Annotated in this window: 36 protein-coding genes and 2 riboswitches; of the genes, 16 read left to right on the top strand and 20 right to left on the bottom strand. The window is 60.3% G+C overall.

The annotated features are described in order from the left end of the window. Positions 1-127: 127 nt before the first annotated feature. Positions 128-1609, bottom strand: coding sequence for a DUF6076 domain-containing protein (locus PH256_RS13850; protein WP_270914640.1), 1482 nt, complete (start codon positions 1607-1609; stop codon positions 128-130). 480 nt (positions 1610-2089) lie between these two features. On the opposite strand from PH256_RS13850, the gene PH256_RS13845 reads away from it, so the two are divergent. From PH256_RS13845 to PH256_RS13830, 4 genes are all read left to right on the top strand, one after another. Next, entirely contained in the window at positions 2090-3007 is a 918-nt protein-coding gene (locus tag PH256_RS13845) for an AAA family ATPase (RefSeq protein ID WP_270914639.1), read from the top strand. An 80-nt stretch (positions 3008-3087) separates the two neighbouring features. Continuing rightward, positions 3088-3432, top strand: a complete 345-nt coding sequence (locus PH256_RS13840; protein WP_270914638.1) for a plasmid mobilization protein — start codon at positions 3088-3090, stop codon at positions 3430-3432. Beyond that, positions 3425-3562, top strand: coding sequence for a hypothetical protein (locus PH256_RS13835; protein ID WP_270914637.1), 138 nt, complete (start codon positions 3425-3427; stop codon positions 3560-3562). Before PH256_RS13840 ends, PH256_RS13835 begins: the two co-directional genes overlap by 8 nt. 72 nt (positions 3563-3634) lie before the next feature. Continuing rightward, on the top strand, positions 3635-5440 hold the full coding sequence (locus tag PH256_RS13830; RefSeq protein WP_270914636.1) for a recombinase family protein: 1806 nt from the start codon (positions 3635-3637) through the stop codon (positions 5438-5440). Between the two features lie 102 nt (positions 5441-5542). Here PH256_RS13830 and PH256_RS13825 read toward each other — a convergent pair whose 3' ends face one another. Beyond that, entirely contained in the window at positions 5543-6346 is an 804-nt protein-coding gene (locus PH256_RS13825; RefSeq protein WP_270914635.1) for an IS3 family transposase, read from the bottom strand. Positions 6347-6624: 278 nt separating this feature from the next. Between PH256_RS13825 and PH256_RS13820 the strand changes: the two genes are divergently transcribed. The 3 genes from PH256_RS13820 to dagF are packed head-to-tail and all read left to right on the top strand — an operon-like array spanning position 6625 to position 9130. After that, entirely contained in the window at positions 6625-7257 is a 633-nt protein-coding gene (locus PH256_RS13820) for a DUF4310 family protein (protein WP_270914634.1), read from the top strand. Positions 7258-7280: 23 nt separating this feature from the next. Beyond that, positions 7281-8390, top strand: coding sequence for a DgaE family pyridoxal phosphate-dependent ammonia lyase (locus PH256_RS13815; protein ID WP_087184506.1), 1110 nt, complete (start codon positions 7281-7283; stop codon positions 8388-8390). 5 nt (positions 8391-8395) lie between these two features. Further along, positions 8396-9130, top strand: coding sequence for a 2-dehydro-3-deoxy-phosphogluconate aldolase (gene dagF / locus PH256_RS13810; RefSeq protein ID WP_270914633.1), 735 nt, complete (start codon positions 8396-8398; stop codon positions 9128-9130). A gap of 152 nt (positions 9131-9282) precedes the next feature. Here the strand turns inward: dagF and PH256_RS13805 are convergent, their stop codons facing one another. The 12 genes from PH256_RS13805 to PH256_RS13750 form a co-directional block, all read right to left on the bottom strand. Next, positions 9283-10236: an ROK family protein gene (locus tag PH256_RS13805; RefSeq protein WP_270914632.1), complete on the bottom strand. Its 954-nt coding sequence runs from the start codon at positions 10234-10236 to the stop codon at positions 9283-9285. Between the two features lie 47 nt (positions 10237-10283). After that, positions 10284-11219 (bottom strand): type I phosphomannose isomerase catalytic subunit, encoded by a 936-nt coding sequence (locus PH256_RS13800; protein ID WP_270914631.1) that lies wholly within the window; start codon positions 11217-11219, stop codon positions 10284-10286. Between the two features lie 24 nt (positions 11220-11243). Continuing rightward, positions 11244-12932 (bottom strand): phospho-sugar mutase, encoded by a 1689-nt coding sequence (locus PH256_RS13795; RefSeq protein ID WP_270914630.1) that lies wholly within the window; start codon positions 12930-12932, stop codon positions 11244-11246. 30 nt (positions 12933-12962) lie between these two features. Then, complete coding sequence (locus PH256_RS13790) at positions 12963-13364, bottom strand: cytidine deaminase family protein (protein WP_270914629.1); 402 nt, start codon at positions 13362-13364, stop codon at positions 12963-12965. A 6-nt stretch (positions 13365-13370) separates the two neighbouring features. Beyond that, positions 13371-15809, bottom strand: coding sequence for a beta-mannosidase (locus PH256_RS13785; RefSeq protein WP_333766445.1), 2439 nt, complete (start codon positions 15807-15809; stop codon positions 13371-13373). Further along, entirely contained in the window at positions 15806-17425 is a 1620-nt protein-coding gene (locus PH256_RS13780) for a glycoside hydrolase family 13 protein (protein ID WP_270914628.1), read from the bottom strand. The genes PH256_RS13785 and PH256_RS13780 overlap by 4 nt, the downstream gene beginning before the upstream one ends. A 26-nt stretch (positions 17426-17451) precedes the next feature. After that, positions 17452-18486, bottom strand: a complete 1035-nt coding sequence (locus tag PH256_RS13775; protein WP_270914627.1) for a LacI family DNA-binding transcriptional regulator — start codon at positions 18484-18486, stop codon at positions 17452-17454. A 185-nt stretch (positions 18487-18671) separates the two neighbouring features. Further along, positions 18672-19751, bottom strand: a complete 1080-nt coding sequence (locus tag PH256_RS13770) for a glycoside hydrolase family 130 protein (protein ID WP_270914626.1) — start codon at positions 19749-19751, stop codon at positions 18672-18674. Positions 19752-19773: 22 nt separating this feature from the next. Then, positions 19774-20598 (bottom strand): carbohydrate ABC transporter permease, encoded by an 825-nt coding sequence (locus PH256_RS13765; protein ID WP_087184514.1) that lies wholly within the window; start codon positions 20596-20598, stop codon positions 19774-19776. Between the two features lie 15 nt (positions 20599-20613). After that, positions 20614-21513 (bottom strand): carbohydrate ABC transporter permease, encoded by a 900-nt coding sequence (locus PH256_RS13760; protein WP_270914625.1) that lies wholly within the window; start codon positions 21511-21513, stop codon positions 20614-20616. A gap of 78 nt (positions 21514-21591) precedes the next feature. Continuing rightward, positions 21592-22989, bottom strand: a complete 1398-nt coding sequence (locus PH256_RS13755; protein ID WP_087184516.1) for an ABC transporter substrate-binding protein — start codon at positions 22987-22989, stop codon at positions 21592-21594. 59 nt (positions 22990-23048) lie between these two features. After that, positions 23049-23984, bottom strand: a complete 936-nt coding sequence (locus PH256_RS13750) for a DUF1861 family protein (RefSeq protein WP_270914624.1) — start codon at positions 23982-23984, stop codon at positions 23049-23051. Positions 23985-24482: 498 nt separating this feature from the next. On the opposite strand from PH256_RS13750, the gene PH256_RS13745 reads away from it, so the two are divergent. Then, positions 24483-25508: a zinc-dependent alcohol dehydrogenase family protein gene (locus PH256_RS13745; RefSeq protein ID WP_270914623.1), complete on the top strand. Its 1026-nt coding sequence runs from the start codon at positions 24483-24485 to the stop codon at positions 25506-25508. Positions 25509-25555: 47 nt separating this feature from the next. Here the strand turns inward: PH256_RS13745 and PH256_RS13740 are convergent, their stop codons facing one another. The 4 genes from PH256_RS13740 to PH256_RS13725 all read right to left on the bottom strand — a co-directional run bounded on the left by PH256_RS13740 (position 25556) and on the right by PH256_RS13725 (position 33349). After that, a complete protein-coding gene (locus tag PH256_RS13740) occupies positions 25556-26914 on the bottom strand; it encodes a sensor domain-containing diguanylate cyclase (protein WP_270914622.1) in 1359 nt (452 codons plus the stop codon). Further along, positions 26911-30015: an EAL domain-containing protein gene (locus tag PH256_RS13735; RefSeq protein ID WP_270914621.1), complete on the bottom strand. Its 3105-nt coding sequence runs from the start codon at positions 30013-30015 to the stop codon at positions 26911-26913. Before PH256_RS13735 ends, PH256_RS13740 begins: the two co-directional genes overlap by 4 nt. Before the next feature lie 271 nt (positions 30016-30286). Beyond that, positions 30287-32401: a bacterial Ig-like domain-containing protein gene (locus PH256_RS13730; protein ID WP_270914620.1), complete on the bottom strand. Its 2115-nt coding sequence runs from the start codon at positions 32399-32401 to the stop codon at positions 30287-30289. A 24-nt stretch (positions 32402-32425) separates the two neighbouring features. Beyond that, entirely contained in the window at positions 32426-33349 is a 924-nt protein-coding gene (locus tag PH256_RS13725) for an immune inhibitor A domain-containing protein (protein WP_270914619.1), read from the bottom strand. A 295-nt stretch (positions 33350-33644) separates the two neighbouring features. Here PH256_RS13725 and PH256_RS13720 point away from each other — a divergent pair, with 295 nt between their 5' ends. From PH256_RS13720 to PH256_RS13690, 7 genes are all read left to right on the top strand, one after another. Then, positions 33645-35432 (top strand): HlyD family efflux transporter periplasmic adaptor subunit, encoded by a 1788-nt coding sequence (locus PH256_RS13720; RefSeq protein WP_270914618.1) that lies wholly within the window; start codon positions 33645-33647, stop codon positions 35430-35432. Between the two features lie 5 nt (positions 35433-35437). Further along, on the top strand, positions 35438-36145 hold the full coding sequence (locus PH256_RS13715; protein WP_333766444.1) for an ABC transporter ATP-binding protein: 708 nt from the start codon (positions 35438-35440) through the stop codon (positions 36143-36145). Beyond that, complete coding sequence (locus PH256_RS13710) at positions 36132-37394, top strand: ABC transporter permease (RefSeq protein WP_270914617.1); 1263 nt, start codon at positions 36132-36134, stop codon at positions 37392-37394. The genes PH256_RS13715 and PH256_RS13710 overlap by 14 nt, the downstream gene beginning before the upstream one ends. Positions 37395-37432: 38 nt before the next feature. Beyond that, a riboswitch (Fluoride riboswitch) is annotated at positions 37433-37516 on the top strand. A 61-nt stretch (positions 37517-37577) separates the two neighbouring features. After that, the gene (locus tag PH256_RS13705) at positions 37578-38777 is read left to right on the top strand and encodes a chloride channel protein (protein ID WP_270914616.1); all 1200 of its coding nucleotides are present in this window, start codon (positions 37578-37580) and stop codon (positions 38775-38777) included. A gap of 95 nt (positions 38778-38872) precedes the next feature. Next, entirely contained in the window at positions 38873-39682 is an 810-nt protein-coding gene (gene proC / locus PH256_RS13700; protein WP_087184525.1) for a pyrroline-5-carboxylate reductase, read from the top strand. After that, positions 39679-40509, top strand: coding sequence for a Cof-type HAD-IIB family hydrolase (locus tag PH256_RS13695; protein WP_270914615.1), 831 nt, complete (start codon positions 39679-39681; stop codon positions 40507-40509). The genes proC and PH256_RS13695 overlap by 4 nt, the downstream gene beginning before the upstream one ends. A 7-nt stretch (positions 40510-40516) precedes the next feature. Next, positions 40517-40759: a hypothetical protein gene (locus PH256_RS13690; protein ID WP_087184527.1), complete on the top strand. Its 243-nt coding sequence runs from the start codon at positions 40517-40519 to the stop codon at positions 40757-40759. Positions 40760-40824: 65 nt separating this feature from the next. Here the strand turns inward: PH256_RS13690 and PH256_RS13685 are convergent, their stop codons facing one another. Both PH256_RS13685 and PH256_RS13680 read right to left on the bottom strand, forming a co-directional pair. Continuing rightward, positions 40825-41397 carry a folate family ECF transporter S component gene (locus tag PH256_RS13685; RefSeq protein WP_270914614.1) on the bottom strand — a complete coding sequence of 191 codons (573 nt, stop codon included), beginning with the start codon at positions 41395-41397 and terminating at the stop codon, positions 40825-40827. A gap of 116 nt (positions 41398-41513) precedes the next feature. Further along, a riboswitch (THF riboswitch) is annotated at positions 41514-41615 on the bottom strand. Positions 41616-41672: 57 nt separating this feature from the next. Beyond that, positions 41673-42605 (bottom strand): DMT family transporter, encoded by a 933-nt coding sequence (locus PH256_RS13680; RefSeq protein ID WP_270914613.1) that lies wholly within the window; start codon positions 42603-42605, stop codon positions 41673-41675. A 172-nt stretch (positions 42606-42777) separates the two neighbouring features. Here PH256_RS13680 and PH256_RS13675 point away from each other — a divergent pair, with 172 nt between their 5' ends. Continuing rightward, positions 42778-44457: a M3 family oligoendopeptidase gene (locus tag PH256_RS13675; protein WP_270914612.1), complete on the top strand. Its 1680-nt coding sequence runs from the start codon at positions 42778-42780 to the stop codon at positions 44455-44457. Positions 44458-44715: the final 258 nt, after the last annotated feature.

Below are 44715 nucleotides of genomic sequence, written 5' to 3'. Positions count from 1 at the left end.
GGCGCCACAGTTATTGCTGTGGCGCCTTTTTGGTGGAAACGTTTTTTCAAAATTTCCACTTTCCATATAGCGCTTTGATCTTTCGCTACCAGTAAAAGGGAATATTGTTTTTGAACCAGCTTTGGGCTCATGTGCTCTTCTTCTTTTTGGCCCATTCCGTTTTTTTGCGATTCCATACATCGTCGAAATGGTCGGTGAGCAGCTGCTCGAATGCCGCGGCGTCGAAGTCTTCCCCTTCGGCGGAGAATTGCTGCACCAGCGGTTTTACTTCTGCTCGCCAGTATTTCATCACCTTGCTGCGGCGCTCGGCGGTAAGCCCTTCCACACGGGAAAGGCCGGTGTTGAGCCGGTTGCCGATTTTGGTATAGAGTTTCAGGGCTGGGTTTTCCCGCTGGCTCTGTTCCGCCGCCTCGTCTGAGGCGGCTTTTTTGCAGGTGCATTTCCTCTGATTAGGTGCTGTCCGGCTGCAATATTTTGCGGTGCCGCTGAAGGGCACGAACAGCTTCCCACACCGCTGGCAGGGGCGGACGGTCTGGTGCTGAGCGCACATCTGCACGAATTCCGCCATCACCACCGAGGTAAGGCAATCTGCCACCAGATAGGAACGGCTGGCGATGTCTGGATGCTTTCGGGCTTTCGGGTCTTCTTTCGGCATGGACAGTCGCCCCAGCATCCGCATGTGGAGCTTTTCGTACAGCCGGTTCCCTTCCACTGCGGCCCGATGGTTTGTAATCAGCGCATCTCCATAGCGGTAATCTGCCGGTTTTTCCGGGTCGGCGTCTGCTGCGGCCAGTGTGTATTCCACCAGACTTGCAAGAGATGGTTGAAAACTTGCCAGCTGTTTCAGCTGACCGGCCAGTAAAGAAAGCGAGGTATACGCGGCGGCACTCAACTCCCGGTCATCCATATCGGCATAACTCACCATGGTTGCATCCGGCTTGGGCCAGCAGGCCAGATACCGCTCCACACACTCGCTGGACTGTTCCAGCGCATAGCAGAGCTGGATCTCCTGCTGAAGAATCCTGCCGAATCCATTTTCCGCAACCAGACCCTGCTCTTCCGGCGTCAGGTTGTGGAACCCCAGTTTTTTCAGCATCTGGTGGTAAACGTCCGAGGCAGCTTGGGTGCAATACTGCTCCAGCAAGGTCTGCATGGCCGGATAATCCCCCAGCGCGGTTTGGATTTCCTGATACAGCTGGGCCAGCTGATAATAAAGGGCCTGTTCCGGATGCTCCAATGCCTGCCGGATGCTGCGGCCCGGTTGTTTCGGTTCCGGCTGAGGTTCCGCAGGGCGCGTCTCTTCCGGCGCTTTGGAGAACCGGCTGAAAAACGATCTGCGTTTTTTCGTCTCGGTAGCAGCGGGTTCCGCTGGTTCCGGGGGCTGGTAATTCCGCCAGTCCGTCTGTTCCAGCAGCTCCGCATTGACCGAAATCACGCACCCGGAAAACTGCTGGAGCAGCGACTGGGCCTTCTGGTAGAATTCCTGCCAGGGCATATCCAGCCCGGCAAACACCAGATCGCCCAAAGCACAGGATTCTTCGATCCAGATCCGGGCCTGGTTGTGCTCCACATATTCCGGGTCTTTCGTGTTCTGCTGAATCTGGTTCATTACTTCGATTACAGATCTCCGTTCCCCGCTTCGGCGGGGTTCTTTTTTTGTCTGCTCCGGGGGCGGATCGCGGTGTATCAGGGTGGGCAGACACAGCTGCTTTTCCTGAAAACGGAACACAAAACTTGTGGACATCGTAAAATCCTCGCTTTTTTAAAAACCTCAAAAAATGGCTCAACAAGACCGTTTTTTCATGTGTATCGGCACAAATTTATTGTGTAATTTCAACATTACATGAATTTAAGATAACACATATAGCATTTTCGGTCAAGCCGTGGTATCTTGTGTTCACGGCACCTTGACAACTGAATATCCATGTTCCCCAATGATCCGCGTTCCCGTCGCGTCCGCGCAGCCATGCAGGGCCTGTCATCCTGCCCGCGGCGCGGCGGGGCGGGTTCGTGAAATTTAATATTAATGGAGGTGACTCTCACGAACGACCAAGAAATCCTCTGCTTTGCAGACATTCCAACCGAGGAGGTGAACTGGCTTTGGTATCCTTACATTCCCTATGGCAAAATTACAATCTTACAGGGCGACCCGGGCTGCGGCAAAACCATGGTGGCGCTGTCGCTGGCGGCAATGCTTTCCACCGGGGCAGCTCTCCCCTTTTCCCCGCAGGCAAACGAACCGATTACAATTCTTTACCAGACGTCGGAAGATGGAATTGCCGACACCATAAAGCCCCGTCTGGAGCGGGCGCAGGCAGACTGCACCCGCATCAAGATCATCGACGAATCAAAAACGCCACTGCGTTTCGATGATGCCCGACTGGAAGCCGCCGTCCGGCAGGAAAATGCCCGGCTTCTGATTCTGGACCCGCTTTCCGCGTACATTGGCGAATCGGTCAGCATGAACCAGGCCAACGAGGTACGCAGCGCCTTCCGCAGCCTGTACTCCATGGCCCAGCGCACCGGCTGCGCCGTCCTGATCGTGGCACATATGAACAAGATGAACGGAACCTCGGCTTTGTACCGCACCAGCGGTTCCATTGATGTGGCCGGCGCGGTGCGCTCCATTCTCACGGTGACCAAATACCGCAAGTCCCCCACCCAGCGGGTGCTGGTGCCGGTCAAGAGCAATCTTGCCCCCGCAGGCAATGGACTGCTGCTGGAGGTGACCGACCATGTGGAATGGCTCGACCAGCTGGAAGAAGCGGATGCAGACCAGTTGCTGAACGGTGATCAGGGGCCTGCTGCGCCCACAAAACAGCAGCAGGCGGAACAAGGGCTTTTACAGCTGCTGCAAAATGGCCCGGTGAGCCACAAGGAGATCGTCCTGCATTTTTCCCGGCAGGGCATCAGCAAACGGACCGTGGAGCTGGCCAAAAGCAATCTGCCAATCAAGAGCATCCGAATCAAAGACGGCTGGCTGTGGCAGCTGGAAGAACAACCATGAAATCACGCAGCGCATCATGCCAAGGCAGCAAAAACTGCTGACTCGTGCATTGTTGCGTTGTTGCAATAGAGGAACCATTGATGAAAAAGAAAGAAGTAAAAATCCGTCTGACCGAGGGCGAACTGGCCCGCCTGAATGACAATGTGGCCAAAACCGGCTTGTCCCGGGAAACCTATCTTCGCCTGCTGATCTCACACCGGGTACCGGTGGAGCTTCCGCCCGCCGATTACCGGGCGCTGATGCGCCAGCTCCGGCAGATTCAGCTCTGCCTGACCAATGCCCCGGCGCGACCGGAAAACGGCACTGATCCCTTTGCCCTGCAAAACACCTTGCAGGCTCTGGACCACACTCTGCTGGCGATGCAGCACGCGGTGTTGCCCCGGCAGGCCATCCCCATGGAAAGTGAGGCGAACAACAATGCCTGACGCCGTGGTGGATTCCCGATACATTGCCCTCAAGCTGATCGCCCTGCTGTATGAGCAGGGAGCCATCAAGCGGGCGACCTACGAATGCGTCTGCGCCACCTATGGCGCACCGCCCTCATCCGAACAGTGAATTTGGATTTGTACATTTCTCAGGGAGAAAAAACTGCGCTACAATGGGCGCATACAAAAGGAGGACAGTTCTATGAACAACATCAAACAAGACCGGGCCCGCCCGCGCAAGGTGGTATTTTACGGGCGGGTATCCACTGAACATGAGGCTCAGATTTCCGCACTGGACAATCAGATGGAATGGTATCAGGAGCTGTCCTCCAGCCATCCCAACTGGACAGTGGTGGATCAGTATGTGGACGAGGGCATCACCGGAACGCAGGCGAAAAAACGGCCATCCTTTCTGCGGATGATCGAAGACGCCAAAAGCGGAAAATTCGACCTGATCGTAACCCGCGAGGTCTGCCGATTTGCCCGGAACACGGTAGACACCCTTTCCTACACCCGGGAACTGGCCAAGCTGGGGGTGGAGGTTTACTTTGCCGCCGATGGTATCTGGACCATGGACAACGACGGTGAGCTCCGCCTGTCGCTGATGGCCACGCTGGCCCAGGAGGAAAGCCGCAAGATCAGCGAGCGGGTGCTGGCCGGACAGCGGATGAGCCGGGAAAAGAAGGTGCTGTACGGCAACGGAAATATTCTAGGCTATGACCTGGACAAGGCCAACAACACCTACGTCATCAACGAGGAGCAGGCCGAAACCGTGCGGATGATTTTTGAGCAGTACGCCACCGGGGACGGTCTGACCAAGGTGGCCAAAACCTTGATGAAAAAGGGGCGCAAGGACGGGGCCGGGCATGTGAACTGGGATGCCAGCAAGGTGACCCGGGTGCTGCGGAAAGCCACCTACATGGGCTACTGCGTGTACAACCGGTCACGGACGGTGGATTATCTGGAGCACCGGCGGGTGAACAACACCGACGAGGATACCTATGTGATGGTGAAGGGGGATTTCCCCGCCATTATCGACGAGGAGCTGTGGTACAAATGCAATGCCATCCGGAAAGGGCGCACCCGACATCTGCTGGATGAAAACGGAAAGCCCCGCCGGTATGGCGGCACCATTGCAAAAAATGTGTGGGTCACCAAGCTGGTGTGCAGCTGCGGGGCAAAGTTCCGCCGCTGTCTGTGGCAGACCAAGGCGGACGGCACCCAGACCTGGGGCTTTGAATGTTACCGCCACACCAAGCGAAGCCTTCAGTTTTTGCAGCAGCACGGACTGCCGGAGGGACTCTGTGATTTAAAGGATTTTCCGGAGTGGAAGCTGGAGCTGATGGCGGTGAAGATATTTGAAGCCGTGTGGGGCAGTCGCCGGGAGGCGGTTCTGGAGGCCTGCCGGATGCTGAGTGCCTGCTACCAGAGGGAGACCGCCGATCCGGCCAAGCTAAACGCACTGGACAAACGCATCGACGGACTGAACGAAAAACTGAACAACCTGATTCTGATGAAGGCATCCAACCAGATCACCCTGAAGCAGTTTCTGGAACAGAGCAACGAGATCAGCGCCCAGCAGAGCCGGGCCACCCGGGAGCGGGAGGAGCTGCTGGCCCGAGAAAGCCAGGACGGCGGGCTGGACATCGACGCCATCGAGGCTTCCCTGTGCGAAGCGGTGACCTTCACCGACGGCAAGGTGAGCGAGTGGTTCATTCAGACCTTTGTGAAGAAGGTGGTTCCCATAGACGGCACCCGGTTTGCCTGGGCACTGGATCTGGCCCCGCAGCCCCAGACGGTTTTCTGCGAAGCCACCGGGCGAAAGGAATACCCCCGCATCTCGCTGGAAAGCAATTTATTCCCGGGCGCATGGCCCGACATACAAGACGAACCTCCCGACCGGCCCTTCCTGCTGGATCAGGAGGGAAACCCGAATGGGGACATATCAGCGGCAGAATTGGAACAGGGCAGGCTGCTATCAAGAACCCCCGCAAATAAGGGATTCTGAACGGATTCAGTAAAAAATAAAAGCGCCCTCCTGACAAATTTGTGAACTGCCCCAGGTTGTGCAGACAGTACAAAAAAGAGCCCTGGTAGGAAATATTAAGCTTTAGGTGGAGAGGCGCCGCGCAAGCGGCGCCTCTCCAGTCTTTAACTGGATGCGTTCGTGGTTGTAAAAGTGGATATAGCGGTCAATCATTTCGTTGGCTTCTGAGAAGTTGGCTGGTTTAAGGCGGTAAATACATTCTGTTTTGAGGATAGAGAAGAAATTCTCCGCCATTGCGTTGTCATAAGGGTTTCCGCGTCTTGACATAGATGGCGTAATGCCGTATGTTTTAGTTAGCTCAAAATATGCTTGTGAGGCGTACTGAGCACCCTGGTCGCTGTGGAGCTGCAACTCCGCAGCGACCTTCTTTTTCTCCTGCTTTATTGCCAGACGAATGGTGTCCAGAATCAGATTCACCGTTTGTTCTGTTCCGGTTTTGTAAGCCACAATACTGTTGTCATAGATGTCCCGGATCACAGACAGGTACAGCACGCCCTGCTTGGTGTGAATGTAAGAGATGTCTGTTACCCATTTGCTGTTGGGCTTATCCGCATGAAAGTCCCTGTTTAACAGATTCTTGTACTTGTGTACCTGCTGCCCCATCTGTTGCCACTTCCTGCGTCGGCGGATTTCTGAGAGCAAATCATATTTCTTCATGATCCGCAACACGGTTTTGGGGTTGCGGAAGATATTCTGACGTTTCAGCCATAACCACATCCGCCGGTACCCGTAGGTGCGCAGGCTGCGTTCTCGCTGTTGTGCGATAAGTTCTGCAAGTGCGGCGTCCTTCTCCGGCTTGCCCAGGCGATGGACAAAAGCATAGTAGCCGCTTCTGGACACTCCAAAGAATTTGCACATAACTGCCACTGGATACTCTGTCCTATGACGATAGATGATATGATACTTTACCTTTGCTCTCACTTCCTTTCTGTGAAGCGCAGAAAATCCCGCAGTAGTTTATTCTCCATGCGAAGCCGTTGGATCTCATAGGCCTGTTCGGCCGCAATGTCTCTTGGCGCAGCATCTTTTCTCGGCCGTCCCTTGGGCCGTGGCAGGATTCCAGCTTCCTGCTTGCGTTCTTTTCTCCGTTCACGCTCGAGCAGCCTTTTTATCACCTGCTTATCCCGAAAACCATGGATAACACTATGGAAAAAAGAACCTTTTGGGATAAGTTCGACGCCTTCATGATGAAGGACAACACCTTTATTCTGCTGGTGATGGGCGCTGCGGCTGCCATCTTCGCCGGTACTTACATGTTCATCAACCTGGGCACCGGTGCCTTTAACGACCTGTCCATCGTGGCCATGCTGAAGGACGGCATGGACGGCGGTGACTACGCCGCTGCCGCTGGCTTTGCTGCCGGCTTCCTGATTGCCCGTGTGCTGGAAGGTCCTCTGGTTGGCCTGATGGACATCGGCGGCACCCTGCAGACCGGTGTCGGCATCGGTATCCCCGCGCTGTTTTTGTCCATGGGCTGGCAGTTCCCCTTCTCCAGCTTCCCGGTTGCCCTGCTGGTGGGCGCTGTGATCGGCCTGGTAATGGGCGGCGTGATCATGCTCATCCGTAAAGCTGTGCCGGAAGGCGTCGCCGTGGGCGGTACCAGCATCATGATGGGCGCGGGCAACGCCATCGGCCGTTATCTGGCTCCCCTGATCGTGGTGGCTGCCACCCAGTATGATGTGTACGCCGGCATCGGCGCCATCTTCTACAAGTGGGGCAAGGAGCTGGCCGGCGGTGCCATCCTGGGCGCCATGCTGTTTGGCGGCATCTTCCTGTAAGTTGAGAAAGCGGGGCGTTTTTGTTGAACGTTTATGAAGAAATCGGCTTGAAACGGGTGGTCAATGCCAGCGGCCGCATGACCATTCTGGGTGTATCCACCCTGAGCGACGAGGTGGCTCAGGCGGCCATCGCGGGCGGTCAGTCCTACGTGGTGATCGAGGACCTGATCGACAAGGCGGGCGAGATTATCTCCCGCTACACCGGCGGCGAGGACAGCTGCGTGACATCCAGCGCTTCGGCGGCCATCTGCCTGACCATCGCAGGCCTGATCACCAAGGGCAACAAGGTGCTCATGGACCGGCTGCCCAATTCGGATGGCCTTGCCAACGAGATCGTGATCCAGAAGGGCCATAGCGTGCACTACGGCGCGCCCATGCCCACCATGATCCGTCTGGGCGGCGGTGTTCCGGTGGAGGCCGGAACCGCCAACGAGGTGGTGCCCGAGGACATCGAGGGCGCCATCACCGACAAGACCGTGGCGCTGTTCTATGTGAAGAGCCACCACTGCGTGCAGAAGGGCATGGTTTCGCTGGAGGTCATGCGGGACATTGCCCACCGGCACGGCCTGCCCCTGATGGTAGATGCGGCAGCAGAGGAAGACTTCCGCAAGTACATCGCTCTGGGCGCGGACCTGGTGGTCTATAGCGGCGCGAAGGCGCTGGAAGCCACCACCTCCGGCTTTGTGACCGGCAAAAAGCAATACATTGACTGGGTGAAGAAGCAGTACCACGGCATCGGCCGCCCCATGAAGATTGGCAAGGAAGGCATCATGGGTCTGCTGAAGGCGCTGGAGCGCTACGAGAACAAGGACCACGAAAAGGAAGTACGGGAAAACCGGGAAAAGGTGCGCTACCTGTGCGAGGAAATCGGCAAGATCCCCGGGCTGAAGGCCCAGGAGATTCAGGACGAGGCCGGCCGCGCCATCTACCGCGCCCGGGTGACCCTGGACCCCGCCGTTGAGATCGGGTGCACCATGGAGGAGATCAACCGCCAGCTGCGGGAGGGCAATCCCTCCATCTACGCCCGCACCGAGTTTTTGAATCTGGGCAAAATCGACTTTGACCCCCGGCCCATGGTGGAGGGAGACAAGGAACTGATTGTGAAACGCCTGAAGGAAATCATTGGAGGTTGATCATTATGGCAATTGCTTATTATCATGACCGCGTATGCCTGAACGTGCTGGGCGGCAGCGTGGAGAACGCGAAGGAACTGTATGAGGCCGCTGAGGGCCATGTGGAAGTAGGCGTGCTGTCCGCCAATTATCCCGACGTGGAGAGCGCCGTGGAGGACATGAAGCGCTACATGGAAGTGCTGGAAGGCAATCTGTCCGTTGGTCTGGGCGGCGGCAACCCCAAGCAGTGGAAGGCCGTGGCCGATATTGCCAAGGAGATCAAGGCAAACCACTTCAATCAGGTGTTCTCCGCGGTGGGCTACACCCGCGCCAACGTGGACAATGACTGGAGCCACATCAACGCTCTGGTATCTCCCGCCGGTATTCCCGATATGGTGAAGATCTCCACCGGCCCCATCTCCAAGGACTGCGCCGAGCCCGCCAATGTTCCGGCGGACACCGCCATCGCCATGATTCGCGAGATGGGCGGCAATTCCATCAAGTTTTTCCCCATGGGCGGCCTGAAGTGCCGCGAGGAGCTGCGCGCCGTGGCGGAGGCCTGCGCCCGCAACGACTTTGTCCTGGAGCCCACCGGCGGCATTGATCCCGGGAACTTCCGCGAGATCATGGAGATCATCCTGAATGCCGGTGTGCAGAAGGTAATCCCTCACGTGTACACCTCCATCATCGACAAGGAGACCGGCAACACCAAGCCGGAGGAAGTACGCAACCTGATGAAGATCGTGAAGGAACTGGTCTGATTCATTCTTAAGCCCTCCTAACAAAAGCCGCTGATCCTGTTTCGCATCCGGGAGCGGCGGCTTTTCGCTCTTCTTACTCTCTGCGAAATGCAGAAAAAAGGCCCGCACGGCATTTGCCGTGCGGGCCTTTTTGTGATTCAAAATGCGGAAAATCAGCTGACCAGGCAGGCTGCGCCGATGAGCCCGGCATCGCTGCCCAGGCTGGCAATGCGCACCGGAGGCGTGGGAATGCGCCGGCCGGCAAATGCGTTCTCCTGCACATACTCGGTGAGGGGCTTGGTGAGTACCTCACCCTGAGCGCAAACGCCGCCGGAGATCAGCACCACCTGGGGACGGAAGATGTTCACCATGTCGGTGATGGCCTCGCCCAGCCAGACCAGATACTGGTCGATTACGGCCTGGGCGGTCTTGTCACCCGTCTGGGCGGCATCGAAGGGGATCTTGCCGTTCATGTTGGAAAGATCGCCGCCGCACAGCTGGTTCATCATGCTGGCGGGATCAGCCTCAGCGGCGCGCTGTGCCTGACGGATCAGGGCGTTGGCGCTGCAGTAAGCCTCGATGCAGCCCTTGCGGCCGCAGGTGCACAGCTCGCCGCCGTGGATCAGCTGGGTGTGGCCCAGCTCCATGCCGCCGGGGCCGCCCTCAAAGACCTTGCCGTCCCAGACAACGCCGCCGCCCACGCCGGTGCCCAGCGTGAGCAGTACGGCGCTGGCGCTGCCCTGGGCCGCACCGGCGGCGCATTCGCCCAGCGCTGCGCAGTTGGCGTCGTTGGACATCTTCACCGGCATGCCCAGGGATTCGGTCAGATAGGAGCCAAGGGGCAGATATTCCCAGTTGGCGAAATTATTGGAATAGATGACCTCGCCGGTCTCGGCATTCACGGTGCCGGGGCAGCCCATGCCCACACCGGCACAGTCCTCCCGGCTCACGCCGGCCTGCTCCAGCGCCTGCAGAGCCAGACGGACGATGTCGTCCGCCACCTCCTTCCAGGGGCGCTGCGCTCCGGTGGGGCAGGACAGCTTGACCAGAATGTGGTTGTCCGCGTCCACCACGCCTGCCTTGATGTTGGTGCCGCCCAGATCAATGCCGATCTTGTAGGGTTTCATCTGCGATCATCCTCCGTTTTGCTTGTTGTGTGAGTTTTTGTATCCGCTCAGGCCTCGCCGGTCATCCAGGAAACCAGGGTGGTGGCGCTGCCGGAAAGGGTCCATTCGCCGCTGTTGGCGGGCAGGAACAGGCTGTCGCCCTTCTTGATTTCCAGGGTCTCGCCGCCGCAGGTGAGGGCGCCGCTGCCCTCGGTGACCAGAAAGCTCACAAAGCTCTCCGGCCCGCAGACGCCCTTGCCCTCGCCGTTCATCACATCCGCGGTGAAGTACTCACATTTTACCAGATGTCCGTCAAAATTCCAATCCTTTCGGGGCGGAACGCACTGGGTCACCGCCAGCGCCTGGGGTACGTGCAGCGCCCGGGGCTTGCCGTCCGCGCCCACGCGGCCGTAGTCGTACACCCGGTAGGTCACGTTGGAATTCTGCTGGATCTCGGCGATCACAATGCCCTTGCAGATGGCATGCAGGGTGCCGGAGGGGATGAAGAATACATCGCCCTTGTGCACCGGGGCAGCATTCAGCACTTCGGTGAGGGTATTGTCCTGGATGCGGCGCTCAAACTCCTCTTTGCTGATCTCATGGTCGAAGCCATAGTAGAGGAAGGCATCCGGCTCACAGTCCAGCACATACCACATCTCGGTCTTGCCGTACTGGCCCTCGTGCTCCAGGGCATACTCGTTGCTGGGATGCACCTGGATGGACAGATTGTCCTTCGCGTCGATGAACTTGGTCAGGATGGGGAAATCCTCGAACCGCTCGCAGTTGGTGCCCAGCACCGCCTTGCCGTGCTTTTCCATGTACTGGGGCAGGGTCAGGCCTGCGTCCGGTCCGTTCACGATGGTGGAGGGGCCGTCCTTGTGGCAGGAGAGCACCCAGGCCTCGGCCAGAGGCTTCAGATCGCTCTCGATGCCAAAGTCGGTGCGCAGCTTCTCGCCGCCCCAGATGTAATCCTTGCATTCCGGCTTCAGTTTCAGAATCGCCATTTTACGCACACTCCTTTTCAGCCTTTACGCCTGCATCATGGTCTTGGCAGCCGCGGCCATCTTCTCGTTGATCGCGTCCGCGGCGGCTCCGCTCTCGCCCACGGCGGACAGGTACACCTTGATCTTCGGCTCAGTGCCGGAGGGGCGCACCATGAACTTGGCCTTGCCCGCCAGACGGAACTCCAGCACGTCGGCCTTGGGCAGGCCGGTGCCCTCAGCGGAATAGTCCACCAGCTGCTCCACCTCGAGGCCCGCAATGGCCTTGGGCGGATTGCTGCGCAGGTCCTTCATCAGCTGCTGCATGGTGTGCATGCCGCTCTCGCCCTCGAAGGCGAAGCTGAGCAGGTCGTTCTTGTACCAGCCGAACTCGTCGTACAGGCCGTTGATGGCATCCAGCAGGGTCTTGCCCTGCTTGGCGTACCAGGCGGCCGCCTCGCAGATCAGCAGGGTGGCGTTCACCGCGTCCTTATCCCGCACATGGCCGCCGGACAGGTAACCGTAGCTCTCCTCGAAACCGAAGATGTAGCGCTCCGGGGTGCCCTCGCTCTCCAACAGGCCGATCTGCTCGCCGATGAACTTGAAGCCGGTCAGGGTGCGGCGCAGCTCCACGCCGTACTTCTCACAAACCGGGGTGGCCATGTCGGTGGAGACGATGGTGGTCACCGCCACAGGAGCCGCGGGCAGGGTGCCCTGGGCCTTGCGGGTGCGGCAGATGTAATCCAGCAGGATCACGCCCATCTCGTTGCCGGTGATCAGGCGGTAGCCGCCCTTGCCGTCCGGCACAGCGGTGCCGCAGCGGTCGCAGTCCGGGTCGGTGCCCAGCAGCAGGTCCGGCTTCACCCGGTCGCACAGCTCCAGGCCCTTCTGCATGGCCTCGCGAATTTCGGGGTTCGGGTAGGGGCAGGTGGGGAAGTTGCCGTCCGGCAGGCGCTGCTCCTCCACCACGTCCACGTGGGTCACGCCCAGCTTCTTCAGCAGCTTCTCCACGCACTCCAGGCCCGCGCCGTTCAGCGGGGTGTAGACCAGCTTCAGGTCCGCCACGCCCTCGCCGCTGCCCACGCGCTGGGCGTAGACTGCGTCCACGAAAGCGTCCAGGCATTCCTCGGGAATGTACCGGATGCCGCCTTCTGCCAGAGCCGCGTCAAAGTCCGCCAGCTTCACGTCCTCGAAGCAGTCCACCTGGCTAATCTGGCCCAGGATCAGCTTGGCAGCCTCCAGGGTGATCTGGCAGCCGTCCGCGCCGTATACCTTGTAGCCGTTGTACTTGGCCGGGTTGTGGCTGGCAGTCACGCAGACGCCCGCGCCGCAGCCCAGGTACCGCACCGCCCAGCTCAGCGCCGGGGTGGGCTCCAGCCGGGGGTACAGCCAGGCAGTGATGCCGTTGGCCGCCAGCACACGGGCGGTCTCCCGGGCAAACACATCGCTCTTGATGCGGCTGTCGTAGCCGATGGCCACCTGCTTGGGCAGCTCGGTGCCGTTCAGGTAGTTGGCCAGGCCCTGGGTGGCCTTGCGGATGTTGTAGATGTTCATCCGGTTGCTACCCGCGCCGATCACGCCCCGCAGACCGCCGGTGCCGAACTCCAGCTCCCGGTAAAACCGGTCCTGGATGCCCTCCTCGTCCCCGCTCTCCTTCAGTGCCGCCAGCTCGGCCGCCACGTCTGCGTCCTCCGTGGCCTTTTCCAGCCAGCGTGCAAACAGTTCCTTGATTTCCATATCGTTCCATCCTTTCGCCGTATCCGGCTATTATTGACTGTCGTTGTTTGCCGCTTCCCGCCAATCCCAGGGAAGCAGCTGCTCCAGCGTGACCACAACGCCCTCTCTCACCAGTACCTGGGCGTTTCGGTTTTCCTCGGCCAGCTGGCTCAGAAATTCCCGGCAGCGGCCGCAGGGCGGCAGAACCTTGCCGTCCCAGTTCACGGCCACGATTTTATCGATTACATGCTCGCCCGCCGTGATCATGGCGGCGGCAGCGGCGTGTTCGGCGCAGAAGCCCATGGAGCAGGCAGTGTCGATGCAGACACCCCGGTATACGTTGCCGTCCCTCGTCAGGATGGCCGCACCCACGCCGCCGGATTCCGCCCAGGGCGAAAGCCGTTTTGGGGCCAGAACGGCCTTTGCCTGCTCATACAGTTCCTCAAATTCCATAAGCGCTCATTCCTCCCGGCCGATGTTGTAAACGCTGCGGCAGTGAAGGCCGCGGGTATGGCCGGACAGGATGCGAATCCGCTTGGTTCCGGCATTCATGTCGAAGTAGTTGTCGTCCAGCAACAGGGTTTCGTCCTCGTTCTGAATCTCCACGCCCCGGGCGTAGGCGTCGGCGTGAACGGTGAGCCATTCGCCCTCCTGGGTGCAGCGCAGGTTCGGCTGCCGGTATTGGAAGTACTTGGGCAGCGACAGGATGACCGTGCCCTCCGAGAGGATGCGGCCGTCCTGCTCGGCCTCGTAGCTGATGTACTGATGGTGCTCCTCCAGCTCGGGCAGCTCCACCCGGTCCAGCCACAGGGCGCTCAGAGGCTGCACGGTGACCTGCTGCTCCTCCCGGCGCAGCACCGAGCCGTCCGCCTCTCGCAGGGCCCAGCGCACCGTGACGGTCTGGGAACAGCGGGTCTCGTTGGACAGATTCAGCCGGAAGGTTTTGCGGGGGGCAAAATGCTGCCAGTTCATGGGGTTGGGGTCGGTGAGCCAGCCCTCCTCCTCGCAGGAGAGCAGCACCGGCGCGAAGAACCGCTTGGCCGCGTAGTGCAGCGCCTTCCAGCGGCCGGTGTAGTCGATGGAGGACCAGGAGGCCACCGGCCAGCAGTCGTTCAGCTGCCAGTAGACCGCGCCCATGCAGCGGCCCCGGTTGCGGCGGAAGTGCTCCACCCCGTAGCGGATGGCATCCGCCTGCAGCATCTGGGAGGCATACAGCAGCGTCTCGAACCGGTTGGGGTACAGATAAGTCTGCTGCAGGTAGTTCAGAATTTTGCCGTTGGCCGCGCCGTTGCGCTGGTGGCGCTCCATCACGTAGGAGAAGACGTTCCGGTCCTCCGGCAGGGTGAAGGTGTCCACCGTGGCCTTGCAGGGGAAGGACTGGAAGCCGAATTCCGACACGTAGCGGAAGAAGAATTTTCGATATTCCGAGAAGGGCTTGTTGCCGTGCCACACGTCCCAGTAATGCACGTCGCCCCGGTCCGGGGAGTTGGGCTCGTCAAAGGAGCCGCCGGAGGAGGGGCTGGCCGGCCAGTAGAAGCGGTCCGGGTCCAGCTCACGGAGCATCTGGGGCAGAATGCGCTCGAACAGGATCAGGTAATCCCGCACCTGCCAGTCCTCGTCCACCCACTGGCGGTCCTTGGTGAACATTTCCATCTCGTTATTGCCGCACCACAGCGCCAGGCTGGCGTGGTGGCGCAGGCGGCGGATGTTGTCGGCAAATTCCGCCCGGATGGTGGCCTCGAAGGAGTCGGTCAGCTGATACATACCGCAGGCAAACATGAAGTCCTGCCAGACCATGAGACCCAGCTCGTCGCAGCAGTCAAAGAACCAGTCCTCCGGGTAGTAGCCGCCGCCCCAGATGCGGACCAGATTGAAGTTGGCCGCCTTGCAGTCCTCCAGCAGGCGGCGGGTGCGCTCGGCGCTGGTGCGGCCCAGCAGGTGATCCTCCGGGATGTAGTCCGCGCCCATGGCGAAGACCTCCACGCCGTTTACCTGATGGGCGAAGCTCTCGCCGTACTGATCCTTTTTGCGGCTTACCGTGAGGGTGCGCAGGCCGATACGCTTTTCCCAGGCATCCACCGGGCAGCCGCCGTCCAGCAACTCCACCCGCAGCCGGTACAGCGGCTGTTCGCCCAGGCCGTTGGGCCACCAGAGCCGGGGATTCGGCACCGGGATGGTGGGGCAGTTTTCGCCCTGGAACAGGCATTCACCCTCCGGGCTGTACAAAAATGCCCGGTATTCCGGCACAGCGCCCTGTTCGTTTTTCACGGTCAGGTCCAGCTCTGCCAGGTTCTCGCTGTGGCGCTGGCGCACCAGCACGTCGCCCAGACGCTGGACGTCGGCGGCTACCAGGACCACCGGACGGAACAGACCGGCATCCGGCAGATGTGCACCCCAGTCCCAGCCGAACATGCAGTGGGCCTTGCGCAGATGGACGAAGCCATCCATGGCGTCCTCCGCGCCCCGCACCGGCGATTGGGCGAAGGCTTCGCGGATGTACTTGAGGGGAGAGGCCAGCTTCACCAGCAGTTGGTTGCCCCGGGGCAGCGTGTTGTCGGTGATCTCAAATTCCCAGGTGCGGTGCATGTTGTCGGTGCAGCCCAGCAGACGGCCGTTCAACGTGATCTCGCCCAGGGTGTCCACGCCCTCGAACCGCAGCAGCAGCCGGGGAGCGGTTTCGTATCCGGCGGGCAGGTCGAACTCCAGCCGGTATTCGTAGTCCTGCTCCATGAGGGGGAGCAGCTTTTCCGCATTGTCCCGCCAGTAGGGGTCGGGGATGCGGCCGTTCTCATACAGAGTGGTGTAAACGGTTCCGGGCACCCGGGCGGGCTGCCAGTCCGGCTGGCCGGCGGTGTGCAGCTGCCAGCCCATGTTCAGCATCTGTTCCTTGCGCATCATGCCTGCTCCTCCTTTTCATTCAAAAGAAGGATCGCGCCGCTCTTTGCCTGCAGCGCCAGGGTGTTGCCCTGCAGCTTCGCCGCGCCGGGCAAGGTGGTCTTGTGCAGGCTCCAGCCCTCCTCCAGCGTCAGCTCTGCGGGCTGGCCGGAGAAGTTCATCACCGAGACCAGCTTCTGGCCGGGCATGCTGCGGCGGCAGACAAGCACCTGCGGCGCGGGGCACTCGATCTGGCAGTCGCCCTGGGACAGCACCGGCAGTTCGGTGCGCAGGCGGGCCAGACCGGCCAGATAGTGGAACAGGGAATCCGGGTCCTTTTGCTGGGCCTCGGCGCAGGGGATGGACTGGGGCTGCCAGCCAATCCAGGGCCGGGCGGTGGAAAAGCCGCCCCATTCCGCATCGCTCCAGTACATGGTGTTGCGGGAATGGTCCCGGCTGGCCTGGTTCAGTGCCCGCAGGCACTCCTCCTCCGGCTTGTTCTCCTGTTTTGCCTTGTGGTAGGCGATCACGCCCTGGATGTCCCGGGCATCGTCGATGCTGTGGCAGACGTAGTTGTCCATGCCGATCTCGTCGCCGAAATAGATGAAGGGATAGGCCCGGAAGGTCATGAGCAGGGTGAACAGATTGCGGGCCTGGGCCTCGTCAAAGCCGAAGCGGCTGGGGAAGCGGGGCATGTCGTGGCTGCCGAAAAAGATGGTGGGCAGGTGCTCGCCGGTGTACTCCCGGGCCATCCGGCCCAGCTCGGCGGCGAAGGCATCGAAGTTAAAGTGCTCCATGCTGCCCAGATTGAAGTTGAAGGTGGTGTCCAGCAGGTCGTCGTCCGCGTAGGGGCGGATCACGTCCAGCTTGTCCGAGCTGATCTCACCCACCAGGAAGATGTCTCCCCGGCGCTTCACGTGGGTGCGCAGATCCCGCATGAACTGCCGGATGCCCGGCTGGTTCACGTCGTACTGATGAATCTGCTCACCGTCCGGCCCGGTGGGGTTGTCGGTCAGGCAATCGGTGAGGGAAAGGTTGTTGAGCACATCCAGCCGGAAGCCGTCCACGCCCTGGTCGATCCAGAAATCCAGCATGCGGAACATGGCCTGCTTCACTTCCGGGTTGGTCCAGTTCAGGTCCGCCTGCTCCTTGGCGAAGGAGTGGTAGTAGTACATGCCGGTGGCTTCGTCCAGCTCCCAGGCCTTTTCGCCGAAGAAGGACTCCCAGTTATTGGGCTCGGCTCCGTTCACCGGCTCCTTCCAGATGTACCAGTCCCGCTTGGGATTCGACCGGCTGGAGCGGGATTCCTTGAACCAGGCGTGCTCGGTGGAGGTGTGGTTCATCACCACGTCCGCCAGTACCCGGATGCCCAGCGCATGGGCCTGCTTTACAAATGCGCGGAAATCCTCCAGGGTACCGTAGTCCGGGTCCACGTTTTCGTAGTCGGAAACGTCGTAGCCCTGGTCCACCTTGGGGGACGGATAAAAGGGCGTGAGCCACACGCAGCCCACGCCCAGCTGTTTCAGATATTCCAGTTTGGAACGGATGCCGATAAAATCGCCGATTCCGTCACCGTTGCCGTCGCAGAAGCTCGGCATGTAGATCTGATAAAAAACGGTGTGCTTCCACCATTCGTTCATAAGAGTTCCTCATTTCGTAGATCGTCTCACACGGACTCCCGTTCCACGATCGTAACGCTCAGTGCAAGCTTCACCGGAATTTCGTCCGGGCAGGCGATGCGGTGCAGCAGGCGCTCCACCGCCTTTTGCCCCATCAGCTTTTTCTGCACATGAACCGTTGTGAGAGGGGGCGTGACCATGCGGCCGGGCTCGATGTCGTCGAAACCTGCAACGCCCACGTCCTCAGGGACCGAGATCCCGTTCTTTTGTAAGGTCTGCATCAGCAGAATGGCCAGCTCGTCGTTGGAGCAGACCAGAGCCTCCGGTTTTTCCGGAATATTCCGGTAAAGCTCCAGAAGATGTGCGCCATCCTGCTGGATTACGTAGTTTTCGATATCGCCGCAGGCGGAAAAGCGCTCCAGATAATCCACCGATTCCCGGAAGCCCTTCAGCTTGAGATGGTCCTGCAGGGCCTTGAGTACACCCAGAAAGCGGTCGCGGGTACTGGGGGTGTATTCCCGGTCGCCGAAAAAGCCGATGCGGGTATAGCCCCGGCGGATCAGCTCCACGGTCATGCGGTAGGCGCCGAAGTAGTTGTCGGATACGACGCAGTCCAGCTGATGTGAGTTGGACTGGTGGTCCGCCAGCACGATGGGGATGTTGTATTCCATCAGCCGGGCCAGGAAATTGTCGTCGATGGAGCCCACCACGATCACGCCGGACACCCGGTTTTCCTGCACGCTGGCGGGTACCTCCTCCGCTTCGAAGGAGCTGATGATCACATCGTAGCCGTCCTTTTTGGCGGCCTCCTCGATGCCCAGAAGAATCCGGCCGTAAAACCGGAAATCCCGGAAAAAGCGGTGACGCAGCAGCACGCAGATGTTTTTGCTGCCCGGGACGCGGGCGGGTCCGGCCGGTTTGGCCTGCTTGATCTCGTAGCCGATATTCTGGGCAATCTCAATTACCTGACGGCGGGTCTCGTCGCTTACGCCGGGCCGGTCCTTCAGGGCCAGGGAGACCGCGTTTACCGACAGGCCCAGTTGGTCGGCAATATCCCTCATGGTTGCAGTTTTCCGTTTCATGTTGCCTCACCGCTTTCTTGCTTCATTGATTCACTTTATTTTATCACATTTCCCAGTATATTTGTAGCGGATGATTCAATTTACTCCACGGGAAACAGCAGCTGCTTTTACTTTAAAAACAATTCGTGTAAAGAAAAGGCCGGCAGCCAAAGCGGCTGCCGGCCCGAAAAATGGACGAAAGGCGGTCAAACCGTTTCCATCGCGTCGAAAATGTCCTGCAGGGGAATGTCCACCCGGCAGATTTTGTCATCGGCTGCGCCGTAGTAGATCACCACGTCGCTGCCCTCCAGCAGGCAGCCGCAGGTGAACACCACGTTGCCGAAGAAGCCGTTGCGCTCGTACTCGGCTTCGGGCTGCAGGATGGGCTCGCGGGTGCGGGCCAGGATGTGGGAGGGATCATCCTTGTCCAGCAGGAAGGCGCCCAGGCAGTAACGGTTGTTCCGGTCGGCCGCGTGGTAGATCTTCACCCAGCCCTTGTCGGTGAGGAAGGGTACCGCGCCGCCGCCGATGCGGCCGTTGTCCCAGCGCTCGCTGTCCTTGGACAGGCCGCAGAAGTGCTTCTGCTCGCCCCAGTGGATCAGGTCGGGGGATTTGGCCAGCCACATTTCCGGGCCGCCGATGGCGCTGGGCACCGGACGGTTGAAGGCCATGTACATGCCGCCGATCTTCTCGGGGAAGATGGTCACGTCCTTGTTTTCCGGCGCAAAGATTACACCGTGGCGGGTGAACTGCTCAAAGTCCCGGGTGCTGATCAGCGAGGTGGCGGGGCCGTTTGGGGTCACCGAGGTGTAGTTGATGTAGTACACATCGCCGATCTGGGTGATGCGGGGGTCCTCCATGCCCCAGGATTCCTCCTCGGAGCTGGGCAGGATGGAGGGATGATCGGCAATTTCGAAGTGCACGCCGTCGGTGCTGCGGGCCACCCGCAGGTGAGACAGAGAAGTCAGGTTCACGATCTTGCCGCGGGCCGCGCCGGCACGGTGAATCTCGCGGGAGTCGGAGAAGTCCAGCTCGGGATGCTCACTCTTCACAAAGGTAATCACGTCGATCTGGTCGGTGCCGTTGTTGTTTACGACTACGGGCACGCGGACCTCGTCCTCGCTGGTGCCCACGGCGGACTCGGCCACCCGGCACAGCAGGATCACCTGGTCATTGTAGCGTGCAACGCCGCAGTTGAACACGCCCTCCACTTTAAAGTCCGGACGGCTGGGCTTTACGTCGGAAGGACAGATCAGCGGGTTTTTTTCACAACGTTTGATGTTCATACAAGGATACCCCTTTCGGTCGTTACTTCAGCATGAAGCTGATGCCCTCTTTGAAGTATTTCGAGAAGCACAGGAACAGAATGATGATGGGCAGGGTCAGGATCACCGACGCTGCGTACATGGGACCGGGGAAGGCGCCCATGGGCTTGAACTGGGTGGAGATCAACACGTTCAGGGTCTGCATCTTGATGTCGGGAGAGATCAGCATATCCCACATCAGCTCACTCCAGCGCTGCATGAAGATGGACAGGAACACGATGGTGCTCACCGACTTGGTAACCGGCAGAGCGATGCTCCACAGAATGCGCAGATCGCCTGCGCCGTCGATGCGGGCCGCCTCAAACACCGCGCCGGGCACGGTCTTGAAGTAGTTGATGTACATGAAGATGGCCCAGATGGAGATACACATGGGGATGATCATGCCCGCATAGGTGTTGGCCAGAGACTTGGCGATCATGTAGCGGGGGACCAGCAGGATGATGGTGGGGAAGAACATCTGGAACAGCAGAGAGTCCATGATGAATTTCTCGCCCCGGAAGCCCAGCTTGGACAGAGTATAGCCCATGGCCAGGCCGATGGCCACCGAGATCACCGCGGTGGGCAGAGAAACCAGCAGCGAGTTCAGCAGTGCGCGAATCCACATCATGGAGTTGGTGGCGCCGCCCTTGCCGATCAGGTATTCATAGCTGCGCAGGGTCAGGCTGGTGGGAGCAAGGGTCTTGTCCACCATATCCCAGGGCTGGAGCGACTGCACCACCATGTAGTAGAAGGGGAACAGCGAGATCGCCAGCAGGATCAGTGTGGCCGCCATGATGAGGACGGTTTTCACAGAGACTTTCTTTTTCATCGTCAAAGGTCCTCCTTAAAAGCCGAACCGCTTGTTGAGCTTGTCCGACACAAAGTTCACGATGCGCAGAGTCACGAAGATCTGCACTGCGCTGGCGATGGCCATGGCCGCGCCGTAGCCGGACTGGAAGCGGGTAAAGGACGTGTTGTAGATCTCCAGCTGCCAGGTGGTGGTGGAGAGGTTGGGGCCGCCGCCGGTGAGCAGGAAGGGCTCGGTGTAGATGCCGAACGCCAGGCCGGTGGCCAGTACCAGAACGGTGGTGAGGGTGGGCATGATCATGGGCAGAGTGACGTGGAGCAGCTTGTGCAGGCCGGTGGAGCCGTCCAGTGCGGCAGCCTCGTTTACGTCGGTGCCGATGCTCTCGATGCCGGACAGGATGAACAGTGCATAGTAGCCGGACATCTTCCACACCACGATGCCCACCATCACGCCGAAGGCGTAGCGCTCGTCGGTGAGCCAGTTGATGGTCAGGCCGAAGTTGTTGCGCAGGAACTCATTGAAGATGGAGTTGTAGTTAAAGAAGTATTTCACCACAACGGAGGTGGCAACGCCGGAGGTGAGGTAGGGGATAAAGAACAGCACCGCAACGATGCCTTTGATCTTGTTCGGCAGCTTGGAGACCAGCAGCGCGATCACCAGACCGAAGAAGAAGCACAGCAGCACCACCGGCAGCAGATACCGGTAGGAGTTGATAAATGCGGCCTGAACCTTGGGATCAGAGAAAAGGTCGAGGAAATTTTTGGCCCCCACAAAGGTTTTGTCTTTGGACATCAGGTTCCAGTCCATCATGGACAGCCAGAATGCCCAGATGAGGGGCAGTAAAAAGAACACCAGCGAATACAGCAGGTAAGGCGCGTTGAGCGCCCAGCCCACCAGCTCGCGGCGGCGGTTGGTCGCGTTGGTTTTCTTCATCATGCAACACTCCTGTTCAAAAAAATGCGGGGCCGCGCAATGCCTTCAAACGGCTCGCGCGGCCCCGCACAAAAGGTACGATTACTCCAGGCCGCCAGCGGTCTTCATGGCTTCCATGGCCGCATCCACGTAGCTGGATGCGTCGGGGGCATTGCCCGCCTCAGCCTGCATCACGTCGTTCATGTAGGGACCGGTGCAGGTTTCGGTGAAGGCAGTCCAGATGTCAGCGTCCTTATCGGTGGCCAGGCCGGGGATGGAGTAGGGAACCCACTGGGCCAGATCAGCCAGCTCGGGGTACTCTTCCATGATGGCGGTAAAGGTCTCGCTGGTGTTCAGGTCGCCGCGGACGGGCAGCATGGTGGTGGCTTCCAGCCACTCCAGATCGGACTGAGCGGAATTCTCAGCGTTGTAGACCCACTTTACGAATTCCACAGCGCCCAGATGCTCTTCCTCGGAGATGTTGTCGGCCTTGTAGAAGGCCAGGCCCTTGGAGTCGGCGTAGTTGTAGGGCTTGTCGCCGGCGTTGTTCACCAGAGCGGGGCCGTAAACGTAATCCTCACCGTAGACCACGTTGTTCTCGCGGTACAGGGAGATCTCCCAGGGGGCGTTGATGGAAACCAGCACGGAGGGCTGCTCTTCCAGCCAGATGCTGGACAGTTCGCCCTGCTGGATGGTGTTGCCGAAGGTGCCGATCACTTCCATCGCCTGGATGGCAGCGTCACGGTCCATGGTCAGCTTGTTGCCTTCCACGATGCTCTTGCCGCCGGATACGCCGTTGTAGATCATCATGAAGTCAAACCAGCGGTCCCAGTACTGGTCGGGACGGGTCAGAGAGGGACGGTAGAAGGAATGAGTCACGCCAACCTCGGCAAGGGCGTCCTTGTTGGCGGCAAAGGCCTTCATAACCTCGGTGAACTCGGCCACGGTCTCGGGGGCCTTATCGTAGCCCAGAGCCTGCAGGCCCTTCATGTTCCACTGCCAGACCATGGGGTTCACGTACAGAGGCAGAACATACTGCTTGCCGTCGATGGCCCAGGCGTCCATGGTCTCGCCCATGGCGCGGGATTCCACCACGTCGTTGAACCAGTCCTCGCTGGACAGGTCGTAGACCACGTCGGAAGCGGCCAGGGTGGCGGCGAAGCCGCGGTTTACGTTCTCGGAAACGGCGGGAGCGGTGCCGGTGGCGATGGCATTCTGGATGCCAGCCTCAGAAGAAGGAGTTTCGGGCATCTGCTGCACCTTCACGGTAACGGTCTTGCCGTTTACCTGAGTGCCGGTGGCGTTGAATGCCTGTGCGCGGGATTCCCACAGGTTGTACTGCACCTGCTGGGGAGCGGTCCAGAAATCCACCACGATGGTGTCGCCGCTCGCGGCGGTGGCGCCGGAGCCGGATGCAGCGTCAGAGCCGCCGCAGCCTACCAGAGAAACCGCTGCCATGGTTGCCGCCATGAGCAAGGCGGCGCACTGTTTGATTTTCACGTTGTTTTCCTCCTTAGAATTTCTATTTCAAAGAGCCCTCGTTGTTGAACCGGCTCTTATCAAACATTTTGAAAGGGATCGTCGATGGTAATTACGTGGCCCTCGGCGTCGCTTACACCGCAGTACAGCCGGGCTTTGCCGTCTGCCTGCCGCACAAGGCCGCCGCTGAAGATTACGTCCTCCAGATCGGGGCGTTTGCTGGGGCCGTCCTGAAAGTTGCACCGCATGGCGATGATCTTCATGGGGCTGTATTCGCCGGTACTCCAGTCGAATACAAAGGCCGCGGAATGGTAATGCCGGTCGCCCTTTTCATCGTAGCGGGCGATGTGGGCCAGAACACCCACCTTGCTGCCGCCCAGAGCGTGCAGCTCGTTGGCGCCGCCCCATTCCTCGGGCAGGAACTGCTGCTCCAGAATGGTGGCCTGCTCGATGTGAGCGATGTCCAGCTGGGAGAGATTGTCCAGAATGATCCAGCCGATCTTACCCCGGCCGCCCACGGCACCCTGGGGCCGGGTCATCACCAGCACCCGGCCGTCTGCCAGCTGGTGCAGGCGGATGTCCTTCATCCGGTCCGGGCCGTGAGTGAAGCGCTGAAGGCCGGCCAGATGCTCGCCTTTATAGAAAACGGTGCGGTAGTTCAGCTGGCCGGGGTTTTCCTCGTCGTCGAAAACCTCCACGCCGCCCACCACCAGCTGGCCGTCGATGCGGCACACGAAGGGGTCCTGCAGATTCAGGCGGGGCAGGGCGTCGTCTGCGGTCCACTCATAACCGCTGCCCTTGAAAAACACCACCTGGGAATATTCACTGTCCCGGCTTTCCACCCGGCCGGCGATGTACTGGGCGCCGCCGTCCTCAAACGGTGCGGTGATGTTGTAAACGTCCTTGTTATCGCCTGCGCCGTAAAAATGAAGCCGGCTGGCTGTGTCCTTTTCGTTCCGGTGATTAAATTGCGCCACCAGATCCAGACAGCTGCGAAGGGTTTGGGTGTTTTCCATGTAAAAGCCCCCTTGTGTTCTGTGCTTTATTCACATTTTCGAGTGAATTCAACTTGATTTTTGTGGTTGAGATTCACTTGCTTTGCTGGTCTAAGAGTACTGTATTTTCAAGTGAAAGTCAAGCGTTCGCTTGATTTTTCATCGTTTTGACGCATTAGATAACTTGAATTTGTGCAATCAAACAACGAAAACAAGCAATTTTCAAGTAGATAGACGATTTTTTAACGAAAATAGGACGGGAAGGATGTGGCGAATAAATCAAGGATATAAGCGGTTTTGGCGACTTTGTTTCGGATTTTTAGGGAGAGCGCACGACGGAAGGAGGTGAGGAAAAGGAGAAAATTGCGGGTTTTGTTGTTAAAGTGAATAATCGTCAATTTCAATTATAATAAAGTGAAAAGATTGGGGTATCTGTCAATGGATATGTTCCCCGCAGCGCGCTACACTATACTGGAAAGCGAAAAACGCTCCAAACCAAGCAAAGTGAGGGATATATAAATGAAAAGCGCAGTTTTTTACGGCCGGCACGATCTTCGTGTGGAGGAAAGCCCCATGCCGCAGCTGGGGCCGCAGGATGTTCTGATCCAGGTGAAGGCCTGCGGTGTATGCGGGACCGACGTACATATTTATGAAGGCGACAAGGGCGCTGCCCAGGTGACGCCGCCCACCATTCTGGGGCATGAGTTTTCCGGCCTGGTGGTGCAGGTGGGCGAGCAGGTAACCAACTGCCAGGTGGGGGACCGGGTCTGCGTGGACCCGAACTGCTACTGCGGCAGCTGCGCGCCCTGCCGCAACGGCACAGCCCATTTCTGCGAGCACATGACCGGCTACGGCACCACGGTGAACGGCGGCTTTGCGGAATACTGTGCGGTGAACCAGCGCCAGGTATACAAGCTGGGAGAAAACACCACCTATGCCCAGGGCGCTATGACCGAGCCGGTGGCCTGCTGCCTGCACGGCATTGATCTGTGCCATATCCAGCCGGGGCATCAGGTGGTGGTGATCGGCGGCGGCATGATCGGCCTGCTGATGCTGCAGCTGGCCCGTCAGGCAGGCGCGGCAAAGGTTGCCCTGATCGAGCCGGTGGCCGCCAAGCGGGAGACCGGGCTGCAGCTGGGCGCGGATGTGTGCATTGATCCCGTAAACGAGGATGTGGCCGAACGTCTGGCCCGGGAAGGCTTCTCCTGGGTGAATACCGTGATTGAGTGCGTGGGCCGCACCGAGACCATTCAGCAGGCAATTCAGATCGCGGGCCCCAAGGCGGTGGTGATGATGTTTGGCCTCACCAAGCCGGACGACGAGCTTCCCATCAAGCCCTTTGAGGTGTTCCAGAAGGAGCTGGAGATTACGGCCTCCTTCATCAACCCCTACACGCAGGCCCGGGCGCTGGCGCTGATCGATTCCAGCCGCCTGGATGTGAGCAGCATGGTCTGCCCGCCCTGCGGACTGGACCGGCTGGAGGCCATCCTGGCCGACCCGCAGCTGCGGACTCGGGGCAAATACATCATCTGCCCGGAGATGTGACCATTAAAACAATAAAAAAGCAGAGCCGGATGACTCTGCTTTTTTTGTTATAAGGGGCGGATGAGCACTGCGCTCTTGCCTGCGTTTTTTACTTCATAGAGGACCTGATCCGCTGTGCGGTACAGTTCAGAGAATTCCCGGGGCAGCTGGCCGTACACACCTCCGATGGAGACCGAGGACCCGGCGGCGGGCCAATGCTTCTGGGTGAGGGCCCGGTAGTTCCGGACCACGCTGTTCAGTTTGCGTTCCAGCACGCCCAGATCCCGGGGAGCGGAGAAGAATACTCCGAACTCATCGCCGCCCAGCCGGAACAGAATATCGGTGCGGCGGAAGGTGTGGGTGAGCAGACCGGCAAACTCGCGCAGCGCCCGGTCGCCCTGCTGATGGCCGTACAGATCGTTCACCAGCTTGAAGTTGTCCAGATCCATAATGGCGAACAGATAGCTTCCGCTGCTGTGCATAGCAGCTTCAATTCGGGTCTGGCCGGCCTTCCGGTTATAAAGACCGGTGAGAGGGTCCTTGTCTGCTGCTTTTTCCAGATCCTTTTTGGCGTTGACCTGCTCGGAGATGTCCACCAGCACGCTGATAATGGCTTCGCGGCCGTCGCCGGTAATGGTTTTCCGGCCGATGTCGTGGACCCACAGATCGGTGCCGTCCCGGCGCTTCATCCGGTACTGTACCTCGTACTGGTCTCCTTTGGCCAGAGCCTGTGCCACCACCATCTTTACATACTCCCGGTCATCCGGGTGGATGCTGTTGATCACCAGGCCCTGAATTTCGCGGGAGAATTCCTCATAGCTCCGGTAGCCTGCCATCTGCAGCATCCGGTCGTTGGCCGCGTACAGGGGGAAGCCCTCCTCCACGTAGCCGCCCACCACGCCGCCCGGCATGAGCTGCACCAGAATCTCGACCAGCTCCTTTTGGGTGCTGCGGTTGATCTGGTCCGCGCCCTGCAAAACAAAGGACAGCGGGAAGAACTCGCCCTCCTCCTGGGTGCGGCTGGCTTCTGAAGCGTGCATGGTATCAAAGAACCAGCTGCCGTCCTCCTCCTGATGCACACCGGCGGTCAGTCGGATGCGGTAGGTCACATGCAAGCCCTGTTCCGGCTGGTCCAGGCCCAGACGTACGTTGCAGAAGCAATCCCAGCAGAAGGGAGCCCGCCGGTTCTGGGCGTAATCCTCAATCTGGTAACTCAGCGGCCAGGGCAGAGCCTCCAGTTCCTTCAGCAGAAGGCAGCGGAATTGCTCCTTGCCCACTGCCACCTCGCCTTCACCAGTGCCCACGCTGAGAAAACCCGGAGAGAGCAGCTCCAGCGTTCCTTCCGGGTCCCGCAGCTGGAAATACCGGCGGCAGAATTCGTTCAGCCAGGCATAGACCTGACTGCTTGGCACAGTGTTGTTGGTCATTGCTCCTCCTTTCCGCTTTTTTCCGGGGCTGTCGGGGCTCCCTTGGATACAAGGCTGTATACATCTTCCAGCTCCATGGGGCGGTAATAACAGAAGCCCTGGATCATATCACAGCCGGATTCCCGGATCATCCGGTCCTGAGCCGCGGTCTCCACACCCTCCATGCATACCTTTTTACCGAACCGGTGGCAGGCGTACACAATGCTGGAGATAAAGTTCATCTTGTCCTCCGAAGCAGCCATTTCCAGAAGCAGCGAGCGGTCCAGTTTGATGATACTGGAGGGGTACTGCAGCAGCATGCGCAGCGAGGAATATCCGCTGCCGAAATCGTCCAGTGCGATGCCGATCCCCATTTCACGGCAGGCATCCACGAAACGCATCAGGTGTTCGGGCTGTTCGTCCATGCAGCTTTCGGTCATTTCGGCCACCAGGCACTCGCCGCTCACCCGGTATTTTTCCAGCGTGGCGCGCATGAAGTCGGTGAACTGCTCGTCGGACAGCTGCTGCAGGCTCACATTGAAGGTCAGGTAGAAATCCGGCATGCAGGCGGCAAGCCGCATACAGTTGCAGGCGGTCTGCTCAAAGACCCAGCGGCCCGCCAGCTGGATCAGATTGCCTTTTTCCAGCAGCGGAATGAAGATGACAGGGGAGACGTCCTGTCCCTGGAAGGACCAGCGGAGCAAGACCTCGCCGCCCACCACCCGGCCGTTCTGTGCGGAGACCACCGGCTGAATCACAATGCGGAAATTCTCCATGCCGCGCAGTACGTCCCGGCTCAGGGCCAGCGCGATGTTGGACATGTTTTTGATCTTTTCGCTGTTTTCCATGGAGTCCACCACATACAGCTGTTTGGAGTCGTGCTTGGCCACCTTGATCAGCGAAACGATGTTCTCCACAAAATCCGAGGGGGACAGCTGGCCCTTGGGACATTCCATCAGCGCGAAGGAGCAGGGATGATGTACCGAAAGGCCCACGCTGCGGTAGCTGGCCTCCACGATTTCGCGGATCTGGTGTACCAGTTCCTCCCGGCTTTCGGGGCAGGCAGGGTCCACCAATGCCATGCAGCGCATGCCCTCCAGCCGGTAAAAGGACATCTTGCCCATCAAGTGTTTCATCAGCTCATCGGCGATGTTGCTTACCAGATGGTCGCTGTAGGTGCGGCCGCGGGCATTGTTCAGTTCGGTGATGCTGTTCAGGCTGAAGCCGATGGCCAGGCACTGCTGCCCGGCCTGGCGCAGCTGATCCATCCGGCCGAACATGGCGGTGGCCCGGGGGAAGTTGGTTACCGGGTCCACCACGAAATCGTCGTCCTGGTGTGTGACCCGCCCGGCAAAGAACAGGGGCTGGGTTTTGTCCTCGCTCCATTTTAACAGGCCGAAGCAGCGAATCCAGATGGTTTTTCCTGCGGCGTTACGGATCTGGTAGCGTAGGTCGTGTACCGTGCGCTTTTCCTGCAGCATGGTCTGGATCTGGCGGCGGTACATGTCCCGGTACTGGGGCGAGGGGATGCGCTTGGCCCATTCTTTCAAAAGACCCGGCACCACATTGCTGCGGAAACCGAATTCGTCCCGCATGTTGTCGGAAACATAGAAAAGGTCCTTCACCATGTCGCCGAAGTAGAAGTAGCTCACCGTGTTCTGCTGGGAGATGGACTGAAACAGAAACTCCATATCGTGGTAGGTGGAGGCCAAAAAGTGATAGAACAGGCTGCTTTTGCCGGCAGAGGGGCGTTCCTGGCGGCGGTCGCTTTTGCGCCGGTCGATGCCGGGAATGGAGCTGTTGATGCGGTGGTAATCCCGCTTGTCCTGATACATGACCTGATCGGCCCGGCAGATCAGCGCGTCCAGATCAAAGGGAGGCTGGTCGGACCAGGCATAACCCACTGCCATGTGGTACGGGTCCTGCTGGATGCGCTGGCGCAGCGCCTGCACGTTTTCCTCAAAGCGCTCCCGGGAGAAATCACCGAACAGAGCGACGAATTCATCACCGCCGGAACGGTAGATCCATGGAGTTTGCAAAGTTTCCTGCAGAAGACTCACACAGTGACGGATCAGCCGGTCTCCTGCGTCATGCCCCAGGGAGTCGTTGGTTTGCTTAAGGCTGGTGATGTCGCAGTAAACCACGCCCAGCTGCTGCAGATTGCCCGGCAGCGTGCCCTTCTCGAACATGGCATTCATGGCGTTGCGGTTATAAAGATTGGTAAGAGGATCGTGATAGCTCAGGGTGTGCAGCCGGCGTAGCAGGTCCCGGCGGCCGAGCAGAGAGGCTACGAAGCGGCCCACCACATTGATAATGGGGGCCAGCATGCCCATCATTTCCCGATTGGGGTTGTCCACACCAAGAAAGCCGGTCACCTTGCCCTCGCTGCACACCGGACCGGCTGCCAGGGTGGTCACGTCCTGAGGCTTGAGCATGGCGTAGACCATGGGGTACTGGGTACGGATGTCCTCCAGGTTTCGGATCAGGATCACCTCGTCCCGGGAGAATACCTGCATCCACCAGTCAATGCTGGACAGCGGCACCTTCTGCAGAATATCTTTCTGGGGTTCTACCCCCTCCCGGCACCATTCGTAGGTATTGTCCACCCGCTCATCGGCATCGATTTCGAACACATAGGCCCGGTCACACTGGAAGGTCCGGCCCAGGTAGCTCAGCAGCAGCTCCAATGCCTCGTTCGGGTTGGTGGTGGAGAAAATCTGCCGCATGCACTCGTTCAGAATGGTTTCGCTGCGAGCATAGTAATAAGGTGTGTTGCACAGGACCTCAGCGTCCACATCCACGGCAACCTCAATCCGGTAGCTGCGGTCCCCGTCGGTGAGCAGGCTGTCCTTGATCAGGTAGCGCTTGTTGAAGACCGGGTTTTTGTGGACCCAGGAGAGGAACTGACCCTCTTTCAGCTGGTGGTTGTTGCAGAACGCGCAGGGCTGCGCGCTGCCCTGGAGTACTTTGTAGCAGAGCTTGCCCGCGTAGTCCTCCGGGCGCTGGTAGCCCAGCGATGCCCGCATCCGGCGATTCATGTAGAGCAGCTGGTGCGTTTTGATATCCGAGATATAGACGAACTCGTCCATCTCCTCAAAAAAGCGTTGCAGATGCTCCATCATATGCATCGGTTCTCCCCTCTGTGCTTCCGGCGGCTCTGCCGCCCGATCCCTGTCTTTTTGATTATAACACAAAAAAATGCCCGGCTGTGAACCAGCTGGGCAGGGAAGTGAAGAAAATGCTGCACAGGCGCAGCGGCTGCCTGCAAAAAGAGGCGGAAACAGACCGTTTCGGCCTGTTCCGCCTCTTTTTGGATACCACGCGCCGCAGGTTGTTATTCCGGGGAAGGGGGAGAAAGGCCCCGGGAAGGGAAAGCGGAGTCTGTCGAAGACCTCAGCGGCGCTTGAAGAAGAACCACAGTCCAATGCCGACGCAGGCACAGACTCCCGCCACACCGGCCAGAAGGAGCGCGGCCTGGGGGCGGAGAACGCCGCCGGAGGAGGGGGCTTCGGCGGAGGCGGATTCACTGGATGGGTCCGGCGTAGGGGAGGGCTGCTCCGTGGGCTGTGCTGTGGGAACAGCCGAGGGGACCGCTGTGGGGGAGGCGGTGGGAGCTGCCGTGGGTTGTGCGGTAGGCCGCGCGGGGCGGATCACCGCAGTGCTGGGGGGAATGGTCGCTGCAGGGGCAGCGGTGGCCGGTACGGAAGTCGGACCGGCAGCGGGAGCCGAAGTAGGCTGCGCCGAGGGAACAGCGGTAGGCTGTGCCGAGGGAACAGCGGTGGGCTGCGCCGAGGGGACAGCGGTAGGCTTCGCCGAGGGGACAGCGGTAGGCTGTGCCGAGGGAACAGCGGTGGGCTGCGCCGAGGGGACAGCGGTAGGCTTCGCCGAGGGGACAGCGGTAGGCTTCGCCGAGGGGACAGCGGTAGGCTGCGCCGTGGGGACAGCCGTCGGTTCCGCTGTTGGAACGGCGGTGGGGACTGCGGCTTCAAAAACCGTGAAGGAGAAGCTGGAGCTCATTCCCTGATAGCTCACGGTGGCCTGGCGGGTTCCGGTCTGGCTGGCATCAAAGCCGGTCAGGGTATATTCGCCGGCGGTCAGCTCCCTGGGGCCGGAGGTGTAATTGGCGAATACCTGCAGCCCCTGGGTGGAAACCTCGTCCCCCAGATGGTAGGAGGTGAGAGCAGGCGGGGTGACGGAGAGAGACAGCAGTGCATCGGACATACCGGGGGCATTGAAGCGAACCATGGCCTTGCCGTCCATTCGGTAAGCGGTGAACAGCCGGTCGCCGAATACCGTCAGGGCGGCACCATCTCCGCCCTTGTCCACTCGATCTCCCACCGGGGTGAAGGTGCCGTCCTTCTGCTGATAGACTCGCAGGTCCTTTGCAGAGGCACCGTTCGGTGCGGTCAGCAGAAAGGTGGTGTCTGCACCAAAAGCAAGCCGGGGTTCGTGGGCGGTCTGATCCAGACGGGCCAGCTCTGTCCAACTGTCGCCATCCAGCTGCTTTACCACCGGGGTATCGCCGCCCAGAACAGCCATAAGTCCGCTGCTGCCGGCGGCCAGGTCATAGGAGGAAGCGCTGCCCGGGCTGGCCAGCCGGGAGAATCCGCCATCCTGCGCCTGATAGATCAGAAGATCGTTGTTGTTGGTCACATCCCGGAAGGCCAGATATACCTGGCCCTGCCCGGTCACGGCAGCCTTCGGGCTGCCGAACATCCGGCCGGAGGCACAGAAGCCCTGACGGCTGATGCCGCTGCCGGTGATGGTGGCATAGCCTGCCTGCGAATAGCCGCCGGTCACGTAGGCCAGGTGCAATGTGCCGCCCTGCGCAGTGATGGCGTAGTCATCCACGTCCGGCAAACTGCCCAGAGACTTCCAGGCACCGTCCGCCAGTATGGCCAGATACAACGCACCGTCGCTGGCACGCCAGGCAACCACCGGAGTATCGCGCAGACTGGTCAGTGTCACCCGGTCAAAGCCGCCCGCCTGGGTGAGCGGCTCTTCAGTCACGGGGGCCCAGCCCGGATCGGCGAACGCGTAAAGACGCAGCTGGTCACCGGTGTAGGGCAGGGCGTACCCGGCGGCCATGATCTGGCCTCGGATCGAGCCCTGGGCCAGCGCCACGCCGGAGTGTTCGGGAAACTGAGCGTCCTGCCAGAGGGTCTGAGGGTCGGCCTCGGGGATAGTGACCGAGAAGGTCATGCTCCCGCCCTGGGCAGAGGAAACATCCGAGATCACGATGCCGGAATTTGTGCCGTCCGAAAAGGGGAGCGCGCCCTGGGCCAGCCCGGCGCCGGGGTCCGCGCTGCCGATGGAGGTGCGGCCACTCTCGGCGGAAAGAAAGGCGTTGCCCACGGTGGCCCGCTCGCTGCCCTCCACGTAGCCGTTCTGGCCCGGCTGGGGGCGGAACACATACACGCCGGTGGAGCCGAAGTAGTTGCTTAGTCCGTCCACCGTGGTATCCACCCGGTAGACGATGAGGCCGGTGCCGCCGATGCGGGCGTCCAATGTATCTTCGCTCTGTGGGGAAGTCTAGCGGCGCATTTCCACCACAAAGACTTCATAGGGATTGCGCTGCGAGCGGATCACAACGGCCTGATTGCCTGATTCGCCGGGAGCGCTGACGGAAACATTTTGAGCCGAGGCACTCAGCTCGGGTAGCTGGCACCAGCCGGTGAAATGGGCCCGCAGATAGGCCAGCGGCCAGCTCGGGTACCGGGACGAGGAGGCCATGATGTCCCAGGTGCCCACCGGCACCGAGCCGTCCCGGGCATAAAGATCCGGGTAGCCCAGCGTGTGCAGAAATTCGTGGCAGATCAGACCGGAGCCGTCCGCCTGGGCGGAGTCCAGCAGCCGGTCGGTATTCAGCATGTTGTAGTCCGCCACCTCCTTGCCGCTGTAGCGCAGACCGGCGGGCAGCGTATTCTGATGGGGATACAGCGAGGGCGGTGCGCCGGTGGCGTTGTCCGCCTTGCCCAGCAGCACCACGCTCAGGTTGTCGATGCAGCCGTCGCCGTCATAGTCCAGAGTCTGCCCCTGCAGTTCGGGAAGCTGGCGCACCAGCTCGGTGAGAATTGCAGAGTCGACGCTGCCGCTCTGTGCCTGCTGAAGGGTAAAGGGCAGCTCGCAGGCGGTCAGGGTTTTGCCGTCCCACTGGGGGAAAATATTGTGTACCCGAAACTGGCCGCCGGAGATGGTGTTCAGATACTGCCGAAAGGACCGGCCCTGCTCGCCGTCATACAGCTCCATCAGCGCCTGGGCCCGGCTTTTGCCCGGCTGGGCCGAGGGGGCGTTGAAGTAGTCTTTGTCCGGCTCGTCGCGGAAATAGGCAAACAGCACCAGGTTGGCAAAATCCCGGGGCTGCCGGTCCTCCGCGTGGGCGGGCAGCAGAAGGCCGCCGGTGGGCGCCAGACAGAGCACAAAAGTGAGCAGGGTGGCGATGCAGCGTTTGATCATGAGGAATCCTCCGTTCACAGGGGTTAAGAACACGGCAGAGGGCCGCGGCAAAGAAAATGTGGCTTTATTATACGAAGTCGATGGGAAAAAGAAAAGAGCAAAACCGGCCGGATTCCCCGGAATTTACAATAGGTTTACAGCCCATAAAGGTTGCGTAAAGGTTTCCCCTCACATATCTTTCACTCTTTGCACGGCGGCTTTTCACAAACACTGGCTAAAATAAGTTCGGTTTTCCCCCGAAGGCAAGCCTGTCTCGGGGGAAGTTTTGATTATTCACAAGGGGGAATCATGATCGATGAGTAAGGTGAAAACAGTCCTCGGCCGGGTGGGCGGATGCCTGGGACGGCACAAAAAGGCCCTGATTGCGGTGGTACTGATCCTGGCGATTGCGGTGGCCGGACTTTGGTATTTCCGTCTGCGGCGCCCCACCATGCCTGTGGCGGTGCAGGGGGGCAGTTATGTGCGCACCGTGACCCTGCAGAAGGGGACACTGGATGACTCCATCAGTGCCAGCGGCACAGTGGAGAGCAGTGATGTGTCCAACGTGACCACCGACCTGAAATACACCGTGAAAACGGTGGACGTACAGGTAGGTGATATGGTCGAGGCGGGGGATGTGATCTGCACCCTGGATACCGAGAGCCTGGAAAAGAGCATTGAAAAGGCCAAGGAGACGCTGGCGGACAGCATGGCCCAGGCGGAAAAGGCCTATCAGAAGGCCCAGGAAAGCCTGGCCGAAGCCCAGACCAACACCAGCGAGGCGAAGACCGAAATGGACGAGGCGGAGAGCGCCAAGAACGATGCCTGGTCCGCCTACGACAGCGCCCGCAGCAAGGTGAGCTCCTTCCAGACCGAGGCGGACAACGCCGCTGCCCAGGAAGAGAGTGCCCTGAGCGCGCTGAATGACGCCATGGCGGTTGCGGCGGAAAAGCAGACCGCTTACAACGATGCCTACGGCGCCTGGAAGACCGAGAGCGACCGCCAGCTGGCGGCGGATTACCAGCCTGCCGATGGCGACGCGGAAAAGCTGGCCGGTTTGCAGACCGCCATGGAGGAAGCGCAGGCCCAGCTGGAGGCGGCAACTGCTGCCCAGACCAGTGCAGAGGCTGCTTATAAACAGGCGTCGGAACAATCGCAAGCCAAGCAGCAGGCTCTGAACGAGGCCCAGAATACGGTGGGGTTGACCGGCCTGCAGACTGCTTACCAGCAGGCGCAGTCGGCCTACGAGCAGGCCCAGACCGCCTACGAGCAGGCGGTGAAGAACCAGGAGACCGCCCAGGAGACCTGCGACGACGCGCTGGAGAGCTACAACAAGTCCAGCGAGAGCGACGAGCTGACCGATCTGCAGGAGCAGCTGGAGCAGTGCACCCTGACCGCTGAGACCAGCGGCAAGGTGACCGCGGTGAACGCCACCGTGGGCAGCATGATCGACGGCGCGGCTGCCACCATCCAGAACACCGATTCTCTGAAGGTGGCCATCACCATTCCGGAATATGACATTGAGAGCGTGCAGGTGGGTATGACCGCCCGCATCACCAGCGATGTGACCGACAAAGAGGTGAGCGGCACGCTGAGCCAGATCTCGCCCACCGCCACCGGCGGCGGTTCCTCCTCCAGCAGCTTTGCGGCGGAGGTTACCATTGACGACGCGGACAGCGGTTTGCTGATCGGCACCAATGCCAAGGTGGAGATCATCCTTTCCACCACCGAGGATGTGTTCACCGTTCCGCTGGATGCCATCGGCGAAAACGAGGCAGGCGAGAGCGTGATCTATGTGCAGACCGGTGAGGAAGACGGCGAGCCTGTGTTTGAGGAAATGGCTGTGACCGTGGGCGAGCAGAACGACTACTATGCCCAGATCAGCGGCGCAGAGCTGGAAGAGGGCCTGGTGGTGCGCGCCTCGGCGGATGAGGACGAAGCCACCGAGGAGCTGGATACGAGCGCCATGATGCCCGGCGGTGATATGGGCGGCGACATGCAGGGCTCGATGATCATTGCTGCGCCTGCGGATGGCGGCAGCGCCGGAGCCGCTGGTGGCGGTGGCCGCGGCGGTATGGGCGGCGGCCCGGCGATGGGAGGCTGATGCAGATGCAGCCGATCATTGATATGCAGGGCATTGTGAAGCGGTATTACATCGGCAAGCCCAACGAGCTGGAGATTCTGCACGGCATTGACCTGCAGGTGTATCCCGGGGAATTTGTGGCCATCGTGGGCGAGTCCGGCAGCGGCAAGTCCACCCTGATGAACATCATCGGCGCGCTGGACCGGCCCACTGAGGGCAGCTATACGCTGGACGGTGTGGATATTACCCGCGCGAAGGACAAGGAGCTTTCGGTTATCCGCAACCGGAAAATCGGCTTTGTATTCCAGACCTTCAACCTGATCGGGCGCACCAGCGCCTTGAAAAATGTGGAGCTGCCCATGCTCTATGCCGGAGTGCCCGCCCGGCAGCGCACCCAGCGGGCCAAGGAGCTGCTGGAGATGGTGAACATGAGCGAGCGTGCCCGCCATCAGCCCAACGAGCTTTCCGGCGGTCAGAAGCAGCGTGTGGCCATTGCCCGGGCACTGGTGAACCAGCCCGCCCTCCTGCTGGCGGACGAACCCACCGGCGCGCTGGACTCGGCCACCAGCCGCACTGTGATGGATATCTTCCACCAGCTGCACGCCAGAGGCATGACCATTGTGCTCATCACCCACAGCCAGGAGCTGGCCGCCGAGTGCGAGCGCATCCTGACCCTGCGGGACGGCCGCTTCGTGGGCGAGAGAAAGGGGGCGGGCCGCAGTGCAGTTGTTTGACAACATCCGCCTGGCCTTCGGCAGCCTGTGGGCCAACAAGCTGCGGGCGCTGCTCACCATGCTGGGCATCATCATCGGCATCGGTTCGGTGATCGCCATCGTCACGCTGGGCGATTCGCTCACCGGCTCCATCACCGACAGCCTGCAGAGCTTCGGCATCAACAACATCACCGTGAGCCTGCAGCAGAAATCCGAGGACGACGAAACCAGCGGCGGCGCGGTGCGCATGTTCGGTCCGGCAAATCCATCCAGTGAGGATCTGTTCACCGACGCCATGATCGAGGAGTTCCGCTCAGCCTACCCGGAGCAGATCTATGCCATTGCCCTGGACCAGAGCCTGGGCAGCGGCCAGGTACAGCAGGGCGACACCACCGTGCAGGTGACCGCCATGGGCGTGAACGAGGAATATGCGCTGGCCAATGATCTGAACCTGCTGCACGGGCGCTTTATCAAGGATTCCGACGGTGAGCGCCAGATCGCCGTGGTGAGCGATGTGTTCTGCGAGAGCGTGTTCGGCCAAAGCGGCGCGTCGGTGCTGGGGCAGGAATTTGAGCTGACCGTGAACGGCCAGCTGCTCAAGTTCTATGTGGCCGGTGTTTATGAATACGACGATGACGGCTTTGTGAGCATGACCGGGTCCGATCCGGTGACCGAGCTGTATCTGCCGCTGGAAACGGCACAGAAGCTGAATGGCGGTGAGACCGGCTACCAGAGCTTCACTGTGGTGGCCTCCACCGACACCACCGCCTTCCTGGAGCAGGTGGAGAGCTTCTTTGCCAGCTTCTATACCCGCAACGAGAGCTACACCGCCACCGCTTCCAGCATGGAGAGTATGCTGGAGGAGATGACCAGTATGCTGAACACCGTGAAGCTGGCCATCAGCGCCATTGCGGCCATCAGTCTGCTGGTGGGCGGCATCGGTGTGATGAACATCATGCTGGTGAGCATCACCGAGCGCACCAGGGAGATCGGTACCCGCAAGGCACTGGGCGCACCGGGCTTTGCCATCCGGATGCAGTTCATCACCGAGGCGGTGGTCATCTGCCTGGTGGGCGGCGCGCTGGGCGTGGCACTGGGCGTGGGCCTGGGCGCCGCGGGCGCGGGCCTGTTGGGCTACGCAGCAAAGCCCAGTCTTTCCGCCATCGGCCTGGCGGTGGGCTTCTCCATGCTCATCGGTGTGTTCTTCGGCTACTACCCGGCGGGCAAGGCCGCCAAGATGGACCCCATCGAGGCACTCCGTTACGAATAAATCCTTGACAAAACCGCCAAGCGGCGGTATCCTGTTGAAAGCAAACGGGGAATGAGGCACTCCCCCGGCGGGCAGCTGGCCCGCCCAAACCGCCTGTTCGGGCTGATGGCTTCTGTGACCGGTTGGTCACGGGGCCGTCAGCCCTTTTTTGTGCGCGGAGGAGGCTTCGGCAAGGAGGAACCAATGAAAGAAAACGGAAAACAGGCGCTGCGGTTGCTGGCATTGTGTGCGGTTGCGGCAGTGGTGGGCGTGGCGGCCGGTGCACTGGCCGCGGTGTTTGGCCGGGGACTGCTGGCTCTGGGTGCGGTGCGGGACGCACATCCCGGCCGGTGGCTGCCCTTTCTGCCGCTGGCAGGTGCGGCCATTGCTTGGTGCTACCGGCGCTGGGGCAGCCGGGCGGGCCGGGGCATGGGTCTGGTGGTGGATGCTGCCCACGATGAAGGGGAGACCATCCCGCGGCGGCTGATCCCCATGATCTTCCTGTCCACCTGGGTTACCCATCTGTTCGGCGGCAGCGCCGGACGCGAGGGTGTGGCGGTGCAGATGGGTGCAGCGCTGGGCCGGGGTGCGGGCCGTTTCCTGCCGGTAAAGGATTCCCGCAAGCTGCTGCTCAAGGCGGGTATGGCGGCGGGCTTCGGCGGGCTGTTCCGCACCCCTTTCGCGGCGGCGCTGTTTGCGGCGGAGGTCACTGCGGTGGGAAAACTGGATCTGGAGGCGGTGCTGCCCGCGCTGGCCGCTTCCCTGGCCGCCAGCTGGACCAGCGGCGCGCTGGGACTGGAAAAATTCAGTGTGGCGCTGGAGGACCTGCCTGCTCTGGATGGGCCCATGGCGCTGCGGATGGCCTGCCTTGGAATCTGCTTCGGACTTGTGGGGACGCTGTTTGCCAGAAGCCTGCATCGCGCCAAGGCGGAACTGGCCCGGCGGGTGACGGACCCGGTGGTCCGGGCTGCGCTGGCGGGCGCAGTGGTGGCGGCAGCGAGCCTTGCCTGCCACTGGGGCCGGTATTCCGGTCTGGGCACCAACCTGATTGCCGCAGCCTTTGCGGGCGGTACGGTGTACTGGTATGACTGGCTGGCCAAGCTGGCCTTTACCGTGGTCACGCTGGCAGGTGGGTTTCAGGGCGGCGAGGTCACGCCACTGTTTTCCATCGGCGCATCGCTGGGGGTCTGGCTGGCCTCGCTGGTGGGGGTGCCGGTTCCGGTGGCCGCGGCCGCGGGCTACTGCGCGGTATTCGGCGCGGCCAGCCGCACCCTGCTGGCCCCGGCACTGATCGCGGGCGAGGTGTTCAGCTGGGAATTTTTGCCCTTCGGTCTTTTGTGCTGTGCAGCGGGGCGGGTGTGCAGCGGCGGTGCCAGCATCTACCCGGCCCAGCGCACGGAATAAGAATTGCAAAACAGACCCCTAGCAGGTATACTGAAAACAGAACGTTGCCCGCGGGCTGCGGGCCTTACTGAAACAAGGAAATGAGGCGTTTTGCTATGAGCTATACCTTTGGATTCATCGGCGTGGGCAACATGGGCGGCGCGCTGGCCCGGGCGGCCTGCCGCTGGAATCCCCGCCAGGTGGTGCTGACCAACCGGAGCATGGAAAAGGCCATCTCTCTGGCCGAGGAGCTGGACTGCGACGTGGCGATGGATAACGCCACCGTGGCCCGGGAGGCCAAATTTATTTTTCTGGGCGTAAAGCCCGCCGGTATGGGGCAGGTGCTGGTTGAACTGGCTCCGGTTCTGGCCCAGCGTACCGACCGGTTCGTGCTGGTGAGCATGGCGGCCGGTCTCCAGCTGGACCGTCTGGCCCAGATGCTGGGGCGGCCGGTACCCATGCTGCGCATCATGCCCAATACGCCGGTGGCCATCGGCCAGGGCATGATCCTGTACACCGCAGGCCCCGGTGTGGACCGGGAGGACCTGGAGGAGTTTCTCATCAAGATGGACGCCGCCGGCCGGTTCGATGCCATCGACGAAAAGCTGATGGATGCGGGCAGCTCGGTGTCCGGCTGCGGGCCCGCCTATGTGTACCAGTTCATCGAGGCACTGGCGGACGGCGGCGTGGAATGTGGTCTGCCCCGGGCAAAGGCTCTGGAATACGCGGCACAGACTCTGGTGGGCGCGGCTCAGATGGTGCTGGAGACCGGCAAGCATCCCGGCCAGCTGAAGGATGAGGTGTGCAGCCCCGGCGGTAGCACCATCGCCGGAGTGCATGCACTGGAGGAGGGCGGCCTGCGGGCTGCGGCCATCAACGCGGTGGTCAAAAGCTTTGAAAAAAACAAGGAGCTGGGCAAGCAGTGAGCGGATACAACATCAAGCTGGTGGGGCTGGACATCGACGGTACCCTGCTGAACACCAAAAATCAAATCAGTCCCCGCAACCATGCGGCTATCCGGGCGGCCATCGACGCAGGCTGCCAGGTGATTCCGGCCACCGGCCGGCCGCTGCGGGGCGTGCTGCCGGAATTTATTCAGATCCCCGGCGTGGATTACGCGGTCACCGCCAACGGTGCCACCGTGGTGCGGCTGAGCGACGGCGAGTTTGTGATCAAAAACTGGCTCAGCCGTCAGCGCATTCAGCAGCTGTATCAGGCCACTGAAGGCCTTTGGCGGGTGTTCGATGTGTTCACCGGCGGCAGCGGCTACAGCGAGAAGAAAAACCTCGATGCAGCTGAGGAGTGGGCTCCCCGGAATATGGCCTTTTATATGCGGCTGAGCCGCCAGGCGGTGGAGAGTATGCCCGAATTCATTGCCTCGCAGGAGGGCTTTGAAAAGTGCACCATGTTCTTTACCAATGAGGAAAACCGGCAGAGGGCCCGGCAGATCGCTCAGGAAATGGGCGGCTTTTCCATCGTATCCAGTGAAGCCAACAATCTGGAAATCAGCGATGAGGGCGCGACCAAGGGGCTTGCTCTGCTGGAGCTGGGCCGGATGCTGGGCCTGGAGAAAAGTCAGGTAATGGCCTGCGGCGATTCGGAGAACGATCTGCCCATGCTGGAAACGGTGGGCCTGGGTGTGGCCATGGGCAATGCGCCCCGTGCTATCCAGGAGAAGGCCGCTGCGGTCACCGCCACCAATGACGAGGATGGCGTGGCCCTGGCGCTGGAAAAATACGTGCTGGGCAGGTGATGCGCCGGTGGAGTTCTTGCGGGAAAAGGGCGTGATTGCGGCGAATCTTTGCCTGATTGCCGGGCTGCTGTTTTTCAGCCCGCTGCTTCTGGCAGGTCTGGCACTGTGGGCGGTCAGTCTGGCGATGCGTCTGCGCCGGGAACCGGCAAAGGGCATGAAGCTGTTTTACGGGGCTTTGTGCGTGCTGGTGAGTCTGTGGTTTTTATCGGAGCTGGCGCAGCAGCTGGCGATTCTGGCCGGCTGGTTTTGAACAAATAAAAGAAAAAGAAGGAGCCCGGGGAAGCTCCTTCTTTTTTATGCGGTTTTACGGAGGCGTTACTGCCTGCCCCGGTTGTAAATGCTCTGCTGCTCCACCCGCAGTACCACCCGGCCAACGAACAAAGTGAGCAGAACCTCCACCGGCAGCAGCACCAGATTTTTGCCGATGCGCAGCGGCAGCGTGGCCAGCTGAAAATTCTGGCCATAATACAGATGGAGCCAGAAGCTGTTCAAAAAAATGTTCAGAAGAATGTTGATGCTCAGCTTGGCGGCCAGTACCCGGTACCAGCGCAGGGGCTGGCGGTAGAGGGCCAGACCCCAGATCATTCCGGCAAGAATGGCGGTGAGAGTGAAGCCGGGGAAATAGGCGCCGCCGCCGTTGTTCACCACCCAGCCCAGAAAATCGCTGGCGGCTCCGGCAGTCATGGCCACCGCGGGGCCGAACAGCATGCCCGCCATGGCGCTGGTCAGAAAGCCAAAGCCGATGCGCAGCTGGGGGGTGAGTTGCAGCCGGATGTTCAGTGCGTCCAGCGTGATGTTCAGCGCGATGAGCAGCGCCACCACCGCCAGGGTGCGGGGCTGGTGAAAGCGGGCGGCGGAATCCTGAAAGAGTTGCTTGATTTTGGACATGAAAAAACCTCCTTTTGATGCGAATGCCGCACAAAAGGAGGTGAGGATACAAAAAGAGGGCACGGCGCGGCAAGGGCACAGCGCCCCGCATTTGCCTGCACACACTTCGTTTATGCAGCAGCGGGATGCAAAGCCTGCACCGCGAAGTGGAGTGCTTCTTCGTCCGGCCCGCAACTCCCCGTCGGGCTGGCACTTGACGCACAGGCTTTTACTCTGCACGCTCCATTATAGACCTGCCGGGAAGGGAAAACAAGCCCCGGCGAAAAATTAAAGAGTCAGTCTTTTTTGTCTGCTGCCTTGTTCACGGTCAGGATGCCTGCGCAGATCAGCGCCAGGGCTGCCAACCCCTGAGGGCGGAAGGCTGCCGCGCCCTCGCCCAGCAACAGGGCGCTGAGCAGCACGCCGAACACCGGGTTCATGAAGCCAAACACCGAAATGCGGGCCACCGGGTTGTGAGCCAGCAGCACCGACCACAGGGAGTAGGCCACCGCGGAAATGAAGCCCATGTAGACCAGCAGCGCTGCGGAAGAGGGGGTAGGCGCGGCCAGCCGCCCGCCCAGTACAAGGCCCAGCAGGGTCATGACCACGCCGCCGAACAAAAACTGCCAGCCGCAGAGCACAAAGGTGTCCTCCTTCTGGGAGTAGCGCTTCACCAGTACGCTGGAAAAGGCGTAGGCAATGGCGGCGATAAGCACCAGGCCGTCGCCCAAAAGACTGCTCTGCCCGCCGGAGGAACTGCTCAGGTTGATGAGTGCCACCCCGGCAAAGCCGACGGCACAGCCGATCAGCTTCTGGGCGGTGAGGGCTTCGTAGCGGAACACCAGCGTGGCCAGCAAAATGCAGAAAAAGGTGTTGGTGGCGGTGATGATGGCCGCGTTGACACCGCTGGTATTGGCGACACCGGCGTAATAAAACACGTATTGCAGAATGGTCTGCACGCAGCCCAGCTTGAGTACCATTGGCAGGGTCGCTTTGCTGGGGATGGCCAGACGGCGAGCCCGGATGCTGGCAAAAACAATGACCATCAGCCCGGCAATGGAAAAGCGAATCCCGGCGAACACCAGCTGGCCGGGAATGTCATTGGACGCCAGCTGAAACATCCGGCAGCCGATTTTGATGCAGGGCACCGCGCTGCCCCACAAAAAGCAGGGGATCAGGGCCAGGGCGGCGGCTACTGCAGGGCGGGAAAGGGCAGAGGAATCCTTCATATACAACAATCCACCTCTCAGGGTTTGAAATATCCACTGGAAAAGTATAAAATGTTATCAGAAAAAAGTAAAGCCGCACATCGGAACCATTGTCCGGCGGGCGGCTCCGGCAGGCCCTTGCCGAAAAGGGCCGGAAAGGAATAAAACTATGGCAGTTTGCAAATTCAGCGAAATGAAATATACCCGCCCGGATGTGCAGCGGGTGACCGAAGCCTACCGGCAGCTCACCGCCCGGGCCGAAAAGGCCGAGAGCGGCCGGGAGCTGGCGGAGATCTTCAAGGAGCACACCAAGCTGGATGATGAATTCAGCACCGCGGCCCGCCTGGCGCAGATTCGGCACACCCTGGACACCAGGGACGAATTCTACGATGCGGAAAATGACTTCTTTGACCAGGAAGGCCCCGGTGTGGGCAACGCCCAGCTGGCGCTGTACCGGGCGCTGCTGGCCAGCCCCCACAAGGAAGGCCTTGCAGCGGAGTATGGTGAGATCCTGCTGCAGAAGATGGAAGTGGCCGCTGCCAGCGCCAGCGAGGAAGTGCTGGAGCTGATGCAGCAGGAGAACGCGCTGGCCAGCCGCTACCAGAAGCTGTATGCGGGCGGTCAGGTGCAGTTCGACGGCAAAAGCCTGACCCTGCCTGAGATGGGCCCCTACAAGCAGAGCCTGGACCGGGCAGTGCGCAAGGCCGCCTTTGAGGCGGACGGCCGTTTCTTTGATGACAATCGGGAAGAGCTGGACGAGATCTATACCAAGATGATCGAGAACCGCAACGCGCAGGCCCGCAAGCTGGGTTACGAGAGTTATGTGCCCCTGTCCTACCTGCGGATGGGTCGGTTGGGCTATAACCAGGCGGATGTGAAGAGCTTCCGGGATCAGGTGGCTCAGAGCGTGACCCCGCTGGCCCACGAGGCCATGAAGGAGCAGTTTGCCCGCATTGGCCTGCCCGACGCAAAATTCTACGATACCACCGTCAGCTTCAAGGACGGCAACCCCATCCCCCAGGGCACAGCCCCCGAGCTGCTGGCCAAGGCGGTGCAGATGTACCGGGAGCTGAGCCCCGAAACCGCCCGTTTCATCGACTTTATGACCGAGAGCCAGCTGTTTGATCTGGAGAGCCGACCCGGCAAAGCTCCCGGCGGTTACTGCGAGACCATCCCCGGTTACGGCGCGCCCTTTGTGTTCTCCAACTTCAACGGCACCTCCGGTGACGTGGATGTGCTCACCCATGAGGCAGGCCACGCCTTCCAGGCCTGGGTGGCGGCCGGTCAGGGCATGTGCCAGGAGCTGGCCAACCCCGGTCTGGAGAGCTGTGAAATCCACAGTATGTCCATGGAGTTCCTCACCAGCCCCTGGCATCATCTGTTCTTCGGCAAGGACACCGCCAAGTATGCCCTGGCCCATGCCCAGGAGGCACTCACCTTCCTGCCCTACGGCTGTATGGTGGATGAGTTCCAGCACATCGTCTACAGCCAGCCTCATCTGACCCCGGACGAGCGCAACGGTATCTGGCTGGAGCTGGAGCGTAAGTACCGCCCCTGGAACGACTTTGACGGTCTGCCCTTCTACGGTCGTGGTGCGGGCTGGCAGCGTCAGCTGCACGTTTACCAGTATCCCTTCTACTACATCGACTACTGCCTGGCGCAGATCGTATCGCTGCAGTTCTTCGCGGCCCATCTGAATGATCCGAAGGATGCCTGGCAGCGGTATTTGGCTCTGGTGAAGAAGGGCGGCGGTGATACCTATGCGGGCCTGGTCAAAGCTGCAGGCTTTACGGTTCCCTTTGAACAGGGGGCCATTGCCCCGGTGGCGCAGCAGGTGTTCGACTGGGTGAAGGAGCAGAACAAAAAGCTGTAATTACTGAAAAAACTTTTCATGAGCTCGGAAGCAGCTATGCTTCCGGGCTTTTTTGTGCAAAACAGGTTGCACAGGGAAAAACGGGTTCATATATATACAATATATAAGGGAAAACGCGATTTTTGACCCGAAAAGAAAAATATTACTTTTTTCAAAGAAATTTGAAAAAAGGTGTTGACTTTGGGCTTGCGGCTGTGGTATTATAACTGAGCCGTCAAAAACGGCAAGCCGCTCGAAAGAGCTTGAAAAAATATTTCA

This window comes from Allofournierella sp. CML151 (assembly GCF_027853465.1).
Lineage (GTDB): Bacteria > Bacillota > Clostridia > Oscillospirales > Ruminococcaceae > Allofournierella.
Note: the sequence above shows the minus strand (reverse complement) of the source record. Positions and strands in the feature narration are given on the sequence as shown.

Excerpts from the sequence above, each read along its gene's own strand:
- PH256_RS13850 (WP_270914640.1), bottom strand. The coding sequence starts at position 1,609 with ATGAACCAGATTCAGCAGAACACGAAAGACCCGGAATATGTGGAGCAC.
- PH256_RS13840 (WP_270914638.1), top strand. The coding sequence starts at position 3,088 with ATGAAAAAGAAAGAAGTAAAAATCCGTCTGACCGAGGGCGAACTGGCC.
- PH256_RS13835 (WP_270914637.1), top strand. The coding sequence starts at position 3,425 with ATGCCTGACGCCGTGGTGGATTCCCGATACATTGCCCTCAAGCTGATC.
- PH256_RS13830 (WP_270914636.1), top strand. The coding sequence starts at position 3,635 with ATGAACAACATCAAACAAGACCGGGCCCGCCCGCGCAAGGTGGTATTT.
- PH256_RS13820 (WP_270914634.1), top strand. The coding sequence starts at position 6,625 with ATGGAAAAAAGAACCTTTTGGGATAAGTTCGACGCCTTCATGATGAAG.
- dagF (WP_270914633.1), top strand. The coding sequence starts at position 8,396 with ATGGCAATTGCTTATTATCATGACCGCGTATGCCTGAACGTGCTGGGC.
- PH256_RS13805 (WP_270914632.1), bottom strand. The coding sequence starts at position 10,236 with ATGAAACCCTACAAGATCGGCATTGATCTGGGCGGCACCAACATCAAG.
- PH256_RS13800 (WP_270914631.1), bottom strand. The coding sequence starts at position 11,219 with ATGGCGATTCTGAAACTGAAGCCGGAATGCAAGGATTACATCTGGGGC.
- PH256_RS13795 (WP_270914630.1), bottom strand. The coding sequence starts at position 12,932 with ATGGAAATCAAGGAACTGTTTGCACGCTGGCTGGAAAAGGCCACGGAG.
- PH256_RS13790 (WP_270914629.1), bottom strand. The coding sequence starts at position 13,364 with ATGGAATTTGAGGAACTGTATGAGCAGGCAAAGGCCGTTCTGGCCCCA.
- PH256_RS13785 (WP_333766445.1), bottom strand. The coding sequence starts at position 15,809 with ATGATGCGCAAGGAACAGATGCTGAACATGGGCTGGCAGCTGCACACC.
- PH256_RS13780 (WP_270914628.1), bottom strand. The coding sequence starts at position 17,425 with ATGAACGAATGGTGGAAGCACACCGTTTTTTATCAGATCTACATGCCG.
- PH256_RS13775 (WP_270914627.1), bottom strand. The coding sequence starts at position 18,486 with ATGAAACGGAAAACTGCAACCATGAGGGATATTGCCGACCAACTGGGC.
- PH256_RS13770 (WP_270914626.1), bottom strand. The coding sequence starts at position 19,751 with ATGAACATCAAACGTTGTGAAAAAAACCCGCTGATCTGTCCTTCCGAC.
- PH256_RS13765 (WP_087184514.1), bottom strand. The coding sequence starts at position 20,598 with ATGAAAAAGAAAGTCTCTGTGAAAACCGTCCTCATCATGGCGGCCACA.
- PH256_RS13760 (WP_270914625.1), bottom strand. The coding sequence starts at position 21,513 with ATGATGAAGAAAACCAACGCGACCAACCGCCGCCGCGAGCTGGTGGGC.
- PH256_RS13750 (WP_270914624.1), bottom strand. The coding sequence starts at position 23,984 with ATGGAAAACACCCAAACCCTTCGCAGCTGTCTGGATCTGGTGGCGCAA.
- PH256_RS13745 (WP_270914623.1), top strand. The coding sequence starts at position 24,483 with ATGAAAAGCGCAGTTTTTTACGGCCGGCACGATCTTCGTGTGGAGGAA.
- PH256_RS13740 (WP_270914622.1), bottom strand. The coding sequence starts at position 26,914 with ATGACCAACAACACTGTGCCAAGCAGTCAGGTCTATGCCTGGCTGAAC.
- PH256_RS13735 (WP_270914621.1), bottom strand. The coding sequence starts at position 30,015 with ATGATGGAGCATCTGCAACGCTTTTTTGAGGAGATGGACGAGTTCGTC.
- PH256_RS13725 (WP_270914619.1), bottom strand. The coding sequence starts at position 33,349 with ATGATCAAACGCTGCATCGCCACCCTGCTCACTTTTGTGCTCTGTCTG.
- PH256_RS13720 (WP_270914618.1), top strand. The coding sequence starts at position 33,645 with ATGAGTAAGGTGAAAACAGTCCTCGGCCGGGTGGGCGGATGCCTGGGA.
- PH256_RS13715 (WP_333766444.1), top strand. The coding sequence starts at position 35,438 with ATGCAGCCGATCATTGATATGCAGGGCATTGTGAAGCGGTATTACATC.
- PH256_RS13705 (WP_270914616.1), top strand. The coding sequence starts at position 37,578 with ATGAAAGAAAACGGAAAACAGGCGCTGCGGTTGCTGGCATTGTGTGCG.
- proC (WP_087184525.1), top strand. The coding sequence starts at position 38,873 with ATGAGCTATACCTTTGGATTCATCGGCGTGGGCAACATGGGCGGCGCG.
- PH256_RS13685 (WP_270914614.1), bottom strand. The coding sequence starts at position 41,397 with ATGTCCAAAATCAAGCAACTCTTTCAGGATTCCGCCGCCCGCTTTCAC.
- PH256_RS13680 (WP_270914613.1), bottom strand. The coding sequence starts at position 42,605 with ATGAAGGATTCCTCTGCCCTTTCCCGCCCTGCAGTAGCCGCCGCCCTG.
- PH256_RS13675 (WP_270914612.1), top strand. The coding sequence starts at position 42,778 with ATGAAATATACCCGCCCGGATGTGCAGCGGGTGACCGAAGCCTACCGG.